We start from the raw sequence: 55,198 nt of genomic DNA, 5'->3' as shown, positions 1-55,198 counted from the left end.
AGCTGAACGGGCTAGAGCATTTTCCGATCAGATGGAATCATCTGATCGAAGAGGAGTTGCTCCAGCTTATTGATCTAGAGCACTCATCTGTCGTTCGGATGTTTCCATCCGAACGGAAAGGGCTCTAGTCGGGCGGAACGCTTTGCCCACCTCAAGTAGCCACGCCCTTCATCCAGATATGCTCGACGTCGGTATGACGTCTCCTAGCCAAATGTCGTGTGCGGGCAGACACCGCGCAGACTGGGTCGGCTCATCTCGAATTTGGTACCACTCCTGCGGTGGGGCTTGCTCTGGACCTCAGCAACCAGAAGGTAAGCGAACATGGATGTATACGAGGCGGTTACGAGCCGGCGGGCGGTACGCGGATTCACCGACCGAGATATATCGAAGGAAATGCTGGAGCGCGTGCTGTCCGCTGCGGCCTGGTCGCCGTCCGGATCGAACCTCCAGCCATGGAACACCTATGTGGTGACAGGCGCGCCGCTGGCCGAGCTCAAGAAACGCGCGGGCGAGCGTGTGGCGGCACGCACCCCGTGGGACGAGCGGGAGTACGAAATGTACCCACCCGAACTGGAGTCCCCCTACCGCGATCGCCGCTCCGCCTTCGGCCATGAACGCTATAGCGCACTCGGCATTACGAGCGACGACTGGGAGGCACGCCAGAGGGCCGCCTCCGCGAACTGGGATTGCTTCGGCGCGCCTGCCGCCCTGTTCTGCTACATCGACCGCGACCTCGGTGCGCCCCAATGGGCCGACGTCGGCATGTATCTGCAGACCGTCATGCTGCTGCTGCGCAGTGAAGGATTGCACAGCTGCCCGCAGATGGCGTGGTCTGTGTATCGCAAGACCGTCGCCGAGGTCCTGTCGCCGCCCGAAGGGCTCATCCTCTTCTGTGGGATGTCGATCGGATACGAGGATGTCACAGAGCCTTACAAACGCACCGGCCGGGCGCCGCTCAACGAGACCGTCACCTTCGTCGAGGGTTGATCCCAGATCTGCGCCCTGCCGCCTGAGCGGCTATTTGGCGAGCGCGGCGGCGCGGTCGAAGGCGCTCGGGAAACCCTTCAGCGAGATGCTGAACGGCGCTTCCTTGCCGCCGTCGGCCGTCGCCTTGATGCGCAGCGCGGTGCCCTTGCGCAGCAGCGCCAGCCCCCTGGCATCGAAGGTGATCGGCACGATGCAGCCCGCCGGCAGGCAGGTGCGGAAGCGCTGCACCGGCGTCGCGGTGCCGTCATCGACCTGGAGCGTGACGCCGGCATCGAGCGCGAGGCCGAAGGGCAGCACCAGCGTGCCCTGCGCCCCCGTCGCCGAAGGCTGCAACTCCAGCGCCAGCACCCGCTGGCGGGTGCGGCTGTCGGCCTGCTCCTGGGCAAGGGCACAGAGCTTAACGCTCTTTCCGGCCTGGGCGTCGATCCGGCAGGTGACGATCCAGTCGCCATGGTTTTCGCGGAGCGAACTGGCCCCGCCGGGCAGGCTCGGGGCCTCCTGGGCGGTGGCGGTGGCGGCAAAGGCACCGGAGACGACGACGCCGATCAGCGCGGCGTACAGCCACGCAAGGGACCTGTTGGACATTCTTCCGCTCAAAACCTGACTGTGACGCTGCCGTGAACGCTCTGGTCGATCATGCCGTCACCGAATTGTCCACCGTATGACACTCCGGGCGCCGTCACTTCGGTCACGTCCATATCGATCCCGGCTTCCACAACAAGAACGCTCCGCACGAGCGACATGCCCCCAATGACGAACGGCTCGGCCCTGAACCGTGATCCCGATGATCGCCGGCTGAGCGCCAGGCCGGATATGGACCGGCGAACTCGGGCTTGTTTGACCGGTGCGCCATTCCGGAACAGCCAGACCTTATCTTTCGGCGGATCGGAGGCGCGCCTTGTCGAGGCTATGAGCCGTAGCGAATAAACTTTCGCGCGTCACCGCAACGCTCGGCCGCGACACTGAGCAAGCGCCCCCACCCCGGCGGGGACTGCAGAAGTACCTTCGTGGTTGAGTCGCTAACCTTGATCAATTGCACCATATACCGATTGGGAGGACCCTCCGCCGCAGTGACCTCATAGAGGCTACCAGCCACAATAACCTTGACCTGATGTTTTACATCGTTGGATCTGTTGATCTTGTTGATCATCGCTGCATCCATACCACTTACGATGCAGCTGGCGGCTTCGTCGATCGGCGCGTCGATCAGCCAGATATCTTGCGGCGGCTTGCCTTCCGGCGTGTACATGCATCCGCCGCTCGCGAGCAAAAGCCCGAGCAGAACCGCCGTTTTTAAAACCATCCGAACACCAACCTCAAACAAAGCCTGATGGCCCGAACCGACGCAGGACGCTCTGCGTGACATACGGCTGCCATCGACGTTCCGCAACGGACGGTAGAAAACTGTAGCTTCGCGGCGAATCCGTTGAAACGGCGCTCCAAATTCGTTGAGATGTTTGATGTGCCGTGTCTAAGCCACGCTGGCGTGCACCGCGACGAGCTGGTGGAAGCAGGCGTCCAGCGTGGGTACGTCGAACGCGCCGGCCTCCAGCCCGATGGTGAAGACCAGGCTGCCGTCGGTGGCGAGGCCGGCATGCAGGAAGCGGTTGGTGGTGGGATCGCGCCGCGCCGCCGCCAGCGCCTTCAGTTCCGCCGTGCGGTCGGGCCGCGCCGGTTTACGGGCGAGGCTGATCAGCGCGCGGCCGTCGGAACCCGGCGTCAGTGTCAGCACGCCGGATTGCCGGAAGGCGAAGCTGTAGCTGCCGTCGCGCGCCGGTTTTGAGGGCAGGCCGAGACTGGCGGCGAAGGCATCGACCACCATTTGCGCGCCGGCGGCGAATTCGGCCATCAGTTGCCTCCCGTATCGCGCTTCGGCGTGCCGCCATTCTGCTGCTTGTCGAAGGCTGCCTCCTCGTCGCCGACGAGACGGTCGAGCAGCGAGCGCAAGGTCGCGTTCTGCTGGAGGCGGGCCTGCATCGAGGGCATGACGTCGTCCGGTATCTCGCCGTGCAGGCCGTGCAGGCCGGTGGCGAAGGCGAGCTGACTGGCGGGTTCGGCTGTCTGCAGCTTGCCGAGCAGCGCCCGCGCATCGGCGAGGCCGACCGCCGACTGCGCGGCGAAGTTCAACAGCCGGCTCGCGGTCTCGCGCACATCGATCTGTCCGCGCTCGTCCTTCGGCAGCAGGCGCTCGGTGGTGCGCACCAGCTGCGTGGTGCCGTCCATCACGCTCTGCAGCTTCTTCAGCTTGGACAATTCGGTGAGCAGACCGTGCAGGAAGCCGGGATCGGTGGACGAAGTGGTGCCGGCAAGATCGCGCCCGGCCGCCTCCATGAAGGTCGCCACCGTCTCGGTGAAGCTCTTCATCATGTCGAACTTGCCGAGCGCGTCGAACAACTGGCCCATATTCATGGTCTCGCGCAGCATGGCGCGATAGGTGTCGCGCACCGTGGCCGGATCGGTCTCCAGCGTCGCTGCGGCCTTCGCCGCGACCTCGGCGGCGGCGAAGCCGGCGCGTACGTCACGGGCGATGTCGGTCTTCTCGAATTCGCCGCGCGCCTCGTCGAGCAGCAGCTGGAATTCGCTCGGGGCGCCCGCCGCCGCGAAATAATCTCGCGCCAGGTCGAGCGCGGCATACTGATGGGTGACGTCGCCGTCGAAATCGCGCAGCGCGGCGAGGATGTCTTCCTTGGTCGGCCCGCCGCCGCCGGAGCCCGCTTTCTCCATCAATTGCTGGAAGCTCTCGAGCTGATCGACCAGCGCCTTGAGCTGCACCTCCCGCGGCATATCGGGAAGCTTGTCGTAATAATCGGCGATGCGGGCCAATGCCTCGAGATTGGCGCCGGAGCCCTGGCGCACCTCGTGCTGCGCCAGCGTACGCTTGTCGGCGCGGTGCGCCACCGACATGCCGAGCTCCTCGGCGGCGTCGGCCAGCTTCGAGCTCTCCGAGGAAGCGACCACTTCCTCGCCGCGATAGGCACCGCGCGCTTCCTGCATCACCTCCGCGCCAACCGGGGAGATGACGTTGAAAGCGGCGATGTTCTGCCGCACGACCTCGGTCGGCACCGCCATTTTGGGCTCCGTACAGCTCTGTTCGTCGAACCAACGATTGCCGTTAGGTAAGATGTCTCAACACGCAGAAAGCCGGCCGCTCCGGTGACGGACCAGCTTTCCGGTATTTTCCGGGCACGGCAATGAGGCGCAGTGCGCCCCGGCCGATCAGGCGACGTTGCGTGCGATGGTCTTCAGCGTATCCGACACGCTCTTCAGCATGTTGGTGCGCAGATTGCTGATCGCCGACCAGCTGTTCATCGCCATCTGCATCGAGAACATCTTCTCGGTGTCGGAGAGGTTGGCGTTCTGCTCGATGGCGCGGATGTCGTCCTCGATCTGGCCCATCTGCTCCTGGAGATACTTCTGGCGCCAGATCAGGTCGAAGCCGTCCTTGTTGGTGTAGTTGCCGGTCCAGTCGGTCGGCGGGGATTCCGGGACGGTCGGCGCGTAGATCGAGGAAGTACCGGGCATGTCACTCTCCTTGGGTCGTGCCGGAAACGGGGAAGGCGCTCGCGACGGCCCGTGCCGCCGCAATCGCACGCACGGCGGCTTCATTGCGCCTGAAGGCGTCGGGCGGCAGGCCGGACTTCTCCAGCGCCGCCAGCTGCTCCTTCAAGGCATCGAGCCGGCCGAGAATGCCGGCCTTGAGCTCGGCACCAGATGCGCCGCGCAGGCCCTCTTCCAGATCGGTCATGCCGAAATCTAGCGCAGGCGCGGGGGCGCCCGCTGTGCCAAACGTCACCGTAATCCCTCCTCGATGGCGAGCGCCTCGAGCTGCGGCCGGTTGACGATGAGGATGCAGCGATCCTGGATCACCAGCCAGCCGGCGCGCTCCCAGGTCTTGATGGCGCGATTGACGTTGCCGCGGGCGCCGCGCGCCATCAGGCCGAGGTCGGTCTGGGTGACGAAGGCGCCGATATAGGGCACCTCGCGGCCGCGATGGGTGGTGCGGGTGCCAAGCCCGTCGGCGAGCCGGAGCAGGGTCTGGGAGAGCCGCGCCTGCAAGGTCTTGAGGCCGAGGCTGCGGGTCAGGCCAACATAGGCGCGATAGCGCCGCGCCACCACGCGGCCGAGCGCCGCCTCCAGCTCCGGGTAGCGCTGGCCGAGCGCGCGGAAGGTGCGCGCCGGGATGCTGGCGATGGTGACGTTGCCAATCGCCGTCGCCATGTCGCAATGCGTGCCGGCCTCGAACACCCCGACCTCGCCGAAGCTCTCGCCGGGCGGCAGGATGCCGAACAGGATCGGCGAGCCGTCCTCCAGCAGATAGGACAGGCGCACATGGCCGGAGCGGACGAAATAGAGATAGTCGGCGTCGTCGTCCTGCAGATAGATGAACTCGTTGGGCCCGCAGGTGCGCCGGCTCAGCGCCTGCGCCAGCGACAGCCGCGCCGCGGCGCTGATGCCGGCGAATTCGCGCGAATCGAGGAACGCCGAGGGCTCCCCGCGCGCCGCGCCGGGCAGACCGGCCGGCGGCTCGAGCAAGCCGGCGCCGGCAAGCGTCGAAGGCAGCGTGGCGTTCGGCGTCAAGAGCTCATCCCTGTTGCACGCGAATCGCGACGCGCCCGCGGACGCATCCGGTCACGGAGCGCGAAGAACGACGGATTGCGGGACAAGGAGATGCCGCGCTTTCGCGCATAGAACCGGCCGCCCCCGCAAGCCTTCTTCTTTCCCGGTCCGCAAAAACCTGTCAGCGGCATGCAACTCTGTCAATATAGATGCAAGTGAAAGGCCAAACACGCGACGATATTGCTAGTATCGTAGAATGATTTCTAACTTTGGATAAAAGAAGCGAAAACGATACATTGACGGGATGAGCGATATCTAGCCCGGTCACAACGGAATGTGCTTAATAGCACCCGACGGAACCGCTGCGGCGCACCGCGGCCATAGGGAAGGCCGGCCGCTGCCAAAGGCAACGCCGCGGGCGGGCGGGTTCCGGGGAGGCGGGGATTGAGCGACACGGCGGCTTCGACGAACACCGTCCTCAAGATTCTGAACGGCGTGCAGGCCGGTGTCGAGGTATCGCTGGTTCCCGGCGAATACAGCCTCGGCTCCGGCGCCGACGATATCCAGCTCATCGATGTCGCGCTGAAAGCCGGCCATGCGCGCCTGCGCGTCGGCCCGGGCAAGATCGAGATCCATGGCGCCGCCGGCACGCTGCGCAGCTCGGCCGGGCTGGTGCTGCCGGAGGCCGGCGACTGGCAGGAGGTGCAGCCGCTCGACGTGCTGGTCGCCGGCACCACGCGCTTCGCGCTCGGCCCGCCCGGCGCCAACTGGGCCTCGATCACCGAGGATGACGCCAATGGCCGCCCGCCACCGCCGCCCCGCCGGCCATCGGCGCCGCTGATCCCCGAACGGGTCCGCCCCTATGCCGCGCCGATCGCCGCGGCCGCGTTGCTCGGCCTCGTCGGCGTGCTCTATTTCCTGTTCGGCCCGGCGATAGCGCCGAAGAGCACCCCGGTCGACGGCCGCACCGAGATGGAGATCGCCCAGAGCGCGCTCGCCCCGCTCGGCTTCGCCCGCAATCTTCAGCTCCGCCGCGAGGTCGACGGCACCATCTATCTCACCGGCTATGTCGAGAGCCCGGTCGAGCGCCGCGCCGTGACCGGCGCGATCGAGGCCACCGGCGTCCCGGTGCGCATGCGCATCTGGGTGCTGGCGGCGATGCGCGAGGAGATCGCGCGGCTGATCGAATCGCAGAAGGTGACCATCAACTTCGCGCTCGCGCCCGACGGCACCGTCACACTCGACGGCACCTTGCTCGACAGCACCCGGGCGAGCACGGTCGAGGCGCTGGTGCGCGACAATGTGCTCGGCGTTGCCAAGGTGGTGTCGAACATCCGCACCGCCGATACGCTGCTCGCCGATGCCAGGCGGCTCGGCCAGCAATCGCAGATCGACCCGTTCGTCATGCTGCGCCTCGACGGCAACCTGATCGAGGCCAACGGCACCATCCCGGTCTACAAGATCGATCCCTGGGTCGGCTTCCTCCAGGCCTATGCGACGCGGCTCGCCAAGGAAATCCCGCTGCGCTCCTTCGTCCAGCTCCAGGGCGTCGCGCAGGCCTCGGGCGAGACGCCGGCGCCGAACGGCCCGGCCATCGTCATCGGCGAGAACGCGACCGACGGCCGCCCGCTCAATGTGGAGACCCTGCGCCAGGGCACGTTCAAGCTGAGCGATGTCTTCGTGAACCAGCCGCAGGAAGGCGCGACCTCGCCCGGCGCCGCCGCGGCAGCCGCGGCGACCGGTCCCACCGGCCGACCGATAGGGGGACGGCCGGGCGGCCCGGCGCCGGCTACCGGGAACGCTGCTCCCGGGGGGCCGCGCGTCGACCTGTCGAGCCTGCTGGCGACACCAGCCGCCGCGGCGACGGCTCCCGGCAGCCCACCCGCCGGCGCGGCACCCCCGGGCGCGCCGGCCAGCGCCGCCGGGGTCGCCACTACGCCGCCGGCGGCGGGCGGCCCGCGCGTGGTCGGCCAGGGCGTGACCGCGCCAGTCAATGTGCCCGTGGTCTCGACCGATCTCGCCGGTGGCAAGATCGACGATCTGGCGCGCAGCCTGCTGCTGCGCTGGGCCGGCAAGAAGCTCACCCGGGACGGCGACGAGCGCCAGCTCGACGCCTCGCTCAACGCGCTGGAGCAGGGCCACATCGCGGCCGCCGCCGGCGTGTCGGAGGGCGAGAAGGCCACGCTGCGAGCGCGCTACAGTCCGCTGTTCGCACCGAGGGGCGCCGGCGTTACCGATCCGGCGGAGTGCTGGCCGGGCGCGCGGGTGAAGGCCTCCAACGTCACCGCCGCCATCTTCTGGCTCGACCTCCTGAGCGTCTCCGACAGCGTGTCGCTGGTCTCGTTCGATGCCGAATTGCAGCCGCTGCTGCTGCAGGCGGCGCTCGATCCCAAGCGGGTCGCCGCCTGCGCTTCGAGGAACCCGACCAGCGCGCAGGTCGGCCGGCAATCGGTCTATCTCAATGAGGTCAGGCACAATCCGGACTTCGTGCATTACATCGTGCGTGACCTGAAGCCCTACGCGCTCGACATTGTCGGCGCCGACGCCACCAATGAGCGCTTCGTGCAGACCCGCACCGGCGCGCGCATGTATGAGGGCGCGGCGCCCGACACCGAGAGCCGGCTAGCCGCCGTCGGCGAGCTCGGCGCCATCGTGCAGTCGCGCGACGGCTGGTCGGCGGTGATCTTCGGCCCGACCATCGGCTGGCTGGCGCAGTAGGTCTGCGAGTTGGCCGCCGAACACTTCGGTACGGAAGCTGGAACCACGTCATCCTGAGGTGCCCGGCGTCAGCCGGGCCTCGAAGGATGCTGAAACAGGAGGCCGCCATCGGGGACGGCCATCCTTCGAGGCTCGCTGCGCTCGCACCTCAGGATGACGTGGTCCCTCCCGAAGCGCGACGAGCCTCACGCCCACCACGCCTCCCCTCAATCCCCCCGCGCCACCCGATGATCCCCGGCATCCATGTCGATCACGCCATGGTCCAGCCGTCCACCATAGAGCAGCGCCTGGTTCTTGGTCACCCAGGCCAGCACCTCGGCCACCGCGTCGAAGAACTCGTCCGGCACCGGCGCATTGATCTCGGCATCGGCGAATAGCGCACGCGCCAGCAGCACGTTGCGGAAGATCGGCACGCCCGCCTCCTCGGCCGCCTCGCGCAGCCGGTAGGCCTGCAGATTGCGGCCCTTGGCGGTGACGATGGGCAGCGGGCGCTCCTCGGGCTTGTAGCTCAGCACCACGGCGAAATGGGTCGGGTTCACCACCAGCGCGCTGCCCGAGCGCGCCGCCTGCGGGCCGTCGCCCATGGCGAGTTCCTGGGCGAGCTGGCGGCGATGGCCCTTGATGTGCGGATCGCCTTCGCTCTCCTTGTATTCGCGGTGCACCTCGTCCTTCGTCATCATCAGGCTCTTGGTGAAGCTGTAGCGCTGATAGGCGAAGTCGGCCGCCGCCACGATGAGGAAGGCGAGCAGCGAATAGAGCAGCACGTCGGTGATGGCGATGCCGGTGATCCGGGTGAGGCAGGGCATGCCGCAGGCCACCGAGGTCAGGAAGCCGCCGAGCGCGCCGCGTATCACATAATAGAGCAGCACCGAGAGGAAGATGATCTTCAACACCGACTTCAAGAGTTCAATGAGGCTCTTCATCGAGAACAGCCGCTTGAAGCCGGCGCCGGGGCTGATCTTCTCCAGCTTCGGCATGATGCTCTCGAAGGAGAACACGCTGCCGAACTGGAAATAGTTCGCCGCGATGCCAGCGATGACGGTGATGCCGATCACCGGCAGCAGCACCAGCGCCACGTCCTTGGCGGTGATGAAGATGCCGGCGGCCGCGCTGGTGCGGAAGTCGCCCATCACCGAGAGCTGCGCCGCCTGGCCGAACAGCACGACCATCTTGTCGACCAGCAGGTTGAAGGACGCCCAGAGATAGGCGATCACCGCGAACAGCGAGATCGTCGTGACCACCTCCTGGCTGCGCGCCACCTGCCCTTTCTGACGGGCGTCGCGCACCTTCTTCGGGGTGGGTTGTTCGGTCTTCTCGCCGGAGGACTGGCCGCTCATCAGGGATTGCCCTGGATGATGCCGTTCGGCAGCAGCAGCGGTCCGCCGGGATCGACCACGGAGCGCAGCCGACCGATGACATCGGTGACGAACAGCATCTGGTCGGCCGCGTGCGGCAGCAACACCGAGAAATAGAAGATCAGCATGAAGATGGCGAGGCCGCTCTTGATCGGCATGGCCAGAATGAAGACCTGCACCTGCGGCGCGAAGCGGCTGACGATGGCGAGGGCGAATTCGGCGAGGAACATCACCGCGACGATCGGCCCGGCCAGCACCAGGACGAGGCGCATCGCCTGGTCGGTGAAGCCGAGCACCAGTTCCGGGAAGTTCGGCGCGATGGCGGGCATGACGACGGTCGCCGGCCAGATCGCATAGGACTGATAGAGCAGCCCGAGCACCGGCAATATGACGCCGGCGGCGTAGACATAGGCGAAGAAGGCCTGCGAGAACAGGATGCCGAGCGGCGAGGTCTCCTGCCCCTGCATCGGGTCGATCGAGGCGGCGATGGCGGCGCCGCGCTGGTTGTCGATCAGCGCGCCGGCCGATTGCACCGCCCAGAAGATCCAGCCGACCAGATAGCCCAGCACGAAGCCGATCACGCCCTCCTTCACCACCAGCAGGGCGATCGAGGCGACCGAGCGGTCGAAGGCTTCGGCGTGCACCATGTTGATCGGCACCGCGGCGATGGCGAGCGAGAGGATCGCCACCGTCCGGGTCAGCCGCGGCACCGCCGAGGAGTTCAGCAGCTGTGCCGTCTCCAGGAACGCATAGATCCGCGGAATGGTGAGGAACAGCGCGATGAACTCCCGGTCGAACGTCCGGAAGAAGAACAGGATGGTCTCGCGCAGCTCGTTCATCCCGGCCCCGCGCGCGTCAGGTCATGCTCGGGAAATCGTCGAACAGGCGCAGCGTGTAGTTCATCATCTCGCTGCCGAGCAGGCTGGACATGGCGGCGATGGTCGCGGCCACCGCGATCAGCTTGATGGCGAAGGAGACGGTCTGTTCCTGCACCTGGGTCAGCGCCTGCAACAGGCTGATGCCGATGCCGACCACCGAAGCGACCAGGATCGGCGGCAGCGAGAGCAGCATCACCAGCATCATGGATTCGGTGATGGCGTGCAGTGCGGTCTCGGGGGTCATGGCGCGTCCTCACATATAGGTCTTGACCAGCCCGAGGATCAGCCGCGACCAGCCGTCGATCATGACGAACAGGAACAGCTTGAAGGGCAGCGATATTGTTAGCGGGCTAACCATCATCATGCCCATGGCGAGCAGGATGTTGGAGACAATGAGGTCGATGGCGATGAATGGGAGATAGAGCAGGAAGCCGATCTCGAATGCCTCGCGCAGCTGCGTCACCGTGAAGGCCGGCAGCACCACGGCGATGCTCTCATGGTCGAGCTTGTCGGCCATCTCCTTCGGCCACAGCGTCTTCGCCGCCTCGATGAAGAACAGCTTCTCGCGTTCGCCGGCATGCCGGTTGAGGAAGCCGGCGAGCGGCCCGCGGCCGGCCTCATAGGCCTGGCGCATGCCGTCGGCGGTGGTGAAGGTGTATTGGCCGGTGGAGAGGATGTCATAGGTCTGCACCGCCACCGGCGCCATGATGTAGCCGGAGAGGATGATGGCGAGCGCGTTCAGCGCCATGTTCGGCGGGATCTGCTGCACGCCGAGCGCATTGCGCACCAGCAGGAACACCACCGAGAGCTTGGTGTAGGCGGTGGCGACCACGGCGAGGAAAGGCATCAGGGCCGCGATCGCCAGCACCAGGATCAGGTTTAACGGATCGACCATCGGCGGCTCCGGCTGGCCTCTCGTCTCAGGCGCCGAGCGCGAGGCGCGAAATGCGCACCGCCGGCCGCTCGTCGATGGTGACGAGATCGCCGCTGCCCACCACCTGGCCATTGATGCGGATCGTCACCTCCAGCCCGCGGGTCGGCGCCGGCGGGGCCAGCGGCACCACCGCGCCGGGTTGCCAGCTCTCGATCTCGCCGATCGGCACGGTGACGCTGCCGAGATCGAAATCGACATCGATGAGGAGCGGCGGGCGGCTGTCGTCGGTGCTCATGGCCGATCCTTGAAGTCGGGTGCGGTTCTGCCGGGCGGGCTCACGGGCGCGGCACTGCCAGCCGCCCTCGGTACGGGCGAAGCGGTAGAGCGCAGCGCCAGTGCGCAGCGTTGCGGTGTCCGCGGGAGCCGGCGGGAAGACCGCCAGCGCCCCGGGAACGAGGGAAGCAAGTTCGGCCCGGCTCAGCGTCAGCGCACCAAGGGTGAAATGCCCGGTCTCTGTCAGACGCCTGGCGAGGCCGCTCCATGCGGTCCGGGCCTGCGGCTCCAGCGCCAACAGGGCGGCGAGCAGCGCGTCGCGGGCGCAGCCGACCCGCAGCTCCACCGGCTCCTGCGCAATGCCGGCGACGCTCACCGCGAACCATGCGAGCCCGGCCGGCTCGGTGCGCCCGGCAAGCTCGCCGGCGGAGCCGAAGCCGAGCACCTGCACCTCGCCGATCAGGCCGGGCGGCAGTACATTGCGCACCGCCGCCACCATGCCCTCGACCAGTGCGACATGCAGCGCCGGCGGCAGGTCAGGGACCGCGCTCGCGGTCAGCTCGGCTCCGAACAGCGCGCGGAACGGGAAGCTGTCGACCACGACCACCAGATGCGGCGCCCGCTCCGGCAGCAGCGAGATCGCCCAGCTCTGCGGCGCCGGCGGCTCTGTCGGCACGAACATCGCCGCCGTGCCGCGCGCGGCGAGCGGCAACGGCGCGCCGGAATGGCTGAGCATGGCATTCCACAGCGCCTCGCGGCCGGGCGTGGTCCAGAGCTGCGGCGGTACGAACGGTTCGACCCTCACGCGGCATCCCCCGAAGGTTCACGCGGCGCTGCCGGGGCGTCGAGCACCCGTACGTCGAACACCCGGACTTGGCGGCGGGCGAAGCGCGCTTGCAGCCGCTCCGCCAGCATCTGCGCCGCGCGCACCAGTTCCTCGGAAGCCGGACCGGTCGAGCGCGTGAGCGTGACGTCGATGCCGTCGGCCGTCATCTCCACGGTGAGGGCGGAAAGCCCCGGCACCATGTCGCCGAGATCGAGCCGCAGCGCGATCGGCTGGCCGGGCGCCAGCGCCGTCTCGGCGCGCACCGCCTGCTCGACGCGCACGGCCAGCGCCTCGACCCGGGCCGCGGCCTCGCTGGGAGCCGGCGCCGGCGCGGCCGGCTGCGGCATCAGCGCGAAGCCACTTGGCCGTTCGACCTGCGCCAGCAGGCGCAGCTGACCGGGATCGACACCCGTCGCCTCGTCGTCGGTGTCGCGGTCCCGCGCGCCGGCCCGGCCGCGCTCGGCCTCCTGCCCGCTCTCGCTGAGCGCGCGGCGCAGGCTTTCCTCGAAGGCGCCCTGGCTGTGCGGCGGCGTGCCATGCCGCGAGGCACCGTCGCGCAGCGCACCGTGATGGTCCTGGCCGAGCTGATGGCCGATGCCGGAGCCGAGGCCGTCCTCGTGCTGCCGGCGCTCGCGCGCCGGCAGGCGGCCGGGATCGAAGGAGGGGGCACCGTTCTGCAGCGCGCCCGCGCTCGCCTGTCCGGGATTGTGCGGTCCGATGCGCGTCATGCCGGCACCTTCTTGCCGCGGGAGAACAGGTCCTCGATCTCGACCTCTTCCTTGGCATCGACGATCGCCAACGCCTCGCGCACCAGCTCGTCGGTGATGATGTTGTATTTGTCGCGCGCCTTGAGCGCGAGGTTGTGCGCGCGGATCGCGGCCTGGAGCTCTTCCTCCAGCCGGCTCAGCACATGGGCCGCGCGCTCCACCTCGTCCTTCAGGCGGGCGTGGGCCTTCTCCAGCTCGACCACCTTGGCGCGGGCCTCGTCGAAGGCGTCGGGCTCGACCACCTTGCCGAGCAGCTCGGCATAGATGGCGTCCTCGCGGGCCGGCAGGCTCGCTGCGCTCTCCGCCACCACCTCGCGGGCGCGGACAAGGCGCTGCTGCGCCTCTGCCACCTGGCCACGCTTGGCCTGGAGCGCACGGAACGCCTGCTCCTCGCGCAGCTGCTTGATGCGGAGCAGCACCTTGATCTGGCCGATCATCGCGTGTGGCCTCTCATCGCATCAGGCCCTGCAACTTGCCGAGCATGGCGTCGAAGCTGTCGAACTCATCGGTGCGCTGGCGCAGGAACTGGTTGATGGCGCTCATCTTGGCTATGGCGATGTCGGCCTCGGCGTCCGAGCCCTTCTTGTATTCGCCGACCTTGATCAGCAGTTCGACGTCCGCATAAGTGGCGAGCCACGACACCACCTTGCGCGCCATGTCGCGATGCTCCCGCGTCGTCACCGCATCCATCACGCGGCTCTTCGAGGCGAGCACGTCGATAGCCGGGTAATGGTTCGCCGAGGCCAGCTTGCGCGAGAGGATGATATGGCCGTCGAGGATCGAGCGGGTCTCGTCCGCCACCGGCTCGTTCATGTCGTCGCCCTCGACCAGCACGGTGTAGAGCGCGGTGATGGAGCCCTTGTCGTTCATGCCGACGCGCTCCATCAGCTTCGGCAGGTTGGCGAACACCGAAGGCGGGAAGCCGCGCCGGGTTGGCGGCTCGCCGGCGGCAAGGCCGATCTCGCGTTGCGCGCGGGCGAAGCGGGTGACCGAATCCATCAGGAACAGCACGCGCTGTCCCTGGTCGCGGAAATATTCCGCCACCGCGGTGGCGACGAAGGCAGCCTTGGCGCGCTCCATCGAGGAGCGGTCGGAGGTGGCGACCACGATCACCGATTTCGCCAGCCCCTCCGGGCCGAGATCGTGCTCGAGGAATTCGCGCACCTCGCGGCCGCGCTCGCCGATCAGCGCCAGCACGGTGACATCGACCTCGGCGCCATTGACCAGCATGGAAAGCAGCGTCGACTTGCCGCCACCGGCCGCGGCGAACACGCCCATGCGCTGGCCCTCGCCGCAGGTCAAAAGGCCATCGAGCACGCGCAGGCCCAGCGGCAAAGGTGTGTCGATGACGCGCCGCTTCATCGGATCCGGCGGCGCGCGATAGACCGGGTAATAGGTCTCGGGAACGAAGATCTCGGTCTTGGCGTCGATGAAATTGCCGAGCCCGTCGAGCACCCGGCCCTTCAGGCCCGGCCCGACGCCGACTGACTGCACCCGTCCGGTGCGGCGCACCTCCGTGCGCGGCGAGATGCCCTGGGTCTCGCCGATGGGCGCCAGCAACGCCTCGTCGGCGAGGAAACCGACGCATTCGGCGAAGATGCGGGCGCCGGAGGAACGGGTATGGAGTTCGACGATCTCGCCGACCTGCACGTCCGCAACGGCGGCATGGATGATGGTGCCGACCACCTTCTTCACCCGCCCGGTGGCGCCGAACGGGCGGAAGCCCTCCGCGGCGCCGGTCAAGGCCGTGGCCGCGATGCCGAGGCGCTGGCCGATACGCCGCCGACGCTCCGCCTCGATGGCGGCCGGGGTCTCGGGGCCGGCGAAATCCGGCTCGGAAAGCGGCTTCATGGCGTTGCCGCCTCGGGCAGCGGCGCGCTTTCCTCTTCGCCGGCGACCACCCGACGCAGGATCGCCTCCAGCTCGGCGATATTGCTGCCGAGATCGCCATCGACCCGGCCGATCCCGGTCTCGATGATGACGCGCGGCGCTTCCAGCCCGGCATCCTCGACCACGTCGATCAGCTCCACTTCCGGGAACTGCGCGGTGATCGCGCCGATCGCCTCGCTGAAATGGCCATACTGGCTGAGCGCGACGCGCAGCTCGGCGCGCTTCTCGCGGCGCATCTGCTTCAGCGCGCTGCGCACTGTCGCTTCCGCCTTGGCACGGTCGTCGAAGCCGTCGACCAGCTTGCGCACGCAGGCCAGCACCAGCCGGGAAAGCTCGCCCTCGACCCGGTGCAATTCGGCATCGAGTGTCGCGCTCTCGCGCAGCAGCCGTTCGAAGGCTTCCAGCCGCGCTTTCGCGAGGCCGTCGCGATAGCCGCGCTCGCGCTCCTCCTGATAGGCCTGCTCGGCATCCTTGACGATGCCGGCGGCCTTGGCCTCGGCGGCCTCGATCAAGGCGGTGGCGCCTTCCACGGCGCGCACCGTCTCCGGCGCGACGATGTGCGCACCGGCCGGCAGGTCGAAGCCGAATTCGCTCAGCCGATAGTGGCCGACCATGCCGGCATCCTCCGCTGCAGCAGCTTGACGATGTGCGTGCACTGCATCTCGCTCGGCACCGCTGCCGGAGCGGCGTATTCTTCGACCCAGCGCAGCGGCAGCAGGCTGGCGAAGGCCGGCTCGACACTGGCGGCGAAGCGGGTCAGCACCGCGACGCCATAGGCCGCGAGGCGTGCAGAGGCCTCGGCAGGCGCGAGCGCACCGAGCAGCGGTTCGGCAGTCGCGGCGGGGCTGTCGAGACCGGCGAGGCAGGCGTGCAGCATCGGCGCCTCGCGGGTCGCGATCTCGAAACCCTCATCGCCCAGCGCGGCGCGCATATGGTCGCGCTCGGCGCGCAGCGTGGTGCGGATCACCCTGCCATGCACGACGGCGCTCGCGAGCACTGTGCCGGCGGCGCGTACCGCGGGAGCCGGCTCCATCAGCACCAGCGCCGCCAGCCGATGGGCCGGGCTATCGGCAAGGCGCGCCAGCGTCTCACCGCCCAGAACCACCTTCGGCAGGCCGAGCGCATTGCCGGCGGCGCGACCGAGCGGCCGGGCTAAGGCAGGATGCGCGGCGGCCTTGCGCAACTCGCCGGGCGTGAGCGGCGCCAGCGCCGCGGCCGCGGCGGGAAACGCCTCGAACGGCGACGCCAGCATGGCGGCGAGCCGCACCGCGAGCCCGGTTGCTCGCGCATCGGGCGGCGCTGCCGGGTGTGCGGCGGCCGCCATCAGGACGGCTCCATCACCGCGGACCCGCCGGGGCCGGCATCGCCACGCTTGCGCGGACGCGAGCGCACCATGCCGATGAGGCCGGCAATGCTGCCGATGAGCAGCAACGCGAACACGCCGGCGCCGACATAGGCGAACTGCATGAAGCGCTCCTGGTCGCTCTGCAGGATCGAGACGCCCGGCAGCACCTCGACGGTCGACACCGCGGCCGCCGCGGCCAGCGGTGTGCGGATCGGCTCGGCCTCGACCAGCACCACCGTGACCGCGGCATAGTCGAGCCCTTCGATCGAGGAACTGACCAGGCGGCGGATCTGCGGTACCAGGAAGTCGAGATCGACGCCCGGCTGGTGCTTGATGAAGATGGCGGCGGAGGACGGCTTGATGGTCTGGCCGAGCTTCGGCGCCTCCGGCAGCACGATATGCACGCGCGCGGTGACCACGCCGTCGATCTGGCTGAGCGTGCGCGCGACTTCCTCGCCGAGCGCATAGATGTAGCGCACCCGCTCCTCGAAGGGCGAGGACATGATCCCGCTCTTCTCGAACACCTTGCCGATCGAATCGCGCGTGCTCTTGGGAAAGCCGCGCTCATTGAGCAGCGAGATGGCGCGCAGCATGTCGCCATCCTGCACCTGCACCGTGAAGCCTTCGCCTACTGGCGCCTTGGAGGCGGAGATGCCGTTGGCCAGCAGGATGGCCATCATCTGGTTGGCGTCGACCTCGGTGAGATTGGTGTAGAGGTCGGCCTTGCAAGCGCCGAGCGCCAGCGCCATGGCGAGAAAAGCGGCTTTCACCGCAGGGCGGCGCCATTTGGCCGCCTCGCGTGGGCGCATCGGATGGCTCGTCATGGCGGACCGCTACTGGCCCTTCATCAGGCTGTCGAAGGTCTGCGTCGACTTGCCGGTGAGCTTCGAGGTCATGTCGACCAGCATGGTGAAGTTCACCACCTCGACCTGCATGGCGAACAGCGTCTTGGTGTCGATGCCGTTCGACGCCAGCGCCTCGTTCACCTTGGAGATGCGGGAGTTGAACTCGCCGCGCAAATGCTGGAGGCCATTGAGGATCATGTCGCCATTGGCCGGCTTGGCGCTGGTGGCGCCGTCGAGTTCGAGTGCCCGGCGCGCCCGCACCGCGTCGGTGCCCTCGTTCGCCTGCACCGGCTTCGCCGACGTCGGGGCCTGCGCCGGATCCGCCGCGCTCGCCGGAGCGACCGCTTGCACCGGCTGCATGGCTGCCGCCTGGCCGGACTGGCGTGCCATGGCCGCATCGAAGGCGGCAACCCGCTGCACCGAATGGGCGCCGTCGAGCGCGCTGTCGAGACTGACGCCGCGCGTTACCGCCGATGGGCCAAGATAAGCCGAAGGCACCGAGGCCATGTGATCTCTCCCCCAACGAGGCAAACCCCGCCGTGCGAGCATCCTATGCCGGCCGCTCCGCTTGTGTGCCGTACGGCACAACGGTCAGCCGAGCGCCTCCCGGGCCAACACCGCAAACGGGGTGTCGGGGGCGGTGGCGATGACATCGGCGAGGATGTCGCGGGCCTCGGCCTGCGCGCCCTGGCGCGACAGTGCGATGCCGAGGAAGGTGAGCGCGGCGTCGCTCGGCGGCAGCGCCCTGAGGCCGGCGACCGCCTGATCGAGCTCGCCGCGGAACATGTGCACCAGAGCAAGCCCGAGTGGACCGGCCTCCTGCCGCGGACGCAGCGCCCGCACCCCTTCAAAGATGGCGGTGGCGTGCGTGTCGAGCCCGCGCGACAGGGCGATAAAGCCAATGTCGGTCAGCAGCCGCACATCTTCGGTCTCGAAAGCCTCGGAGATCATCGCTATCCGCTCACGGGTAAGGGTGCATCAGGCGAGATGCATGAGGAGGAGGGCGCGCTGCGCCGAGCGCAGATCCTCGCGGAATTCCGGACGGGTGCGCGCCACACGGGCGGCGAGCGCGAAATAATGCTGTGCGGTGCGGCGATCGCCGCGCTTCAATTCGCAATGGGCGGCGATGCAGCAGGCGCGCGGGTGCCGCGGATCGCGCTTCAGGCATTCCTGGGCGAGCGCCAGCGCCACTTCGGGCCGGCCGAGCCGCAATGCACAGACCGCTAGCCCGAGCAGGCCGTCGAACTCGCCGCCGGGAAGCCCGGCAATGGCGCAGAGCAGCACCACGACCTCACGGAACCGGCCGCCTTCGACCATCTCGCCCGCCAGCTCATAGGCGATCGGCGCGAGGGCATGCCTTTCAGCCAGGGCGCTGTTGCCGACTTCGACAGGTCTTTCCGCCTCGCCCGCCATGCGCTCGGCGAGTTCGAACGAAATCTCCGCAAGCAGCTGTTCGCCGCGGACCGGGATCAGCTCCAGCGCAGCGCGCGCACCGATATCGCCAGCGCCCACACGCCGGGTGAAGTCGGCCAGGGCTTGCCCGAGCTGTCGCTCGATGTCCGCCGGCGAGGACCCCGCGAGCATCGCTCCCGGAACGCCGCCGCTGGTCGGCCGGCCGAGCGAAAGCGTTAAGACAGGCTCCATGATCCCGATGCCTCCGGCGCACCGCCGCCGGTGCCCCCCTTCGCGGCGGATCATGCCACCGGTTCGAATCGTCAAAGTCACGAACGGCACAGCCAGCCGGCGCACTCACCGGACGGCACTGTGACATTTGACACAGGCGCGCGGGCCGCCGGCTGGCTAAGTGGGCGGCGGATGGTGCGGGGCGCATTCGGAACGCGGCGAGAGGTCTGGCATGCGGCCGGCGGAACAGGAAGCAGTGCCGACGGCGCGCAAAGCCGCCATTGCCGCGGTGCTGCTCGAGATCCGCGCCATGCTGGAGGCGCTCGGCGCCGCCGAACTGATACGCGAGGACGCTCGCGCCGCCGAGCTGTTCGCCGATCTTGCCCGCGCGGAGGATATGGAAGCGTTCAGCACCGCTCTCGACCGGCTCGGCGATCGGGTGGACGAACTGATCATTGCGCGCACCGGTGCTGCACCGGCCGCCCGCGCCACGCTGCACCGGATCGCGCCGCGGCATGCGGCGGAGACCGCACTCGACGATAGCTCGGCCGCCGCGCCGGCCCGCACCTTTCTCAGGCTCTGACGAGCCGAACGGAGATAGCAGCCATGGCCCTCGACCCGATCCCGAGTGGACCGATTCCCTATCATTACCTGCCGGGCAGCGATGTCGGCACCGAATCGCCTGAGATCGCCGAGGGCGCGGACGCGCGGTTCCCGGTGTTTGATGGGTCGAGCGCGGCCAAGTCGCTGCCGACCGCAAGCCGCCCGGACGATTTCGACAAGCCGCCGAACCAGGTCAAGATCGATGATTTCCTGAGCTGGCATTCGAGCTACCAGCTCGAATACATCAAGAAGTTCGGCGCCCCTTCGGCCAATGCCGGCAAGGAGATCGGCATACCCCCCGACACCGCCACCATCATGCTGTCGACCGACGGCTTGAAGACCTATGTCGTGCAGAAGCTGGACAAGGCGACCATCTCCAAGATGTCGCTGGCCGATCAGCAGCGTCTGGCGACATTTTCGACGTTCTATTCCAAGAACGCCACCACCGGCGTCGAGACCGGCCAGGCGATCAATCTCGGCCTGACCACCGACAAGACGGTGGTGCAGGCCGCCCTCACCGCACAGAAGACCGCGATCACCAACAACACCAATGTCCCCGCGACGGACAAGCAGGTGTTCCTCGACCAGATCGCGAATATCCAGAAGCAGCTCGACGCAATGGCGATCTTCTCGCCGATCGACGTCGGCAATCTGGTGAACGACCTCAAGGAGCGCTTCACCCGCGTCGATGCGTTCGCCGGCTCGTGGGCGGAAACGACCAAGTCGTTCACCAAGGACGACAAGACCGTCACCTACACCGACGGCGTGGTGAGCCTCGATGGCGGCCAGGCCATCCGCAACGGCTATACGCTGTTCATGACCCAGGAAAAGCAGATACTGGCGCTGCAGAACAAGCGGCTGGAGATCGCGGGGCTGAAGGATCCGACCGGTGATCCGCTGCCGAGCAGCATCGACGTGCCGACGCTCGTCTATATGCTGCAGCTCAACTACAATCTGAATGACGAAGCCAAGATGGCGATCCAGACGGAAGAGATCAACCAGACCAACGCCCTGCTCAAGACCTATGCCGAAATGCAGAGCGCGGTCAACGAGACCGTGAAAGCCTTCAATCCGACCAAGCAGGAAGAAGCGCGCTCGGTCTACAATTACAATGACGGCAAGGACAAGGACGACGACGACGCCACGCGCGCGACCACCGCGCTCTCGCAGCACAAGATCCTGTCGATGTTCGAGGATGCGCTGGGCAGCGTCCAGCATCCGATCGAAAAGCTGAAGGGCATCACCCGCGCCAAGCAGGACATGTTCGAGAACAACACCAACTACATCAACAAATGGACCAAATCGACCTGGGATACGTTCGGCTCGCAGCTTTCCGACCGTGTCACGCTGATCAACCAGGAAAGCCAGATCAAGATGAACAACGTCAATTCGCTGGACAAGCAGAAGAACCGGCATTTCGACCTCGCCAATAATGCGCTGTCGAAGATGTCGGAAATCCTGCAGAACATCGCCCGGTCCAGCTGACGACAGCGGCAGGCCAGCGGAGCCGAACAGCGATGCGCATCCGGAACCTCGATATCGGGCTGGAATCGATCACCCGCTGGGACGTCGCGGACGAGGTGCACCTGCCGCGCGACGGCACCAGCGCGCCGGCCTTCATGCCGCAATACCGGCCGCTCGAGGAGATCCTGCAGCGGCCCTCGCTCGACGAGCGACTGCCGGAGTTCCTGCGCCCGGCGACGGTCGACCCCGACCTTCTGGATCCCACCGCGCTCGCGGACGCCCGTGTCGGCGCCCGCAGTGCGTTTGTCGAGCGATCGCTCAGCGCGAGCGGCCGCAGCCGGGACATACTCGAACAGGCCGCCACGCTGCTGGGTGCCGATATCGGCCTCGACGACGAAATCCGCTCGGCACTCGCCGCGCTGCTGCGCGCATGAGCCGCCTTCCGGTTCCCGCTTTGCCGGCAAAGAGCGTGCTGGGGCGGCGCGAGCGCGACTTCCTGCTGCTCAATATCTATGTGCTCGCCCGGCACGGCTATGTCGACCGCGCCGCGGTGCTTGCCGAGGCACTGCACCTCGTTGGCGACGGCACGCCCGACGTGCTGCTGGCGCGTGCCGTGCTGCGCTTCTCGGTGCGTGAATGGGCGGCGGCGCTTGCCTGCATCGAGGAGCTCGACCGTGTCGATCCGGCGGAGCGCTTCGGCAGCTACCGGCTGAATGAGCGCCAGCGCATGCGCCGCTATCTCAAGATGCGCTGCCTGCACGAGCTCAAGGAGACCGGCCGGGCCCGCGACGCCATGGAGGTCTATCTGCGCCACGGTGCCGAGAAGGCCGGCGCCGACGAGTGAGCGATGCGCGGGGAGCCGCGCGTCGGCATCCCGCAAAGATCGCGCCGCATGTCATCTTCGACACAAGAAGTGCTTCCCCGGCCCGGTAGTCTTTTCTGGTCGATGACGGGGGAAGGAAAGTCCATGTCGATCCTTGACGGAATGATATCGAGCGAAGCCGAATTGCAGGCCTCGTTCACCATGGCCGGTGCCGCCATGCAGGATTTCCTCGCCAAGGCCGACCTCAACGACAAGCAGCGCCAGGTGCTCGCCTTGATGCAGGAGGGCCTGTCGCTCGCCGACATCTTCGACATCACCAAGGACCACCGTGACGCCATACTGGCGCAGGGTATCCGTACTTTGCAGCTCGGCGAGCCCGCCAAGGCCCGCGAGTTGCTCACCGGGCTCTACCAGATCGAGCCGCTCGACGAGCGGGTGATCTATGCGTTGGCCGCGACCTACCAGGTGGAGAGCGATTTCTCCCGGGCCGGCAAGCTCTATGTGCAGTTCATTGCGCTCGATGCCACCAATCCGGAAGGCTTCCTGCGGCTCGGCGAGTGCTTCCTCGCCGCGCAGGAAGACGACGAGGCGGTCGAGTGCTTCGAGACCGCGATCGAGCTCGTGCAGAAGAACTCCGGCGACCCCGAGCACGCCCAGCACGCCGCGAAGATGCTGGACATCATCAAGGCGCGCCGCGGCGCCTGAGCGCCCGCCCAGCGCTTCTCCCGTTGCAACGCCGATTTCAGCTTTCAGGAGGCCGGACTCATGGCGATCACCCTCAGCACCGCGACCACCACGCAGATCACCGATCCCAACGCCCTCAACAACACCGCCAACGATCCGAACCAGGTCGGCAAGGGTAACAACGGCGCCGGCGGCCAGGTGCCGGATCCCGGCCTGTTCCAGGTCGCGGCCTATGGCGCGCTGATGAAGAGCATGATGAGCCTCATGCCGAAGATCTCGAACGATGATTCCTCGGTGAAGCTGGTCGAGGCGACCACGCTGATGAAGCAGATCGTCGAGAGCTCGGAAAAGGACAAGATCTCGATCGACCAGGAGAAGAAGCGCACCGCCATCGGCGAGAAGACCTCGAAGCTCGAAGAGGCCTCCAAGAAGATCGAGGAGTCCCGCCGCATGCGCGAGAGCGGCAGCATCTGGGACAAGATCAAGCTCGCCTTCCAGGCGCTGGCGGCGCTGCTGATGATCGTCATCGGCGCCGTCCTCTCGGTCATTCCCGGCTTCCAGGCGGTCGGCGGGCTGATGATCGCCGCCGGCGTGCTCAGCGTCATCATGATGGTGGACGCCGCGGTCAAGATGTCCACCGGCCTCGGCATCGCCGGCAATTTCGCCAAGCTGGCGCAGCCCGACAATCCGGAGGCCTGGGCGAAGGCCGATATGGGGTTCGGCATAAGCCTGGCGATTGTCGGCCTCGCGGCGGCGGTCGCGACCTTCTTCGTGCCGGGCGGACAGGCGTCCGCGATCGCGACGATGGCGCAGGCGGTGTCCACCATCGCCAACGGCGTCATCACCGGCGCCACCGCGGTCGGCGATATCGCCAGCGGGGCCATCCGCTACGAGGCGACGAAGAAGGAGTCCGAAGCCAAGGAATTGCAGGCCGAGGGCAAGCAGTTCGAGGCGCTGCTCTCGCAGCTCGACGACTTCATCGACCAGGCGCTGCAACGGCTGATGGCCGCGACCGACCGCTTCAATGCCATGCTTGATGCGCTGACCGACGCCATCCAGGACACCGGCAACAGTGTCTCGCGCGCCCGCTTCTCGGCCTGAGACAGCAGGAGACAGATCAGATGCCCATCGACTCAGCCACTCTCCAGACCCTGCTGCCGCCGTCCTTCTACCAGAACGGCCAGCTCACGGTTTCCGACACCGAGGCGCAGACCGTGGCGGCGGGCATCCAGGCCCGCATCGCCGATATGCCCCCGGCGCAGAAGGAAGCGTTCCTGGCGCTGATGCAGCTCAGCACCAAGCTGGCCCCGATCAATGGTGACCCGCCGGCCGATATCGAGACCACGCTCGACGGCCTGGAGTCGCTCGCCGGCAAGGTCGCCCAGTTGCTCCAGTCGAGCAGCAGCATCGAATTCCTCACCCGCGCCATGATCGAGCAGGCCGGCGAGCAGCGTAAGGAAGCGCTGGAAGGCCGCCTCAATGCCCGCGAGACCGCACGTGGCGAGTTGATGGCGCAGGCCGGCCAGATGAAGGAAGCCGCCGAGAAGATGATGGCCGGCGCCATCACCGCATTGGTGCTCACCGTCGTCATGTCGGCGGTCTCGCTCGTCGCCGCCGGCATGTCGTCGTTCCAGGCCTCCAAGAATCTGGCGGCCATGAAGAACGACGCCAACAACATGACCAAGATCGACGGCATCAAGCAGGACGCGCTCGGCAAGCTCGACAAGAACGATGCGCACTACGACAAGGATCTGGACAGCCTCAACAAGGAGTTCGACCTCCAGGGTCTGAACAGCTCCTTCACCACCTCGCAGTCCAACATGAACCTGTTCCAGTCGAAGCTGCAGCAGGCGACCAATATCGGCACCATCGGCCAGACCGTGAACCAGCTCGGCCAGGGCGCTGCCAACGCCGCATCCTCCATCACCCAGGCGCAGTCCAAGGAACTGGACGCCCTCGGCTCGATCTCGGCGGCGAACGCGCAGTATGAGGAAGGCCAGGCCGACATGAAGAAGGAAATGCAGCAGGCGCTCGACGACATGGTCAAGCAGATCATCAACTTCCTGAAGGAGCTTCAGGAAGCCAAGGCCAACCACATGCAGGCACTGACCAAGGTCTGACGAGGACGACATGGCCAATCGCCGCTTCGAAACGACCGTGACCGCGCTGTGGGCGCGGCTCGGCATGCCCGCGCCGTCCTTCGGCACGGAGGACGCGGTGACGCTGACGGTCGACGGCACCGCAATCGCGCTCGCCGAGAGCCGGGACGGCGAGGGCATTCTCGTCTCCGCTTCGCCCGGCCGGCTCGCCGCCGATCCGTTCCGGCAGGGCGAGCAGGTCTCGCGCCTGTTGCGCGCCAATCTCGGTTTCCTGGTCGGCAACCGCGCCGGAGTCTGCCTCATCGGCGACGAGCCGGAAGCTGTCGTACGGGTGGAGGCGGACTGGCGCTATGAAGGCGGCACGGCGGAAAGTCTGTCGAGGCGGGTCGAGGACGTGCTGCAGCTTGTCGAGTTTCATCAGCCGGAGCTCGCGGTGCGGCCCACGACCCGCCCGGCACCGGCGCCCGCCGGCGCCGCCGACGATGTGCGTGGCGAATTCATTATCCGGCTCTAGAGCCCTTGCCGTTCGGATGAAAGCCGAACGGCGGGAAAGTGCTCTGGGCCCGGTTCAGCCGTCTTGAAAGGGAAGTTCGATGAACGTGTCTGTCGAGGACAGCAACACCCGCGAGGCGATGGTGCAATCGCTCGTCGGCGGCGCGCTCCGCAAGGAACTGGGCATTGAAAGTGCCGATCTGCAGATCGGCCTCGACGTTGCGCGGCGCCACTTGCAGCGCGGCGCCGCGGCCGAAGCGATGCGCGTCTATGTAGCGCTGGTGCTGTGTGACCCGATGGTCGTCGACTTCCAGGTCGGCCTCGCCAATTGCGCGCTCCAGCTCGAAGAAAATCCGCTTGCCTTGCAGGCGGCGTCGGCGGTGATCGCGCTGGCGCCGCGGGATTCGCGCGGCTATCTGCTCTCCGGCCGCGCCTGTCTTGCGCTTGGTCATCACGCCGAGGCCGAGGAGGATCTGCGCGATGCCGTGACCTTCGGCCAGGCCGAGCGCAACGCCGTCGTCGTCAACGACGCCAGGCAATTGCTGCAGACCCTCGCGGCCATCAATGCCTGACGCCCCCGCTATGGCCGACGGCCACCTCTCCGAAAGTCATCTGGCTCGAACGCTCGGCCTCGATGCCGGCGAGACCGCGGTGCTGGGCAAGCTGTTCGGCGCGGCGACCGCGGCGCTCGGCATCGAGGGCGGGCCGATCTTCGAGCGCCTGTCGAAGGGCGAGACGCTCGGCGGCGCGCTCGCCTTGCCGGCCGGCACCGACGAGGTGCTCTATGCGCGGGCGCATCGCTGGTTCGCCGCCGGCCGGCCGGAGCGCGCCGAACCGCTGTTCCAGGCGCTCTGCCTGCTCGACGGCACCAGCGCCGATTACTGGATCGGCTATGGCGTGTGCCTCAAGCTTCGCGGCGCCTTCACCGAGGCCGCCATGGCCTTCGAGATCGCCGGGCGGCTGCGGCCAGACTGGGCGATGCCGGACTTTCACACCCTGGAGATCGCGTTGCGGACCGGGGACTTCACTGCTGCTGCCGAGCACTTGAAGAATTTCGATGCCCATGCCGGCGCCGGCGATATTCCCGACGCGGTGCGCGCCGAAGTGAGCCGCTGGCGCGTCGCACTGGAGATGCGCGCGCGGCGCGCGGGCTCGTCGGCATGAGTCTCGACCGCCTGATCGGCATGGTGGCCGGCGGGGAACGGCTCGCCGCGGCGCTCGACATCATCCGCAATGTCGGCGGCGAGACGCGACCGGCGGGAATCGACCGCGGCCTACCGCAGGCACCGGGCACGGTGAAGCCATCGGCCGACGTTGTTCCAGGCGGGCCGGCGGTTCCCGAGGACGCCTCCCGACAGGCGGCCGACACCGACCTTTATACGCGGGCTGCGCTCCCAGCCTCGCGCAGCCTGCTCGGCCTGCGCCCGCCTTTGCTCGAGGGCTTGCGCACCTCGATGCCGGGCCAGGGACAGCGGCCGGCTTCGACGACTTCCGGCGGAGCCGGCGCTTCGACCGGCACGATGACGGCCGCAAATCCGGCGATTGCCGGCGAATCCTCGTCCCCGGCTTCGCAGCCGTCGCACGCCATCGGCGCCTTCGATCCGGTCCAGGCTGCGATAGAGGCGAGTGCGGCGGATGTCCCCATGTCCTCGCCGGCCACGGTACCATCAGCTGCCGATGATGGTTCGCTCCTTGGCGATCTGGTCGCGCGCATGGCGGAGGCGCATGAGGAGGGGGCGTCCGCCGGGGCGGACGCATTCCCGGGCTTTGCCGGCTCCGGCGTCATCGGTGAGGCGGGCGTCGCCGCGCATATCGGTGATGCCGTCGACGCCCGCCAGGTCGCCAGCCAGGCGGATGGAACAGCAGCCGAGGTGGCCGCGCGGACCGCCGACGCGCCGGACCGGGCGTCGGCACGATCGGCGAGCGCCGTCACGCCCGCCAGCGCTGCTACGGCAGCTTCTGCCGATGCGGCTTCCCTTGCCTCGGCCCGCACGCACGGCACAGTGTCCGCAATGGGTGATGTGCCGCGCCTGGATGCGGCGTTGCGGGATCCGCTTGCCTTCGCCGCCATGCCCGGCGGCAGCGCGCTGCCGGAGCGCGCCGGCATCATCGCCTCGTTCGTACTGAATGCGGCGATGATCCCCGGCTGGCCGCCGCCGCGCCCGATCGAATCGGCGCGTCCGGATGCGGCGATCGCCGTGCATCAGCTCCAGATGGGTGTCGACGAGAAGGAAACCGCGGACTATCTCGCCCGCCTTGGCGTGCCCGCTTCGCTGCTGGCCCGTCTCGCCGCCTGGCTGGAGGCCTTCAAGCGCCGCGCCCGCATCCTGTTCGGCCTGATGATCCTGCTCGGCTCGACGCTCGCGGTGCTGCGCGGCCTCAAAGAGGAAGACGAGGCGGACGAGGACGAATTGGCGGCCCCGGACGGACGCACCCGCTTGTTCCTGCGCTGAGCGCGCATGAAAGTGCCGTTCGACACAAAGCCGGTGCGCCGGGCGGGCCAGAATGACAGCTGATTTCCCGCTCCGTCGAGGGCTGCGCCATGTCGACCGTCACGCTGCCGAACAACCTGCCGGTGCCGAGCACGGACACCACGGCGCTGCCTCCCGTCTCGACGCCGGCGGCCGGTTCGGCGAGCGAGACGACGTCCAGCACTTCGCCCAACACCTCGCTGCTGCCGGCGACGCTCAAGCTCGATCTCGGCTTCCAGAAGCTTTCGCTGGCGACGCTTGGCATCCGCACGCCGAACAGCCCTGAGGACACCGCCGCCATCCTCGCCGAGGTGGCGCAGCTGCTCGACCAGACCCTCGACCAGGCGCGCGACAAGCGCAACGAGATGCTGGCGAATGCGCTGCGCACGCTGCTCGGCGATGCCGGCGGCCTGTCCGAAGGCATTGCGCAGCATCGCGAGGCATATAACCAGCTCGCGGAGCAGAAGGCGGCCAAGACCACCGAACGCGACGCCCTGGCGAGCGAGCGAAGCGGCAAGTTATCGGAGCGCGCGGGGCTCGCGGGACAGGCCCAGGGCCTCACCGGTGAAATCACCGCACTGAATGTCCAGATCGCCGTACTGACCGCCGCGGGAAAGGATGCCTCGGCGCTGATCGCGCAACGCGACCAGAAGATCGGCCAGCTCAACACCATCAACGGCCGGATCCAGACGCTGGACCGCGAGATCCGGACGCTCGACACGCAGATCAGCCAGCTCGACGGCGAGATCGCGACGCTCAATACCAAGATGGACACCGAGAAGACCGCCTATGAGGGCCTCGAGGCGCTGCGAGCGGTCGCGCTCAACGTGCTCGCGCAATATGCCCTGACCATCCAGGGCCGCGGCGACCTTGGCCAGCTCGAGGACTTCAACTGGGACGAGGACATAGACCGGGTCTTCGAGAACCTCGCCGAGCAGCTCAAGCAGTTCAGCGCCTTCCTTGGGTCAAGCACCGGGGAAGCCACGGCGCCGCAGGCAACGCCGCTGGTGCAGCCGGAAGAGGAGGAGGCGCCGGCCTCACTCGCCGGCAAGACCGCGGCGGACCAGGCGATCGACCGCAAGCTGGCCGCTGCCGCGCTGGCCCTCGCCACCGCGGTCGCCGAGGTGGTGGCCGTGCTCAGCGCACTGGATTCGATCCCCACCGACACCAATGGCGGGGCCGATGACGGGATCCGCCTGCGCATCGCCGTCTAGGTGAAGCGGCGGAACAAGGACCGGGGACGAGGTGATGGCGGTATGACGGGTTTTCTGCAGACGCTTTCCAAGCGCAATGATCTGCTGCTCGCCTTCCTGCTGATCTGCATCGTCTTCATGATGATCCTGCCATTGCCGACGGCATTGGTGGACGTCCTGATCGCCATCAATCTGTCGCTGGCCGCCATCCTTTTGATGGCCGCGGTCTATCTGAAGGACGTGGTCCAGCTCTCGGCCTTCCCCTCGATCCTGCTGCTGACGACGCTGTTCCGCCTCGCGCTCGCCATCACCACCACCCGCCTGATCCTGATCCAGGCCGACGCCGGCCACATCGTCGAGACCTTCGGCAAGTTCGTCATCGCCGGCAATCTCGTGGTCGGCCTGGTGGTGTTCCTGATCCTGACCATCGTGAATTTCATGGTCATTACCAAGGGCTCGGAACGCGTCGCCGAAGTGTCGGCGCGCTTCTCGCTGGATTCCATGCCCGGCAAGCAGATGTCGATCGACAGCGACATGCGCGCCGGCATGATCGAGCTCGACGAGGCCAAGCGCCGGCGCAACAAGCTGGAGAAGGAAAGCCAGCTCTACGGCGCCATGGACGGCGCCATGAAGTTCGTGAAGGGCGATGCCGTCGCCGGCCTCATCATCATCGCCATCAATCTGATCGGCGGCATCTCCATCGGCACCTTGCAGCTCGGCATGCCGGTGAGCGAAGCAATCCACCGCTATTCGCTGCTCACCATCGGCGACGGCCTGGTCTCGCAGATTCCGGCGCTGTTTGTCTCCATCACCGCCGGCTTCATCGTCACCCGCGTCTCCTCCGACGACAATGAGGACCTCGGCAGCGATATCGCCAAGCAGCTGGTCAATGAGCCGAAGGCGCTGATGATCACCGCGGCGATCCTCGGCATCTTCGCCATGGTGCCGGGCTTCCCGACCCTCACCTTCCTGGTGCTCGCCGTCGTCTGCGGCGGCGGCGGCTACCTGATCATGCGCAAGCGCAGCAATGTCGTCACCGGCCAGCGCTCGCTCGAAATGCCGGCACTCGCCCCGGCGCTCTCGCCCAAGGGCATGGTGCCCACCTTCCCCGATGACGACGACGAGAAGCTCGGCCCGGTCGAGCCGGTGACCTTCGCCCTCACCGTGCCGCTGATCGTCGACATCGCCGCCAGCGTGCGCAACTCGATCCGCCCGGAGAAGCTCGACCGTGAAGTCGCGCGGGTGCGTCGCGCGCTGTATTTCGACCTCGGCGTGCCGTTTCCCGGCATCAATCTGCGGCTCAACGAGAACCTACGCGAGGGCGAGTACCGCATCCTCGTCAACGAGATCCCGGTCGCCGCCGGCGTCGCGCGGCCGGGCTTCTGCATCGTGCGCGAATCGGAAGCCAATCTGCGCATGTTCGACATCCCGTTCGAGCGCGGCGAGGACTTCCTGCCGCGCACCCCGAGCTACTGGGTAGCGGTGAAGCATTTGCCGCTGATCGAGCGCGCCGGCATCCAGGTCATGACACTCTCCAGCATGCTGACCTACCACCTCGCCCATGTGCTGAAGTCGCATGCCTCCGAGTTCGTCGGCGTCCAGGAAACCATGTTCCTGATGAACCAGATGCAGAAGAATTTCGGCGAGCTGGTGCGCGAGGTGACCCGCTTGTTGCCCATCGTCACCATCACCGACGTGCTGCAGCGCCTCGTCGCCGAGGAGGTCTCGATCCGCGACATGCGCACCATCCTCGAGGCGCTGGTGACCTGGGGCCAGCGCGAGAAAGACCCGATCATGCTGGTGGAGCATGTACGCGGCGCGCTCAGCCGCTACATCACCCATAAATTCTCCGGCGGGCAGAACGTGATTCCTGCCTACCTCGTCTCGAAGGAGATCGAGGACGTGGTGCGCGGCGCGGTGCGCCAGACCTCGGGCGCCTCCTATCTCGCACTCTCGCCGGATGTGCACCGCGAGCTGATCAATGCCATCCGCGCCGCCGCCGGCAATTCGACGCAGCAGGTGCTGACCCCGGTGATCCTGGCGCCGATGGATATTCGCCGCTTCATGCGCAAGATCATCGAGCGCGACTTCCCGGAGTTCGCCGTGCTCTCCTACCAGGAGCTCACCGCCAGCGCGAACGTGCAGCCGCTCGATCGCATCAAGATCACGCCGCAGATCAAGGCGGCGTAGGCCGTGGACACGGACGCCGGACCCAGCGGGATGCTCCGGGCCTATGGCGCATGCCTGTTGGCGTCGTTTGCGCTGTTCCTGGCGCTGGAGGCAAGAGACGCAGGCGGTACCCTCTGGATGCTCGCGGCCCTCGGTGTGGCGCTCACCGGGCTCGGCCTCGCCGGTCCCGCCACCACGCTGCACGACGCCGCGCTGCGCCTCGGAGCCGTGCTGCTGGCGGCCATCGCGCTCTATCTGCCGGTAGGCACCCTTCTGGCCCAAGGCGAGCCATTAGCCGGCGCAATAAAGCAAAGCATGGTGTGGCCACAGATCGTGGTCTGCCTGTTCGCGAGCCGGCTGCTCGCCGAGACCAATGAGTGGCGCTTCGCCCGCTTCTGGCGCAATCCCGCAGCAGCCGGCGGCGCGCCCCAGGCGCAATCGCTGCTCGCCGCGCTCGCACTCGGCGGCGCCTTCACCCTTGCCTTCTACGCGGCGCTGCCCTTCGTCACCGCTCATGGCGCGACGCTGGAGATGGTGCGCGCCGCGCTCGAAGGCGAAACCGTGATCCATTACGCCATCGTGCTGCTGTTCTTCACCGCGCTGGCCTTCCTCACCGACGCCGCGCTGTTGCAGGCGCGCGAACGGGCCGTGCTCGCCGCAGTGCGGCTCGGGCTCTCCGGGCAAGGCAAGCCGTCACACCCGGGCCTGACCGCGGTGCTCGAGCGGCTGCGCCCGCGCGCGGCGCACCGGCGCAGCTTCCTCACCATCGAGGCCGCGCTCGACGGTGAGACGGCGCCTGCCGCGCTCGCCGGCTTCCACGATGCCTCGCGCCGCTTCTTCCGCGCGCTGCTGTCCTTCCTGCCGCTGCTCGGCTTCCTCGGCACCGTGGTGGGGCTTGCCACCGCCATCGGCGCGCTGCCGATCGGCACTGGGGTCAATCGCGGCGGCGGGCTGGACGTCGCCGCGAGCCTCGCCGGCCTCGCTCTGAAATTCCAGACCACGCTGCTCGGCCTGGTCGCCGCCATCCTCTCGGCGGCGCTCCTGGCGGCGCTGGAGAAGAACGAGGCCGAACTCGATGCCGAATGCCTGAGGCTAGTCGAGGCAACCCGCGGCAGCGCCGATGCGCACTGAGCTGCGAGAGGGCGGCCTCGCCGGGCTGGCGGATCCGCAGGCGGACCTGTTCTTCACCCTCGTGGCGGTGATGCTGCCGGCCATATTGCTGCTGCTCCCCGCCGCCCGCACGGCACAGCAGCCGGAGCGGCAGATGGCGGCAGTTGCGGACGTAGTACTGACAGCCGGCGCAACGGTGCGCGGCGAAAGCGCGGCTGTCTTCCTCGCACAACAGGACGGCGTCGCCTTCGGTCCCGCTGGGCGCGACCGCGTCGGGCTCGACGCCATGCTCGACGATGCCAATCTGAGGGCGGCGCTGGAATCCATCCGTGCGGCCGGCACGCCACTATTGCTGCTGATCGCGCCGGACGGGCAGGAGACCGCTTTCCTGTTCGAAGGTCTGGCCGCCGCGCACGGTCCACGCTCCATTGCCCAAGTGCGTCTGGATCGTGGCTGCGCCGGCGTGCACGGGCCGCTCGCCGAGCTCTGTCCCTAGAGCCCTTATCGTTCGGATGGGAGCATCCGAACGATAAGAAAGTGCTCTCGATTCAATAGACTGGAGCAATTCCTCTTCGATCAGATGATTCCATCTGATCGGGAAATGCTCTAGAGCGGCGTCAGGCTGTCGAGCGCGTAGCCGACGCTGTTGAGTTCGGCCGGGCCGGCCTCGATGGTGCCGGATGATTCGCCCGGCGGTGCCAGGAAGCGCACGATCTGGCCGGCCACCTCGCCGGCACGCTCGCCGCCAATATAGCCGAGCGCCTCGAGTTCGCGCGCCAGCGTCGCATCGTCATGGGTGGCATAGCCGATGCGGGCCAGAAGCCCGTCCCAGTCGAGTGCATGGCTGCGAACGAACAGGATGCGCGAGGCGACCGAGCGCGCATCGGGATCATGAAGCACGGTTCCGCACAGCAGGCCGCCGATGAGATTGGCGGGAAAGGTGGGGAATTGCAGCGCCAGCAGATAGACCCGCCCGGTCGGCATGCATTCCATAGCCGACTGCACAGTCCGATTGTCGGTCACCATGCTGCCGGCATAGTGGACAGCATGGCCCACCACCCGCTCGATATAGTCGATCCACAGCTCGTCATCGCGGCGATAGCCTATGCGGGCGGCGCCGATCAGGAGCCGGCCCGCCTGTGCCCGCGACCAGGCCGGCGAGACGCCGAGGAAATTGCCCGCCATCAGTGCGTTGCGCCGGCGCGCTTCGCCGCGCCACAGGTCGCCACGCGCCGGTTCGACCCGCGGCAATTCTCCGCCCCCGGCGTCGGCGCGGCGCGCCTCGTCCAATGTGCCGGCATCCTCCCTCCAGCCGCCGTCCGGCACCTCTTCGAGGGACGGGGCAGGCTCGCCGCGCAACTCGCTGATGGCGGCCTCGGGTATGTCGAAGTGCTGGCGCAAGGCGCGGGTGAATTCCTCGAACGAACAGGCGGCGATGAAGGGCGCGGCGAGCTTGCCGCCGAGGATCTGAGACCAGTCCTCATAGACGCTCGACATGCGCGGCATGGCCTTGCCGCTCAGCCATTTATAGGCGTTCTGCGAGGTGAAGGCGGTGGCGCGGTTGACCGCCGCGAATCGCGAGACCAGCTCCTTGTTGGTGGAGCAGCCGAGCGCGATCCGCGTGAGATGCAGTTTCCCCGCGAGGCTGCGCACCGGCGGCCGGTGCGCAGGATAATTTGTGCCCAAGCGTCCGCGCATGACGGCGGCGCGCCGCTGGCCATCTACAAGCCGATCCATCGTCCCGCCCCCGCAGGTGGCTGGTGCCCAGCCGTGCCTCTCGGCGCACTTCCCCCGAAGTGACCGCCGGGGACTTCCCATCATACCGGCTAACCATCCGCAATCTAGAAGATAATCATGTATAATAATTTCCAATTTTTTCTAGATTAGTCAAAAATAATAATTGCGACCGTATTTCAAGTCACTATGGCTGATTTCCAATCGAGATCGAAGGCTAAACGTTGTAACGACGCCACACGTCGCACAAACCGTTGCTGATGCTCCCGCTTTCGTCTTCCGTTAATCACGTCGCCGCTCCAGTGTTCCGCAAAAGAACGGCGGGGCCGAAGCGATGCGGGCGAGGAAACGCTCCGTCGCGCGGATGACGGTAGACCAGGGGCGATTCGGCACGACCGATGGGTTCAGTAAGTACGTCGTCAAACGGGCATGCCAATGCGGAAGGCAGCGCCCGGCGCCTCGCCGCGTGCGTGCGCGCAGCGTTGCTCGGTGCCTTCGCAGCATTCGCGCTCGGCGGATGTGGCGCGCTTACCAATGCGTGCAACGATCGCGGCGTCCCGACGCAATGGACGGAGTGCGGTAACTGGAAGGCGGACGACGAGCCGCGTTTGTGGACCGGCGAGGCCGAGCGCAAGGGTCCGGTGATCAATACCACCCGCGTCAATGCCGAGAGCGCGCCGCTGGCCGAGATCACCGGCTATGTCGGCACGCTGCGCATCGAGATTAAGCCCGATGCTGCGCAGACCGCCAACGACGTCGCCGAGATCGCCGCTGCCGGCAATCCGAACTTCGATGCCGAAGGCGTGGTCTCGATCAATTTCGACAACGCCACCATACCCGACGTGCTGAAACAGATGCTGGGCGGCGTGCTGGGCGTCACCTATGTCGCGCCGGACCCGATGCCGGGCACCATCACCTTCCACACCGAGAAGCCGATCCCGCGCGCCCAGGTGCTCGCGGTGCTGCGCGACCTGCTCGGCCGCAACGGGCTGGTGGTCCGTTATTTCAGCGGCGTCTACCAGGTCGGCAGCGCGGATGCGATGGCGGCCATCGAGACCAATTCCCGGAGCGGGCGCGCCGGCGAGGTGGTGACCCGCGTCGTCAAGCTGCCGCGCGGCGGCGCCAACACCATGGCGACCCTGCTCACCCAGATCTCGCCGCCCGGCGTCACCATCCTGCCGACCGCGGCCCAGGACGCCATCGTCATCCGCGCACCGGCGTCCGACGCCGCGCAGGTCCAGGACCTGATGAACACGCTCACCTCGCGCGGCATCACCGAGGACCGCGTCGCCATCGTCCCGCTGCGCCAGAGCGAGCCGATGCAGATCGCGACGCAGGTGATGGCGGTCTATTCGGCGCAGATGCCGGCCGGAGCTGTCACCGTCATTCCGCTGATGACGCAACGCGCGCTGCTCGTCAGCACCCGGGATCCCGGCTTGCTGAACGGGCTGCGCAAGCTGGTCGCCGAGATGGATTATTCGGTGGCGGACACCCCCTCGCTGCGCATCATCGCCTTGCAGCACCTGAAGGCCGAGGAGATCGCGGTTCAGCTCAGCAACATCTTCGGCGCCGTCTCGGTGTCGCAGACCGTGGTGAAGCAGACCGACCGCGGACTGGTGATCCGTGACCGCCAGACCGCGCAAGGCGGCAGCGACGGCAGCCCGCCGCCGCCCTTGAACAATGGCTTCGGCAATTTCAACAATAATAACCGCCCGCTCGCCCCCGACATCGACGAGGACGGCGGAGGGCTGAACGTGCCGGGCATGATGCTGCCACAGGGTGGCTTCAATGGTGGCGGCTTCGGCGGCGGTGGTGTTGGCGGCGGCCCGGTCGTGGCGGGCGGCGGCGGCGGTGGTGGGGCAGGCGGGAGCGATGGCGACACCACGCGCATCGTCGCCGATCCGCGCAGCAACTCGCTGATGGTCTATTCCACCTACACCTTGTTCAAGCGCATCCAGGACGTGGTGCGCACGCTCGACGTCCCGCAGGCCCAGGTGGTGATCGAGGCCACCGTGGTCGAGGTGCTGCTCAATGACGAGCTGCAGCGCGGCGTGCAATGGTATCTGGAGGGCGCCGGCTTCGTCGCCCGTTCCTCGGTCGACCCCGAGCCCGGCGATCCCGGCCGCTCAGGCGCCACCGTGGTCATTGGCGGCAGTATCGGCGACGTCAATGTCGACGTCGTGCTGACGGCGCTGCAGGAAGTCACCAAGGTCAAGGTCATCTCCTCGCCCTATCTCACCGTGGTCGACGGCAAGTCGGCCCGCCTGGTCGTCGGCGACCAGATCCCCTACAAGACCAGCGAGCAGACCTCGAGCACCACCGGCGGCACCACCATCACGGAGAGCGTCGAGATCAAGGATACCGGCATCATCCTGGAGGTGACGCCGAAGATCAACGCCAACAACTCCGTGGACCTGAAGGTCAAGCAATCCGTCACCACGCCCTCGCAATCGGTGAAGGAAGGCAACCAGCAGCCGATCATCGCCACCCGCGACATCCAGTCCGACATATTGGTGCAGTCGGGGCGCACCGTGCTGCTCGGCGGCATGATCCAGGATCGGCTCGACACCAGCGAGCAGGGCGTGCCGGGCATACGCAGCTGGCCGCTGATCGGCGACCTGTTCAAATCGCAGCTCAACAAGATGCAACGCGTCGAATTGCTGGTGATGATCACGCCGCGCGTGGTGCGCCACAGCACGCAGATCGAGGAGATCACCCGCCAGCTGCGCATCGACACCCAGACCGGCTATGGCCGCCAGCCGGCGATCCCGAAGGCGGTGGTGGTGCAACCGGCGTTCCCGCCGCCCGTCTACCCGGCGCCAGTCGCCGCGCCGCCGCCGGTCTATTATCCCCCGGCGACACCGCCGAAGGTGACGAAGCCCTGAGGGGAGTGGTGGCGCATTGCTTGAGCATCCTTCGAGGCCCGGCCTTGCCGGGCACCTCAGGATAAGGTCGTACTAAGATGGAACCTCATCGTGAGGTGCTCGCGCAGCGAGCCTCGAAGGATGTTGAAGCAGGACAACCCGTCGTCACACCGGCCCGGACTGCCCGGTGCCCTTGTAGACGCTGCTGTCGCCGATATCGTTGACGGGATCATACGCCGAGGACTGCTGAGTCTTCTCCAGTGTGGTGATGCCCTGCTGGTTGAGATAGTCGGCGAACGCCTTGGCATCCTTTTCGCCGTTATTCTGCGATTGCTTGACGTCGGTCCGCTCGGTCTGCTCGCGGGAATTCAGCGGCAGCGGATCCTGCTGGCCGGTCACCGTCTGGTGCTGCGGCAGCGGGGTCGAACTGGTCTTCTGGATGGTGTCGGCCATGGCGTCCTCGGGACTAAAGAGAGGGAACGGATAACGGGATCATCAGGCGCCGCCGCTCGCGCGCCTCGATGGCGAGGACCACCGCCAGCCCGAACAGCGGGACGACGACGGCCATAAAGCCGCCGAGCCAGGCGGCGAGCCGCTCGGCGAGACCGGAGCGGCCGGCGATAGAGGCAGTCGCGCCGCCGCCCGCTCCACTCTGACTGCGGACCTCCGCCCCGATGCCACCAGCGAGAAGCTGCGCCAGGCCGGCACGGAACGATTCCGGCTCCAGTCCGCGCGCGGCGAGCGTGCGGAAGGCCGATGACCAGCCGGCGCCGTCAGGGCTCCGCAATGCCGCCGGTATCGACAATTCGGTGATGACGAGCCGACGCTCGCGCAATGCCGCGATCACGGTGCCGTACCAGCGCGGATCGAACACATAGAGCCGCACCGGACGGCGCGGGTCGACGCCGCGCACCGCGGCAGCCAGCGCGCCGGGCACCGTGTCCGGCCGGATATTCATGTCGCCGGACCCGGCACTGATAATGATGCCGTCGGCGAACAGGTCGATCGCCTCAGTGTCCGGCATGCCTCGGGCGCGCAGATGTTCCACCATGGCGCCGGCGCCGAGCGGCGCGCGCTCGACGACGTCGAATGCGGTTTCCGCTTCGATCGGCGCCGCGGGGAGGGCAGGGCCTTCCTCGGGCGGTTCCGCACCGATGGCCAACAGCGCGAGCAGCAGGAGCAGGCACACGGCGAACAAATTGGCGGAGACATCCGCGAGGATGGTGAGCTCCGGCTTCCATTCCGGCGTCGGTGCTGTCCAGGTCCGTGTCGCCGCCCGCATCGCCGTCCGCCTCCTGCGAACCGTGCAATATTAGCGCGGGCAGTCCGGCAATCCGGTCACGTACGGCACAGCCGGCGAGGTTCAGGCCGCCATCACCCCGGCGGCGAAGTGCGGCACCGCGGGCGCCGGCATCGGCCGGCCGAGCAGATAGCCTTGCGCGAAATCGCAGCCTTCCTCGCGCAGGAAGGCGAGCTGCGCCGGCCGCTCGACACCTTCCGCCACCGTCTTCATGCCGAGCCGATGGGCGAGGCCGATCAGGCCGGCGACGAGGGCGGCGTCCTCCGGATCATCCTCGACCCGCGCGATAAAGCTCGGATCGATCTTGATGCGGTCGGCATTGAGTCGCCGCAGCTGGGTGAGCGAGGCGAAGCCGGTGCCGAAATCGTCGAGCGCGATCTTGACGCCGAGCCCGGCGAGCCGGCGGATCTCGCCCGGCAGCTGGTCGTCCGGGTCGGAGAAATCGATCCCGCGTCCAAGCTCGACGGTGATGCGGCGCGGATCGAGCCCGACGGCACCGAGCCGCACTGCCAGGCTCGTCGCAAAGCCGCCGTCGCGCAGCTCCTGATAGGAGACATTGAGCGCCACTTCGCGCAGCGGCGCGCCAAGGCGGTCGAAACTGCACATGTCATCGCACACCCGCGACACGATGCGCTGGCCGATGGCGACCGCGAGGCGCGGCTGCGTAAAGGCGCCGGCGAAAGCTGCCGGCTCGACGAGGCCGAATTCGGCATGCTGCCAGCGCGCCAGCGCCTCGAAGCCGGCAATGTCGCCGGAGGCGAGATCCAGCATCGGCTGGTAGAAGGGCAGGATGCGGTTTTCGGCGAGCGCGGCCTCCACCTCAAGAGCGAGAGCGTCCGCTTCGGTAGGCAGACCGTCGCGCACCTCACCTTCGCGCACGGCGCGAGCCGGCGAAGCGGTAACCGCCTCGGCCACCATCCGGTATTGAGCGAGCGCCGTCATTGCCTGTCCCCACTTCAGCCCGCGGCGCCGGCGGTTTGTCCCGCCTGGTCTGCGCACGGTCGTGTATGGCCCCACCGCCAATGCTCATCCTCGCGGAGCGGGATTGAAACAACGCTAGCGCGACCAGCGGGATTCGATGCAAAAGCAATGTAAATGCCGTGGGATCGGGGTCGGATCGCCAAGCTCGACGGACAATGCTCTCCCGATAGTTGTCATCCCGGACGGCCGAAGGCCGATCCGGGATCGTAAGAAGGTGTTGTGCATCGTCGTCTTACGATCCCGGCTCTACGCCCTGCGGGCTCCGGCCGGGATGACGTGTGAGGAAGCCGCTAGCTGCTTAGGCGGCGAAGCGTCCGGCGAGGCTGCCGGCGACCCAGTGATCGATGAAGGCATCGAGCCAGCGCCGGACGCGGGCGTCATATTGCAGCCGGTCGAAGAAGTGTGCGCTGCGCGGCCGCGCATTCGGCAGATTGAGTCGCTCGCCGCCCTTCACGGTCCAGCGGCACATCATCTGGTGCGTGACTTCCGGATGGAATTGGATGCCATAGGCGCATGGCCCGTAGCGGAATGCCTGGTTGGGAAAGGTGCGCCCCTGCGCCAGCAATTCGGCACCATGGGCCAGCGCGAAACCTTCGCGGTGCCAGTGATAGACATGGTCCGGCCAGACCTCGGCACCATCCGCACTGGCGCCGAACAGGCCGGTGCCAGCCTCGGTGGCCCGGATCGGGTAATAGCCGATCTCGACCAGACCTTCGGGATGCGGCGCCACGGGGGCGCCGAGGTGGCGCGCCAGCATCTGCGCGCCGAGGCAGATGCCGAGATACGGTTTGCCCTCCCTGAGCGGCACGCCGATCCAGTCGATCTCCGCCCGTACATAGTCGTGGCAGTCATTGGCGCTCTGCGGCCCGCCGAAGATGACGGCGCCGACATGCTCGTCCAGCGTTTCCGGCAGCGGCTCGCCGAGGCAGGGGCGGCGTATGTCGAGGCGGAAGCCGAGAGCGGTAAGGCGATGCCCGACCCGGCCGGGCGAGGAATGCTCCTGGTGGAGCACGATCAGGACCGAAGGCGCCATGTCTGCCGAACGTCGTCCGTAACCGGGCGCCGGCCGATTCCGCGCCGCAACATGGTTAAACTACATGGATTCGCCGTGGCTTCAAGCACACGAAAGCATCATGGCGCTAAGACCATCGCAGGTATGCGGCCGCGACGGCTCAGGCGCCGTCGTCCTCATCCTCGAAGGCGTCGCGTACGCTCTTGCGGATCTGCACGCGGTCGCGGGAGGAGACGTTGAGCAGCTCGGCGGCGCGCCAGACGAGGTTATCCTCGAACTCGGTCAGCCCGCCATCGGCATAGGCGACCTCGAACATCATCTCCACCACACGCTTGCGCCCTTCCTCGTCCAGTGCGCGGTTGAGCACGCTGGTGAAGGCGTAGAGATCCACTGCCTCGGCGTCGCGGGCGATGGCGGCGTCGAGCAGCGCGTTGGCGTCATGCACGCCGAGATCGAAGCGATGCTCCAGCACGCGCAGCACCTTGTCCCGCTCGGCGTCGCCGAACTCGCCATCGATGGTGACGACATGGACCAGCAGGGCGGCGGCGGCGAGACGATAATCATTCTCGGCGAATGCAGCATCCCGATGCCCGCCGGCGATCTCGGCGATGAAATCGGTCAGGGTGCGCAGCATGCCGGCCTGGCTCCTCGGCGGAGGCGTTGGGCGACGACGAGAGCATGTCCCGCAAAAGTTGCACGACTTTTGCGATCAGAACATGCTCCAGCATCATCAATCTGGAGAAAAACACCCGGCCGCGGGCGGTCACCTCGCGCACGAGTATTCGCCGTCAGGTAGCCGAAAGGCGGCGCCGGCGCAATGATCCGCATCGATTCCCGGCCGCGCCACGCAGTCGCTACCGTGGCCCGGCGAAAAGACCGTGCGAAAAAAGAACCCGGCGGGTCCGAGGCGCCCGCCGGGGGAGAGGTCGATGCGGGATCGTCGATCCCGTTTCAGGCAGCAGTGGCCCTCATTCCAGGTAATTGGCATTGCGCGCCACATGCTCGGCGAGACCGAGCGCGTGATTGCGCACCAGCAGTTCGGCGCGCTCGGTGTCGCGTGCCTCCAGCGCCTGGATGATGGCGAGATGGTCCTCGATCGAGCGCTCGACCCGGTCGTTCTCGCCGATCGTCTTGCGGCGGATCATGCGCATATGGGTGAACAGGTTCTCGGCGAGGTTCACGAGGATGCCGTTGCCGCCCATGGCGATGATCGCCTGGTGGAACTCGATATTGATCTCGGAGTATTCGTCGAGCTTGGCGTGCAGCCGGCCATCCTCGAAGGTGGTGAACATCTCGCGCAGCCGGCCGATCTCGGCGTCGGACGATTGCTGGGTGATGAGCCGCGCGGCCAGGCTTTCCAGCGCCGCCCAGACCTGGATCATCTCGATCACTTCGCGCTTGGTCTTGCGCACCACATAGATGCCGCGGCGCGGCACCGAATGGACGAAGCCCTCGCGCTCGAGCTGGGCCATCGCCTCGCGTACCGGCGTGCGGCTGACGCCGAGACTCTGCGCGAGCTGGCGCTCGTCGAGCCGCACCTCGTGCGGCTGGTCGTAGATATTGAGCGAGACGATGACTTCCTTAAGCGCGCTGTAGGCGCGGTTCTTGAAGGTCGAGGTATCCTCGAGCGGTGCTACCGAGAGCTTGGAAGCTCCGGTACTGACACGGCGGAAAGGGGTTTCAAAGCTCATCATCCGGCCCTCATCCGCGCGCGGCGAGACCAGACGGATACGTCGGTCGCAGTGTTGATCATTGGCGTTGCCTCCCGAACCCGGACATTACTTTCGACGGAGCCGCGCCGGCCGGCCGCTTTTGTTGTTGTGCGGCTCAATCCCGGTGCTGGTTCCCGCGTGAGCGAGTGCCCGAGCTCCTCTCTCCGTTGGGAGGGGGATCGGGTGAGGGGCTGGCGCTCCTCACCGGGCCGCGGTGGACCTCGTGGTGCGAAGGTCCTTTTCGATCCGGAGGTCCGCCGCCATGAGGCGGCGGACCTCCGATGTCATCTCAGCTGTCGCGGCCCTCACGCGGGCTGGGCGACGCCGCGAAACTTGCTGAAGGCGCTCTGCAGCATCGGCCAGAACAGGGAGATCAGACCCAGGGCCATGATGGTGGAGACCAGCGGGTTCGACCAGAAGATGCTGATCGAGCCCTGGGACGCCAGCAGCGATTGACGGAAGGCTTCCTCGGCGCTGTCGCCGAGCACGATGGCCAGCACCAGCGGCGCCAGCGGATAGTTGGTCTTCTTCATGGCATACCCGACCACGCCGAACACCAGCATCATGATCACGTCGAAGACGTTGTTGTTCACCGTGTAGGCGCCGATCGCGCAGATCACCAGGATCACCGGGGCGATGATCGAGAAGGGGATGCGCAGGATGGCGGCGAACATCGGCACGGTGGTGAGCACCACGATAAGGCCGACGACGTTGCCGAGATACATGGAGGCGATCAGGCCCCACACGAACTCCTTCTGCTCGACGAAGAGCATCGGACCCGGCTGCAGGCCCCAGATCAGCAGGCCGCCGAGCAGCACCGCGGCGGTGGGCGAACCCGGGACGCCGAGGGCGAGCATGGGCAGCAGCGCCGAGGTGCCGGCGGCATGCGCGGCGGTCTCGGGGGCAACCACGCCCTCGATCTCGCCATTGCCGAAGTTCTTGCCGTTCTTCGACACGCGCTTGGCGATGCCATAGGCCATGAAGGAGGCCGGCGTCGCGCCGGCGGGCGTGATGCCCATCCAGCAGCCGATGATGCAGGAGCGGATCGACGTCGCCCAGTACTTCGGCAGCGTCGCCCAGGTGCGCAGCACCACCTTGGCGTCGATCTTCGCCGCCTTGCCGCGGAATTCGAGCCCTTCTTCCATGGTCAGCAGGATTTCGCCGATGCCGAACAGGCCGATGACCGCGATGAGGAAGTCGAAGCCGTTCAGCAATTCCTCGGAGCCGAAGGTGAGGCGGAGCTGGCCGGTCACCATGTCGAGGCCGACGGCGGCGAGCGCGAAGCCGATCATCATCGACACCACGGTCTTGGCCGGCGGTTCCTTGCTCATGCCGATGAAGGAGCAGAAGGCGAGGAAATACACCGCGAACTTCTCGGCCGGGCCGAACTGCAGCGCGAACGCGGCAACCAGCGGAGCGACCAGCGTGATCATGACGATGGCGACGAAGGCGCCGACGAAGGAGGAGGTGAAGGCCGCCGTAAGCGCCTCGCCTGCCTGGCCGTTGCGCGCCATCGGGTGGCCGTCGAACGTCGTGGCCACCGACCAGGGCTCACCAGGGATGTTGAAGAGCACCGACGTGATGGCACCGCCGAACAGCGCGCCCCAATAGATGCACGACAACAGGATGATCGCCGAGGTCGGCGACATCGAGAAGGTCAGCGGCAGCAGGATGGCGACGCCATTGGCGCCCCCCAGGCCCGGCAGCACGCCGATGATGACGCCGAGCAGGATGCCCACCACCATCAGCAGGATGTTGAACGGATCGCCGGCTATGTAGAAGCCGTGCCAAAGATTGACGAAATTGTCGAGCATGAGCGCTTCCCCTTGGGTGCGGCGGCAAGGCCCGCACCCGCATGCTGGATTATGTTGGCGTCACAGCCCGAGCAGGGCTTCGACCGGACCCTTCGGAAGCGGGATGAGGAACCACTTCTCGAAGACGAAATAGAAGGCGGCGGGTACGCCGAAGGCGATGGCGGCAGTGAGGGGCCAGCTATACTTGCCGAGCCACTTCATGAAGACCGCGATCAACAGGAACGACGGGATGTAGATGCCGAGCGGCTCGACCAGGAAGCAGTAGATCGTGGTCGGGACGAGCACCTTCAGCACCTGGCGGAGCTGGCTATACTCCGAGGCGATGGCGTCGGGATTCTCGCGCAGCCCGCTGACCAGGTTGATCACGCTGCCGCCGACGATGAAGAGACCGACATAGAAGGGGAAGAAGCCGGCCTCCGGGCCGTCAGAGCCCCAGCCGATGCCGACCTTGAGACTTCCATAGATGACGATAAGGCCGAACAGCAGGGTCAGCAGGGCGACCCCGATCTCGGCGGAACGCTGCTTGACCCCTGCCTGCGCACCGTGGGGAGCTTCTTGCATCACGATCTCTCCGAAAAATTGGCGCAAGGGTCCGGCCGCCGGGGAGAACCCCGCGGGAGGCACGCTCGCGCAAGCTCATATCTGCTCGGTCCCGGCGCTCTTTACTGTTGGCGCCGCTGCGGGCTGGACCTGGAGCCCGGAACCCGCGCCGGGCAGAGCCGGCGCGGGTCGCTTGGTCTTGAGTGTGCGGGCCGTCAGGCGCGCGTCAGTTCCCGGCGGCGATGAAGCCGGCTTCCTGCATCAGGCCCTTGTGGGTCTTCTCGGCGGCTTCCACCCAGGTGGTGAATTCCGGACCGGACATGAAAGTCTGGTTGAAGGCGCCGTCCTTCATGAGCTGGGCCCATTCCGGGGTGGCGCGGACCTTCTTGAACAGCTCGACGAAGTAAGCGACCTGGTCGGCGCTGACGCCCGGGGGCATGAAGATGCCGCGCAGCATCAGGTATTCGACGTCGACGCCGGCCGACTTGCAGGTCGGAACCGAGGACCATGACAAGTCGCCGAGGATCTTGTCGGTGTAGGGCAGGGTCTTGTTGTCGAACACGCAGAGCGGACGGACCTTGTCGCCGCGCCACTGGGAGACCGCCTCGATCGGGTTGTTCACCGAGGAGTCGATGTGACCGCCGACCAGCTGCACCGCGACCTCGCCACCGCCCTTATAGGGGATGTAGGTCATCTTCTTGCCGATCGCCTTCTCGAGCGCGACCGTGATGATCTGGTCTTCCTGCTTGGAGCCGGTGCCGCCCATCTTGAACTGCCCGTCCGGCGCGGCCTTGATGGCGGCGACGTATTCCTGGGCGGTCTTGTAGGGCTTCTCGGCGTTCACCCACAGGATGAACTCGTCCAGCGCCAGCATCGCGACCGGGGTCAGATCCTTCCAGTTGAAGGGAATGCCGGTGGCGAGCGGGGTGGTGAACAGGTTCGAGAGGGTGATGACGATCTTGTGCGGGTTGCCCTTCGAATTCTTGACGTCGAGGAAGCCTTCACCGCCGGCGCCGCCCGACTTGTTGATGACGACGAGCTGGGTCGGCATCAGGGAATGTTTGGCGATGATGCCCTGGAGCGTGCGGGCCATCTGGTCGGCGCCGCCGCCGGTACCGGCGGGCACGATGAACTCGACCGGCTTGGTCGGTTCCCAGGCAGCCGCGGGCGCAAGCGTCATGGCCGAAAGGCCGAGCGCAGCCACCGCGCCGAGGCCAAAGGCGTGCAGATGTTTCATTTAGCGTTTCCTTCCCAAAGGGGTTTTTTCCACCAGCTTTCGTAAGAGCCGGCATGTTTATGTTTGGTCCGCCGGGCAGCCGCAAAAATAGCTACGGGAGGCGTTCAAATGACCGAGGGCGGCGTGGTCGGCTGCATCGGTTATTATGTGGAATAAGTTGTACCAAGTTTCCGTTGCTGCCAAGCCTTAATTCTAAAGTGGAATTGTGCGTCGCAAGGTAACTTAATATAGGAAAATACTGTATTTGGTATTTGGCATGCCAAGTCTGGTATACGTTATAATAAATCCGGTAATGCCGCATGCCTTATTAACTAAACCATTGGCATTCATCAGTTTTTGAGAATCGCTCCGGCATTCCCGGTCAGGTGCGGCGGATAGCCCCGACGTAACCGGTTCCGGCTGGGCGGCATCATACGCCGGAAGGCCCGGCCGCCGCCGGTGGCGCGATCCGGTCGGGTGAGGGGGGTAATGTCGGCCGAAGTGCCCGCCTGGGCGGCTTTCCGAGCAATTCTTCCGCGGTGCAGCACGAAATATTTTTCTCTAGGGCAGGTGCCAAGCTCCTCTGAGGCTTCTTTCCGTCACCCCGCGCCGGGCGCATGGCCGCCTTGCCCGGCGGCCCCATGCCCGCTGTCGCAGTGCGGAATCCTTTTTGCTACTACTCTGACAGCCAGCCCGAGACGGCACCGCGAAGGCCCGGCAGCTCTTGCCCGTCGCGGCGCCATTGAAGAGAGGTTTCGCATGACCAGCCGCGTGATCCCCGTGGCCCCCTTCATCCTCACCGTGTTCGGCGCAACCGGGGACCTGTCCCGACGCAAGCTGATCCCGGCCTTGTTCCACCGCGACCTCGCCGGGCAGATCCCGGATGATGCCGCCATTGTCGGCTGCTCGCGCCGGCCGCTGAGCGACGAGGAGTTCCGCGCCTTCGCCCGCCAGGCGCTGGTCGACCACGTCCCGGCCGCCGAGCTGACCGGGCCGGAGCTCGACCGCTTCCTCGGCCGGCTTTCCTATGTGCCGGTCGATGTCGAAGGCGAGAATGGCTGGCTGGAGCTGGCCGACCGCGTCAGCAAGCAGATCGAAGGGCGCATCTCCGTCTATTATCTCGCCACCGCTCCGCATCTTTTCGGGCCGATCTGCGAGAAGCTGGGCAAATACGGTCTCTCCGAGAACGGCGCGCGCGTCGTCATCGAGAAGCCGATCGGCAAGGACCTTGCCTCCGCTTTGGCGCTCAACCAGCAGGTCGGACGCATCTTCCCGGAAGAGCGCGTCTACCGCATCGACCACTATCTCGGTAAGGAGACGGTGCAGAACCTGATGGCGCTGCGCTTCGCCAATGCGCTGTTCGAGCCGCTCTGGAACAACGCCCATATCGACCATGTGCAGATCACCGTCGCCGAGGCGCTCGGCGTCGAGGAACGCGCCGGCTATTACGACACCGCCGGCGCCATGCGCGACATGGTGCAGAACCATATCCTCCAGCTGCTCTGCCTCGTTGCTATGGAGCCGCCCTCCTCGCTCGATGCCGATGCGGTGCGCGACGAGAAGCTTAAAGTTCTGCGCGCGCTCAAGCCCATCAACGAGCACAACGTCGCCAAAGTCACCGTGCGCGGCCAGTACCGCGCCGGCGCGTCGGCCGGAGGCGCGGTGCCGGGTTATCTCGACGAGCTCGGCTCCTCGCGCAGCGAGACCGAGACCTTCGTGGCGGTGAAGGCGAAGGTGGAGAATTGGCGCTGGGCGGGCGTGCCGTTCTATCTGCGCACCGGCAAGCGCCTCGCCTCCCGCGTCTCGGAGATCGTGGTCAATTTCCGCCCGGTGCCCCACTCGGTGTTCGACGAGAGTGTCGGCGCGATCGATCCCAACCGCCTCGTCATCCGCCTGCAACCGGACGAGGGCGTGAAGCTGTGGCTGATGATCAAGGATCCCGGCCCGGGCGGCATCCGCCTCACCCATGTGCCGCTCGACATGAGCTTCGCCAAGGCATTCAAGGTGCGCAACCCGGATGCCTATGAGCGCCTGATCCTCGACGTGGTGCGCGGCAACCAGACGCTGTTCATGCGTCGCGACGAGGTCGAGGCGGCATGGCGCTGGGTCGACCCGATCCTGGAAGCGTGGCGCAATGTGAAGGAGCCGCCGCGCCCCTACACCGCCGGCACCTGGGGCCCGTCCGCCTCAATCGCCCTGATCGAGCGCGACGGGCGGACCTGGCTTGAGGATGGCGCCTGATCGCCTGCGTGCTTCGAGGCCGGCCCACGGGCCGGCACCTCAGCATGAGGTGGGCTATTTGGTCATGGAGAACGACGTCATCCTGAGGTGCGAGCGAAGCGAGCCTCGAAGGATGCTGAAGCAGAGCAAGCTACTCGGAGAATTCCGTACGTGAGCCTACCCGCATTCCATGAATACCCCGACGGCGACGCGCTCGCCGCCGCACTGGCGGACTTCGTCGCCGCCGCGCTGACTGCCCGCATCGAAAAGGATGGCGCCGCATCGCTTGCCGTCTCCGGCGGGCGCACGCCGGTGCGCCTGTTCGAGACGCTGTCGCAGCGCCCGCTGCCCTGGTCGAAGATCGGCATCACGCTGGTGGACGAGCGCTGGGTGCGCGAGACCTCGGACCGCTCCAACGCACGCCTGGTCCGCCAGCATCTGCTGCGGGGCCTTGCCGCCGGTGCCCGCTTCGTGCCGCTCGCCAATGACGCGCCGACACCCGAGGAAGGCCTCTATGCCGTCGACGAGGCGCTGGAGGCGCTGAACTGGCCGCTCGCCTGCGCCATTCTCGGCATGGGCGATGACGGTCACACCGCCTCGCTGTTCCCGGGCGGCGACCGGCTCGGCGAGGCGCTCGATCCAAAGGGCGCGCTCGGCCTGATCCCGATGCGTGCACCCGACGCCGGCGAGCCGCGCCTCACGTTTTCGTTCCCGGTGTTGTCTTCGGCGGACGCACTTGCGCTGCATATAGAGGGTACCGACAAGCGCGCCGTGCTGGACAAGGCGCTGGGCGAAGGCCCGGCGATCGATATGCCGGTCCGCGCTTTCCTGCGCGCCGCGCGCCCGCCGGCCATCTTCTGGTGTCCGTGACCGGCTCGGATACGGATCGCTGCCCGTAAATTGCATGTCGCTATCAACTACCGCTTCACGAAGGAGGCTCCCATGGCCGATTCCACCATTCCGTCCAGCGTGAATGCCCGCCTCGGCGAGGTAACGGAACGGATCGTGAAGCGCTCGCACGATGCCCGCTCGCGCTATCTCGACCGCATCGCCGCCGCTGCCGAGAAAGGGCCGAGCCGGCAGAAGCTCGGCTGCGCCAACCAGGCGCACGGCTTCGCCGCCTGCGGGCCGGGCGACAAGACGATGCTGCGCGAAGGCGCCGGCGCCAACCTCGCCATCGTCACCGCCTATAACGACATGCTCTCTGCCCATCAGCCCTACGAGCACTATCCGGACCTGATCCGTGCGGCCGCGCGCGCCGCGGGCGGCGTTGCGCAAGTCGCCGGCGGCGTGCCCGCCATGTGCGATGGCGTCACCCAGGGCGAAGCCGGCATGGAGCTGTCGCTGTTCTCCCGCGACGTCATCGCGCTCGCCACCACGGTCGCGCTCTCGCACCAGACCTTCGATGCCGCGGTGTTCCTCGGCATCTGCGACAAGATCGTGCCGGGCCTCGTCATCGGCGCGCTGTCCTTTGGCCATCTGCCGGCGGTGTTCATCCCGGCCGGACCGATGACCTCGGGCCTGTCGAACGACGACAAGGCCAAGATCCGCCAGCTCTTCGCCGAGGGGAAGGTCGGGCGCGACGCGCTGCTCGAGGCGGAATCGCAGGCCTATCACGGGCCGGGCACCTGCACCTTCTACGGCACCGCCAACACCAACCAGATGATGATGGAGATCATGGGCCTGCATCTGCCCGGCGCCTCCTTCGTCAATCCCAACACGCCGCTACGCGACGCGCTGACTACCGCCGCCGCCGAGCGGGCGATGTCGATGACCGCGCTCGGCAATGACTATGTGCCGGTCGGCCGCATGCTGGACGAGAAGGCGTTCGTGAACGGCGTCGTCGGCCTGCACGCCACTGGCGGCTCGACCAATCACACACTGCACATCGTCGCCATGGCGGCCGCCGCCGGCATCAAGCTGACCTGGGACGATTTCTCCGACCTTGCCGACGTTACCCCGCTGCTTTGCCGCGTCTATCCGAACGGCAAGGCCGATGTGAACCATTTCCACGCCGCCGGCGGCATGGGCTACGTCATTCGCGAGCTGATCGCCGACGGCAAGCTGCATCGCGATGTCGAGACGGTGTGGGGCGGCGGTCTCGACGCCTATACCCAGGAGCCCGTCCTGAAGGCCGATGGCGGGCTCGGCTGGCGCGACGGCGCGCCGTCGAGCGGCGACGAGACGGTGCTGCGCGGCGCCAAGGCGCCGTTCCAGGCGACCGGCGGCCTGAAGCTGCTGTCCGGCGATCTCGGCCGCGCCGTGATCAAGACCTCCGCCATCGCCAGCGAGCGCCACATCATCGAGGCGCCGGCCCGCGTCTTCCATTCGCAGGAAGCGCTGCAGGCCGCCTTCAAGGCCGGCAATCTGACCGGCGATTTCGTCGCCGTGGTGCGCTACCAGGGCCCGAAGGCCAATGGCATGCCGGAGCTGCACAAGCTGATGCCGCCGCTCGGCGTGCTGCAGGACCGCGGCCACAAGGTGGCGCTGGTGACCGATGGCCGCCTCTCCGGCGCCTCCGGCAAGGTGCCCGCTGCGATCCATGTGACGCCGGAAGCCGCCGACGGCGGCGCCATCGCGCTGATCCGCGACGGCGATCTGGTTCGGGTCGACGCCGTGGCCGGCACGCTCACCGTGCTGGTCGACCCGACGACCTGGGCCGAGCGGGCGCCGGCCCCGGCGGACCTCTCCGCCTCGCATGTCGGCGTCGGGCGCGAATTGTTCGCCAGCTTCCGCGCCGCGGTGGGGACGGCGGACACCGGGGCGACCATCTTCGCGATGGCGTGATTTTCCCCAATGTCGTCATCCCGGACGGCCGACAGGCCGATCCGGGATCGCGCGCCGGAAAGGCGCACTCTCGTCACGCGATCCCGGCTCTACGCTTCGCTACGGCCGGGATGACGCCCATTGAACACTAATCGTCCCCACCGCCGCCCGGCTTGTCCTGGCGCATCGCCTTGACGCCGGAGCGACGCGCCTTGGATTCGAGGCGCCGCACCTTGGAGCCGAGTGTCGGGCGAGTCGGGCGGCGCGTCACCGGCACCACGGTCGCCGCCTTGATCAGCTCCACCAGCCGTTCCAGCGCATCCTCCCGATTGCGCTCCTGGGTGCGGAAGCGCTGGGCGATGATGATGATCACGCCGTCGCGGGTCATCCGCTTGCCGGCGAGCACCTTGAGCCGGGTCTTTACCCCCTCGGGCAGGTTCGGCGATCCCATGGCGTCGAAGCGCAGCTGCACCGCCGTCGACAGCTTGTTGACGTTCTGCCCGCCCGGACCCGACGAGCGCACGAAGTTCTCCTCGATCTCCGCTTCGTCAAGCGCGATGGAGGAGGTGATCCGGATGGGCTCGGGCATGGGTTGGGCGGCTGTTCAGTCGCGCGGCGCGCGCGGCGATCGCTCGATGCGCTCGATGCGCCGGCGCACGCCCTCGATGCCGTTCACCGTTTCCGCCACCCGCTCCTGCATCACCTGCGCGAGGCGCAGGGCGGCCTCGGGGTAGCTCTCCAGCGTACGGCGGAAGATGCTGCGGGGGATGCGCAGCACATTTGAAAGCTCGGTCGCGGTCGCCGTCGCCGGCCGCTTGGTCTCGGTCAGCAGCGCCATCTCGCCGAGCAGCGTGCCCGGCCCGACGGTGACGCTGGCGCTGCGCCGGCCGGCGCGCAGCGTGCGGTCGTGGGTCAGCGAGAAGGCACCGCTCACGATCAGATAGGCGGAATCCGCCGCCTGCCCTTCACGAAACAATATATCGCCGCCACGCACGATGCGGCTCTCGGCGCTGATCGCAATGATGCGCAACGCTTCCGCGCCGAGCAGCGTCAGCGTCGGAATGCCGTTCAGCAGGGCAATATCGTTCTCGATCGACATCAGGCGGACGCACTTCGCACCAGCGTAAGAGGCCGGCGAATCACTCCGCCAGCCAGATTAGGGTAGCAGCTTGTAGCCGCCGGCCTCGGTCGCGAGCAGATTGGGATGGGAGGGATCCTTCTCGATCTTCTGGCGCAGCCGATAGATATGGGTCTCCAGCGTATGCGTGGTGACGCCGGAATTATAGCCCCAGACCTCCTGCAGCAGGATCTCGCGCGCTACCGGTTTCTTGCCGGCACGATAGAGGTAGCGCAGGATCGCCGTCTCCTTCTCGGTGAGGCGGATCTTCGAGTTGCGCTCGGTCACCAGCATCTTGGCGCCGGGCCGGAAGGTGTATGGCCCGATGGTGAAGACCGCGTCCTCGCTCGCCTCGTGCGAGCGCATCTGGGCGCGGATGCGGGCGAGCAGCACGGCGAAGCGGAACGGCTTCACCACATAGTCGTTCGCGCCGGCCTCCAGCCCCATGATGGTGTCGCTGTCGGTGTCGTGGCCGGTGAGCATGATGACGGGGGCCTTGAAGCCTTTGCCGCGCATCACACGCACCGCTTCGCGGCCGTCCATGTCCGGCAGGCCGACATCCATCAGCACCAGATCGACACGGGCGGCATCGACTTCATCGAGCGCGGCACGAGCCGAATCGACAGCGACCGTCTCGAACTCATCTTGCAGCGTGAGTTGCTCGACGAGCGCCTCGCGCAGTTCGTTGTCGTCGTCCACCACCAGGATTCGTTGGGCGTTCGCCATCTGACTTTCCCGAAACGTGACTTAAACCGCCCCTTAGACAATATAGGATGCGTGCGCGGCTTTCCGCAGTAGGACAGGCGCGCCCCTTCGGGCAAGCGCCGAGGTTCGCTTGCGCCTGCGACCTCGGGCTCGTGACGTGATCGTGAACGCAAAACGCGCGAAGAAGAAGGCCCTTATACGACAATCCACGCCGTTGCGCGTGGTTCGGCGGCCCGGAGAGACCCATCGCGGCCTCGCGTTCTGGCGGGGGCGAGCGATGCCGGTGGCGCTCGGCCCTACCGGGATACGGCGCGCCAAGCGCGAGGGCGACGGTGCCACGCCGGCCGGCCTCTGGCACCTCGAGCGCCTGCTGTGGCGGACCGATCATGGCCGCCGCCCGGTGACCGGACTGCCGGCGCAGCGCATCCGGCCTGACGATGGCTGGTGCGACGATCCGGCGGACCGCTGCTACAACCGCCCGGTGCGCCTGCCTTATGCCGCCTCGCACGAGGAGATGTGGCGCGGCGACGGCCTCTACGACCTCGTCGTGGTGCTCGACCACAATAGCCGCCCGCGCAAGGCCAAGGGCGGCTCGGCGGTGTTCCTGCACCTGGCGCGGCCCGGCTTCAAGCCGACCGCCGGCTGCATCGCCTTCCGGCCCAGGGACCTGCGCCGCCTGTTGAAGGACATGAAGGCGGGAACACCGCTAAAGGTCGACTGATTCCTCTCCGTCATCCCGAGCGGCCGCGGGCCGATCCGGGATCGTGTGCGGAATCCGCGCGCACTCTCGTCGCGCGATCCCGGCTCTAAGGCCGGGATGACGCCTGCGGCAAGGATTAGCGCGCCCCGAAAATGGCGCTGCCGACGCGGACATAGGTGGCGCCGAGCGCGATTGCCTTCTCGTAGTCGCCGCTCATGCCCATGGAGAGCGCCTTCAGCCCGTTGCGCCGGGCGATGCCGGCGAGCAGGCCGAAATGCGGGGCCACCGGTTCATCCACCGGCGGGATACACATCAGCCCCTCGATGGCGAGCTTATGCTCGTCGCGGCAGCGCGCGATGAAGGCATCCGCCTCCTCGGGGATGACCCCGGCCTTCTGCGGCTCCTCGCCGGTGTTCACCTGGATCAGCAGGCGCGGCGGCCGGTCTTCCAGCCGGGCGATCTCCTTGGCCAGCGTCGCGGCGAGTGATTCGCGGTCCACCGTGTGGATCACGTCGAACAGCGCCAGCGCCTCGCGTGCCTTGTTGGTCTGCAGGGGACCGATCAGGTGCAGCTCGGTGTCGGGAAAGCGCGCCTTGAGCGCGGGCCACTTGCCCTTCGCCTCCTGCACGCGATTCTCGCCGAACAGGCGCTGCCCGGCCTCGATCACCGGCATGATGTGTTCCGCCTCGAACGTCTTCGACACCGCGACCAGCTGCACGCCTGCGGCATCGCGCCCCGCATCGCGGCACGCCCGGTGAATGGCGGTGCGCACCTCGGCGAGACGTTCCGCAACGTTCATGGCAGTCTCCTCGAAAACCGAAGCCGGGAGGGAAGGCCAATGCAGCTTCTTGTCAATATCGACGTGCCGGATTTCGAGGCGGCCCGGACCTTCTATCTCAACGCCTTTCCGCTCACCGAGGGCCGGCGTTTCGGCGAGGGCATGGTCGAGCTCGTCGGCACCTCCTGCGCGATCTATCTCCTGGTGAAGCCCGCCGGCTCGAAGGCGGTGCCGGGCGGCGGCGTCACCCGCTCCTATGAGCGACACTGGACACCGGTGCATCTCGACATCGTGGTGGAGGATATCGAGCCGGCGCTGGCGCGGGCGCTCGAGGCCGGCGCGATATTGGAGGCACCGCTGCGCGATGAGAACTGGGGCCGCATCGCCGGTCTCGCCGACCCGTTCGGCAATGGATTCTGTCTGATTGAATTCTCCGCTTTAGGTTATAATGCGATTGCCTTGGTCGGCGGCGAATGATGCGTCTTGTTTACCTTGGGACTGGAAATCCGCGCGAAATGCCGAACAAAGTCCACAAAGACACCGCCGCTAGCACTGGTTTAAGCGTTTCTCTGGCACATTTGCCGTAGCGGCTGAAATCCGTCCGTGGCGCGAGGAGCGGTGCGGCGACAGACATGACCATGGCGATTCCAAGGAGCGGCAAAGCCGCCAACGACCGAACCGATGCGGGCGGTGCCGAGACCAGCCGCCACGAAGTGACCCGTGTCGGCCGGACCAGCCTGCGTTACCGCCTTATCGCCCTTGTCGCGCTCGGTCTTGCCTTGCTCATTGCCGAACGCGTGACCAGCATCAGCGCCGACCGCGACGACAAGCTCCGGGCGGTGCGCCAGCACGTGCTCGACCTTACCGACCGCGGCATGGGTCAGTACCTGGAGACGCTGTCCTCGGTACGGAGCACGCTGCAGGTCGCCACGCTGGATGCCGCCGCGATGCTGGCCAATCCGCAGGCCTGCGGCCGGCTGGAGCGGATCGTCGAGATGGAGCCGGCCATCGCCTCGCTCTCGATCATCGGGCCCGATGGCATCGTCGCCTGCTCCAGCAACCCGGTGGCACGCTGGCTCGACCTGTCGGACCGCGAATATGTGCAGATCGCGCTGCGCGGCGTGTTCAATATCAGCAGCGTCGTGCGCAACATGCTGAGCGGCAATCCGAGCATCATGGCCGCGCAGCCGGCGGTCGACGATGACGGCAATGTCACCGCGGTGGTGCTGGCCCGCGTCGAGCTTGACCTGCTGTTCCCGCTATCCATCATCTCCGAGCTCGATCTCAGTGCCGTCGTGCTGATGATCGATCCGCGCGGCACGGTCATCACCGCCTATCCCGACACCAAGCAGCTCGCCGGCACGGATATCAGTGCGATCCCCCTGGTCGCCACCATGCTCGGCCGCTCGGAAGGCACCACCATCACCACCGGCCCGGACCGCGTGAGGCGCATCTATGGCTTTCGCCGCCTGCCCGGGAGCAACATACGCCTCGCTGTCGGCCTCGACGCCGCCCGTGTGATGGAGCCGGTGAACACCGCCACCTGGCGCGCGGCCACCACCTTCCTCGCCGCCTGCGCGCTGATCTTCATCGGCCTCTGGTTCGCCGGCGAGCGCCTGGTGGTGCGGCCGGTGCAGATGCTTGCCGCACGGTTTGCCCGCTTCGGGCGCGGCGAGACCGAGGCCTCTGCGGA

60 protein-coding genes (2 of these 60 cut by a window edge) are annotated in these 55,198 nt (G+C 67.1%); 25 read left to right on the top strand and 35 right to left on the bottom strand.

From position 1 onward, the window contains the following. Positions 1–6: the final stretch of a 2-oxo-4-hydroxy-4-carboxy-5-ureidoimidazoline decarboxylase gene (uraD, locus tag G3545_RS19115; protein ID WP_170014850.1), read on the top strand. It extends 879 nt beyond the left edge of the window; the window shows 6 of its 885 coding nt (coding positions 880–885); its start codon lies beyond the left edge, outside the window; it ends in the stop codon at positions 4–6. A gap of 315 nt (positions 7–321) precedes the next feature. Then, entirely contained in the window at positions 322–987 is a 666-nt protein-coding gene (locus tag G3545_RS19110) for a nitroreductase (protein ID WP_170014849.1), read from the top strand. Between the two features lie 30 nt (positions 988–1,017). On the opposite strand, the gene G3545_RS19105 is transcribed toward G3545_RS19110, so the two are convergent. The 7 genes from G3545_RS19105 to G3545_RS19075 all read right to left on the bottom strand — a co-directional run bounded on the left by G3545_RS19105 (position 1,018) and on the right by G3545_RS19075 (position 5,565). Further along, positions 1,018–1,572: an invasion associated locus B family protein gene (locus tag G3545_RS19105; protein ID WP_170014848.1), complete on the bottom strand. Its 555-nt coding sequence runs from the start codon at positions 1,570–1,572 to the stop codon at positions 1,018–1,020. Positions 1,573–1,894: 322 nt separating this feature from the next. Beyond that, positions 1,895–2,236 carry a hypothetical protein gene (locus G3545_RS19100; RefSeq protein ID WP_170014847.1) on the bottom strand — a complete coding sequence of 114 codons (342 nt, stop codon included), beginning with the start codon at positions 2,234–2,236 and terminating at the stop codon, positions 1,895–1,897. A 222-nt stretch (positions 2,237–2,458) separates the two neighbouring features. Continuing rightward, positions 2,459–2,836 (bottom strand): CesT family type III secretion system chaperone, encoded by a 378-nt coding sequence (locus G3545_RS19095; RefSeq protein ID WP_170014846.1) that lies wholly within the window; start codon positions 2,834–2,836, stop codon positions 2,459–2,461. Beyond that, on the bottom strand, positions 2,836–4,056 hold the full coding sequence (locus tag G3545_RS19090; protein WP_170014845.1) for an HrpJ domain-containing protein: 1,221 nt from the start codon (positions 4,054–4,056) through the stop codon (positions 2,836–2,838). The genes G3545_RS19095 and G3545_RS19090 overlap by 1 nt, the downstream gene beginning before the upstream one ends. Before the next feature lie 147 nt (positions 4,057–4,203). After that, positions 4,204–4,509: an EscF/YscF/HrpA family type III secretion system needle major subunit gene (locus G3545_RS19085; protein WP_170014844.1), complete on the bottom strand. Its 306-nt coding sequence runs from the start codon at positions 4,507–4,509 to the stop codon at positions 4,204–4,206. A 1-nt stretch (position 4,510) separates the two neighbouring features. Next, the gene (locus tag G3545_RS19080) at positions 4,511–4,732 is read right to left on the bottom strand and encodes a hypothetical protein (RefSeq protein WP_170014843.1); all 222 of its coding nucleotides are present in this window, start codon (positions 4,730–4,732) and stop codon (positions 4,511–4,513) included. 44 nt (positions 4,733–4,776) lie between these two features. Beyond that, the gene (locus G3545_RS19075; protein WP_170014842.1) at positions 4,777–5,565 is read right to left on the bottom strand and encodes a Crp/Fnr family transcriptional regulator; all 789 of its coding nucleotides are present in this window, start codon (positions 5,563–5,565) and stop codon (positions 4,777–4,779) included. Between the two features lie 423 nt (positions 5,566–5,988). Here G3545_RS19075 and G3545_RS19070 point away from each other — a divergent pair, with 423 nt between their 5' ends. Beyond that, complete coding sequence (locus G3545_RS19070; protein WP_170014841.1) at positions 5,989–8,262, top strand: hypothetical protein; 2,274 nt, start codon at positions 5,989–5,991, stop codon at positions 8,260–8,262. 206 nt (positions 8,263–8,468) lie between these two features. On the opposite strand, the gene sctU is transcribed toward G3545_RS19070, so the two are convergent. The 14 genes from sctU to G3545_RS19000 all read right to left on the bottom strand — a co-directional run bounded on the left by sctU (position 8,469) and on the right by G3545_RS19000 (position 18,959). Beyond that, positions 8,469–9,599: a type III secretion system export apparatus subunit SctU gene (gene sctU / locus G3545_RS19065; protein ID WP_170014840.1), complete on the bottom strand. Its 1,131-nt coding sequence runs from the start codon at positions 9,597–9,599 to the stop codon at positions 8,469–8,471. Continuing rightward, positions 9,599–10,456, bottom strand: a complete 858-nt coding sequence (sctT, locus tag G3545_RS19060; protein ID WP_170014839.1) for a type III secretion system export apparatus subunit SctT — start codon at positions 10,454–10,456, stop codon at positions 9,599–9,601. Before sctT ends, sctU begins: the two co-directional genes overlap by 1 nt. 16 nt (positions 10,457–10,472) lie before the next feature. After that, on the bottom strand, positions 10,473–10,739 hold the full coding sequence (sctS, locus tag G3545_RS19055; RefSeq protein WP_170014838.1) for a type III secretion system export apparatus subunit SctS: 267 nt from the start codon (positions 10,737–10,739) through the stop codon (positions 10,473–10,475). A 9-nt stretch (positions 10,740–10,748) separates the two neighbouring features. Next, complete coding sequence (gene sctR / locus G3545_RS19050; protein WP_170014837.1) at positions 10,749–11,390, bottom strand: type III secretion system export apparatus subunit SctR; 642 nt, start codon at positions 11,388–11,390, stop codon at positions 10,749–10,751. A gap of 25 nt (positions 11,391–11,415) precedes the next feature. Next, positions 11,416–12,447 (bottom strand): FliM/FliN family flagellar motor switch protein, encoded by a 1,032-nt coding sequence (locus tag G3545_RS19045; protein WP_170014836.1) that lies wholly within the window; start codon positions 12,445–12,447, stop codon positions 11,416–11,418. After that, the gene (locus tag G3545_RS19040) at positions 12,444–13,196 is read right to left on the bottom strand and encodes a hypothetical protein (protein ID WP_170014835.1); all 753 of its coding nucleotides are present in this window, start codon (positions 13,194–13,196) and stop codon (positions 12,444–12,446) included. The genes G3545_RS19045 and G3545_RS19040 overlap by 4 nt, the downstream gene beginning before the upstream one ends. Beyond that, the gene (locus G3545_RS19035) at positions 13,193–13,672 is read right to left on the bottom strand and encodes a YscO family type III secretion system apparatus protein (RefSeq protein WP_170014834.1); all 480 of its coding nucleotides are present in this window, start codon (positions 13,670–13,672) and stop codon (positions 13,193–13,195) included. The genes G3545_RS19040 and G3545_RS19035 overlap by 4 nt, the downstream gene beginning before the upstream one ends. 13 nt (positions 13,673–13,685) lie before the next feature. After that, positions 13,686–15,086 carry a type III secretion system ATPase SctN gene (gene sctN, locus G3545_RS19030; protein WP_170014833.1) on the bottom strand — a complete coding sequence of 467 codons (1,401 nt, stop codon included), beginning with the start codon at positions 15,084–15,086 and terminating at the stop codon, positions 13,686–13,688. Next, the gene (locus tag G3545_RS19025) at positions 15,083–15,739 is read right to left on the bottom strand and encodes a FliH/SctL family protein (protein WP_170014832.1); all 657 of its coding nucleotides are present in this window, start codon (positions 15,737–15,739) and stop codon (positions 15,083–15,085) included. The genes sctN and G3545_RS19025 overlap by 4 nt, the downstream gene beginning before the upstream one ends. Beyond that, positions 15,718–16,449, bottom strand: coding sequence for a hypothetical protein (locus G3545_RS19020; protein ID WP_170014831.1), 732 nt, complete (start codon positions 16,447–16,449; stop codon positions 15,718–15,720). The genes G3545_RS19025 and G3545_RS19020 overlap by 22 nt, the downstream gene beginning before the upstream one ends. Next, positions 16,449–17,279: a type III secretion inner membrane ring lipoprotein SctJ gene (gene sctJ / locus G3545_RS19015; protein ID WP_170014830.1), complete on the bottom strand. Its 831-nt coding sequence runs from the start codon at positions 17,277–17,279 to the stop codon at positions 16,449–16,451. The genes G3545_RS19020 and sctJ overlap by 1 nt, the downstream gene beginning before the upstream one ends. 24 nt (positions 17,280–17,303) lie before the next feature. Then, the gene (locus G3545_RS19010) at positions 17,304–17,822 is read right to left on the bottom strand and encodes an EscI/YscI/HrpB family type III secretion system inner rod protein (RefSeq protein WP_170014829.1); all 519 of its coding nucleotides are present in this window, start codon (positions 17,820–17,822) and stop codon (positions 17,304–17,306) included. An 84-nt stretch (positions 17,823–17,906) separates the two neighbouring features. Then, positions 17,907–18,266 carry a hypothetical protein gene (locus G3545_RS19005; RefSeq protein WP_170014828.1) on the bottom strand — a complete coding sequence of 120 codons (360 nt, stop codon included), beginning with the start codon at positions 18,264–18,266 and terminating at the stop codon, positions 17,907–17,909. Between the two features lie 27 nt (positions 18,267–18,293). Next, positions 18,294–18,959: a hypothetical protein gene (locus tag G3545_RS19000; RefSeq protein ID WP_170014827.1), complete on the bottom strand. Its 666-nt coding sequence runs from the start codon at positions 18,957–18,959 to the stop codon at positions 18,294–18,296. A 211-nt stretch (positions 18,960–19,170) separates the two neighbouring features. Here G3545_RS19000 and G3545_RS18995 point away from each other — a divergent pair, with 211 nt between their 5' ends. From G3545_RS18995 to G3545_RS18925, 15 genes are all read left to right on the top strand, one after another. Continuing rightward, positions 19,171–19,521 (top strand): hypothetical protein, encoded by a 351-nt coding sequence (locus G3545_RS18995; RefSeq protein ID WP_170014826.1) that lies wholly within the window; start codon positions 19,171–19,173, stop codon positions 19,519–19,521. Positions 19,522–19,544: 23 nt separating this feature from the next. Next, entirely contained in the window at positions 19,545–21,026 is a 1,482-nt protein-coding gene (locus G3545_RS18990; protein ID WP_170014825.1) for a hypothetical protein, read from the top strand. 32 nt (positions 21,027–21,058) lie between these two features. Further along, entirely contained in the window at positions 21,059–21,439 is a 381-nt protein-coding gene (locus G3545_RS18985) for a hypothetical protein (RefSeq protein ID WP_170014824.1), read from the top strand. Then, positions 21,436–21,849, top strand: coding sequence for a hypothetical protein (locus G3545_RS18980; protein WP_170014823.1), 414 nt, complete (start codon positions 21,436–21,438; stop codon positions 21,847–21,849). The genes G3545_RS18985 and G3545_RS18980 overlap by 4 nt, the downstream gene beginning before the upstream one ends. A 123-nt stretch (positions 21,850–21,972) precedes the next feature. Next, on the top strand, positions 21,973–22,533 hold the full coding sequence (locus G3545_RS18975) for a hypothetical protein (RefSeq protein WP_170014822.1): 561 nt from the start codon (positions 21,973–21,975) through the stop codon (positions 22,531–22,533). 60 nt (positions 22,534–22,593) lie between these two features. Beyond that, a complete protein-coding gene (locus G3545_RS18970) occupies positions 22,594–23,613 on the top strand; it encodes a hypothetical protein (RefSeq protein WP_170014821.1) in 1,020 nt (339 codons plus the stop codon). A 20-nt stretch (positions 23,614–23,633) separates the two neighbouring features. Next, on the top strand, positions 23,634–24,632 hold the full coding sequence (sctB, locus tag G3545_RS18965) for a type III secretion system translocon subunit SctB (protein ID WP_170014820.1): 999 nt from the start codon (positions 23,634–23,636) through the stop codon (positions 24,630–24,632). 10 nt (positions 24,633–24,642) lie between these two features. After that, entirely contained in the window at positions 24,643–25,125 is a 483-nt protein-coding gene (locus tag G3545_RS18960) for a CesT family type III secretion system chaperone (protein ID WP_170014819.1), read from the top strand. A gap of 79 nt (positions 25,126–25,204) precedes the next feature. Further along, positions 25,205–25,675, top strand: a complete 471-nt coding sequence (locus G3545_RS18955) for a tetratricopeptide repeat protein (RefSeq protein WP_170014818.1) — start codon at positions 25,205–25,207, stop codon at positions 25,673–25,675. After that, positions 25,668–26,267, top strand: a complete 600-nt coding sequence (locus tag G3545_RS18950; protein WP_170014817.1) for a hypothetical protein — start codon at positions 25,668–25,670, stop codon at positions 26,265–26,267. Before G3545_RS18955 ends, G3545_RS18950 begins: the two co-directional genes overlap by 8 nt. Further along, positions 26,264–27,556: a hypothetical protein gene (locus tag G3545_RS18945; protein ID WP_170014816.1), complete on the top strand. Its 1,293-nt coding sequence runs from the start codon at positions 26,264–26,266 to the stop codon at positions 27,554–27,556. Before G3545_RS18950 ends, G3545_RS18945 begins: the two co-directional genes overlap by 4 nt. An 89-nt stretch (positions 27,557–27,645) precedes the next feature. Further along, positions 27,646–28,788: a hypothetical protein gene (locus tag G3545_RS18940; protein ID WP_170014815.1), complete on the top strand. Its 1,143-nt coding sequence runs from the start codon at positions 27,646–27,648 to the stop codon at positions 28,786–28,788. A 42-nt stretch (positions 28,789–28,830) separates the two neighbouring features. Further along, positions 28,831–30,957 carry a type III secretion system export apparatus subunit SctV gene (gene sctV, locus G3545_RS18935; RefSeq protein WP_170014814.1) on the top strand — a complete coding sequence of 709 codons (2,127 nt, stop codon included), beginning with the start codon at positions 28,831–28,833 and terminating at the stop codon, positions 30,955–30,957. Positions 30,958–31,014: 57 nt separating this feature from the next. Beyond that, positions 31,015–32,067 carry a MotA/TolQ/ExbB proton channel family protein gene (locus tag G3545_RS18930; RefSeq protein WP_170014813.1) on the top strand — a complete coding sequence of 351 codons (1,053 nt, stop codon included), beginning with the start codon at positions 31,015–31,017 and terminating at the stop codon, positions 32,065–32,067. Then, positions 32,057–32,542, top strand: coding sequence for a hypothetical protein (locus tag G3545_RS18925; RefSeq protein WP_170014812.1), 486 nt, complete (start codon positions 32,057–32,059; stop codon positions 32,540–32,542). The genes G3545_RS18930 and G3545_RS18925 overlap by 11 nt, the downstream gene beginning before the upstream one ends. A gap of 110 nt (positions 32,543–32,652) precedes the next feature. Here the strand turns inward: G3545_RS18925 and G3545_RS18920 are convergent, their stop codons facing one another. Next, positions 32,653–33,783 carry a hypothetical protein gene (locus G3545_RS18920; RefSeq protein WP_170014811.1) on the bottom strand — a complete coding sequence of 377 codons (1,131 nt, stop codon included), beginning with the start codon at positions 33,781–33,783 and terminating at the stop codon, positions 32,653–32,655. A 395-nt stretch (positions 33,784–34,178) separates the two neighbouring features. Here G3545_RS18920 and gspD point away from each other — a divergent pair, with 395 nt between their 5' ends. Next, on the top strand, positions 34,179–36,665 hold the full coding sequence (gspD, locus tag G3545_RS18915) for a type II secretion system secretin GspD (RefSeq protein WP_170014810.1): 2,487 nt from the start codon (positions 34,179–34,181) through the stop codon (positions 36,663–36,665). Between the two features lie 144 nt (positions 36,666–36,809). Here gspD and G3545_RS18910 read toward each other — a convergent pair whose 3' ends face one another. From G3545_RS18910 to G3545_RS18870, 9 genes are all read right to left on the bottom strand, one after another. Next, positions 36,810–37,097 carry a hypothetical protein gene (locus G3545_RS18910; RefSeq protein ID WP_170014809.1) on the bottom strand — a complete coding sequence of 96 codons (288 nt, stop codon included), beginning with the start codon at positions 37,095–37,097 and terminating at the stop codon, positions 36,810–36,812. 13 nt (positions 37,098–37,110) lie between these two features. Continuing rightward, positions 37,111–37,926, bottom strand: coding sequence for a hypothetical protein (locus G3545_RS18905; RefSeq protein WP_170014808.1), 816 nt, complete (start codon positions 37,924–37,926; stop codon positions 37,111–37,113). Between the two features lie 81 nt (positions 37,927–38,007). Then, positions 38,008–38,886: an EAL domain-containing protein gene (locus G3545_RS18900; RefSeq protein ID WP_170014807.1), complete on the bottom strand. Its 879-nt coding sequence runs from the start codon at positions 38,884–38,886 to the stop codon at positions 38,008–38,010. A gap of 337 nt (positions 38,887–39,223) precedes the next feature. Continuing rightward, entirely contained in the window at positions 39,224–39,958 is a 735-nt protein-coding gene (locus G3545_RS18895; protein ID WP_170014806.1) for a glutamine amidotransferase, read from the bottom strand. 139 nt (positions 39,959–40,097) lie between these two features. Beyond that, a complete protein-coding gene (locus G3545_RS18890) occupies positions 40,098–40,571 on the bottom strand; it encodes a TerB family tellurite resistance protein (RefSeq protein ID WP_170014805.1) in 474 nt (157 codons plus the stop codon). A 334-nt stretch (positions 40,572–40,905) separates the two neighbouring features. After that, positions 40,906–41,631, bottom strand: coding sequence for a GntR family transcriptional regulator (locus G3545_RS18885; protein WP_206151278.1), 726 nt, complete (start codon positions 41,629–41,631; stop codon positions 40,906–40,908). A 323-nt stretch (positions 41,632–41,954) separates the two neighbouring features. Next, positions 41,955–43,463 (bottom strand): tripartite tricarboxylate transporter permease, encoded by a 1,509-nt coding sequence (locus G3545_RS18880; RefSeq protein ID WP_170014803.1) that lies wholly within the window; start codon positions 43,461–43,463, stop codon positions 41,955–41,957. Between the two features lie 60 nt (positions 43,464–43,523). After that, on the bottom strand, positions 43,524–44,024 hold the full coding sequence (locus G3545_RS18875; protein ID WP_170014802.1) for a tripartite tricarboxylate transporter TctB family protein: 501 nt from the start codon (positions 44,022–44,024) through the stop codon (positions 43,524–43,526). A gap of 205 nt (positions 44,025–44,229) precedes the next feature. Then, complete coding sequence (locus G3545_RS18870; RefSeq protein ID WP_170014801.1) at positions 44,230–45,240, bottom strand: tripartite tricarboxylate transporter substrate-binding protein; 1,011 nt, start codon at positions 45,238–45,240, stop codon at positions 44,230–44,232. A 738-nt stretch (positions 45,241–45,978) separates the two neighbouring features. On the opposite strand from G3545_RS18870, the gene zwf reads away from it, so the two are divergent. From zwf to edd, 3 genes are all read left to right on the top strand, one after another. Next, positions 45,979–47,460, top strand: coding sequence for a glucose-6-phosphate dehydrogenase (gene zwf / locus G3545_RS18865; protein WP_170014800.1), 1,482 nt, complete (start codon positions 45,979–45,981; stop codon positions 47,458–47,460). A gap of 150 nt (positions 47,461–47,610) precedes the next feature. Further along, entirely contained in the window at positions 47,611–48,309 is a 699-nt protein-coding gene (gene pgl / locus G3545_RS18860; protein WP_170014799.1) for a 6-phosphogluconolactonase, read from the top strand. Between the two features lie 72 nt (positions 48,310–48,381). Beyond that, on the top strand, positions 48,382–50,226 hold the full coding sequence (gene edd, locus G3545_RS18855; RefSeq protein ID WP_170014798.1) for a phosphogluconate dehydratase: 1,845 nt from the start codon (positions 48,382–48,384) through the stop codon (positions 50,224–50,226). Positions 50,227–50,353: 127 nt separating this feature from the next. On the opposite strand, the gene arfB is transcribed toward edd, so the two are convergent. From arfB to G3545_RS18840, 3 genes are read right to left on the bottom strand one after another with little or no spacing between them, the layout of a single operon-like run. Then, positions 50,354–50,794 carry an alternative ribosome rescue aminoacyl-tRNA hydrolase ArfB gene (gene arfB / locus G3545_RS18850; protein WP_170014797.1) on the bottom strand — a complete coding sequence of 147 codons (441 nt, stop codon included), beginning with the start codon at positions 50,792–50,794 and terminating at the stop codon, positions 50,354–50,356. A gap of 15 nt (positions 50,795–50,809) precedes the next feature. Continuing rightward, positions 50,810–51,304, bottom strand: coding sequence for a cyclic nucleotide-binding domain-containing protein (locus G3545_RS18845; protein WP_170014796.1), 495 nt, complete (start codon positions 51,302–51,304; stop codon positions 50,810–50,812). 57 nt (positions 51,305–51,361) lie between these two features. Then, the gene (locus tag G3545_RS18840; RefSeq protein ID WP_170014795.1) at positions 51,362–52,048 is read right to left on the bottom strand and encodes a response regulator transcription factor; all 687 of its coding nucleotides are present in this window, start codon (positions 52,046–52,048) and stop codon (positions 51,362–51,364) included. Positions 52,049–52,304: 256 nt separating this feature from the next. Between G3545_RS18840 and G3545_RS18835 the strand changes: the two genes are divergently transcribed. Continuing rightward, positions 52,305–52,748, top strand: coding sequence for a L,D-transpeptidase family protein (locus G3545_RS18835; protein WP_170014794.1), 444 nt, complete (start codon positions 52,305–52,307; stop codon positions 52,746–52,748). 115 nt (positions 52,749–52,863) lie between these two features. Here G3545_RS18835 and G3545_RS18830 read toward each other — a convergent pair whose 3' ends face one another. Next, a complete protein-coding gene (locus G3545_RS18830; protein ID WP_170014793.1) occupies positions 52,864–53,526 on the bottom strand; it encodes a YggS family pyridoxal phosphate-dependent enzyme in 663 nt (220 codons plus the stop codon). A 39-nt stretch (positions 53,527–53,565) separates the two neighbouring features. Here G3545_RS18830 and G3545_RS18825 point away from each other — a divergent pair, with 39 nt between their 5' ends. Both G3545_RS18825 and G3545_RS18820 read left to right on the top strand, forming a co-directional pair. Then, positions 53,566–53,982 carry a VOC family protein gene (locus G3545_RS18825; protein WP_170014792.1) on the top strand — a complete coding sequence of 139 codons (417 nt, stop codon included), beginning with the start codon at positions 53,566–53,568 and terminating at the stop codon, positions 53,980–53,982. Between the two features lie 155 nt (positions 53,983–54,137). Then, positions 54,138–55,198: the 5' portion of a sensor domain-containing diguanylate cyclase gene (locus tag G3545_RS18820; RefSeq protein ID WP_170014791.1), read on the top strand. The gene runs 652 nt beyond the window's last position; the window shows 1,061 of its 1,713 coding nt (coding positions 1–1,061); the start codon lies at positions 54,138–54,140; the stop codon falls past the right edge of the window.

Origin of the sequence: Starkeya sp. ORNL1 (assembly GCF_012971745.1) — a bacterium.
Classification (GTDB): Bacteria; Pseudomonadota; Alphaproteobacteria; order Rhizobiales; family Xanthobacteraceae; genus Ancylobacter.
This window is presented reverse-complemented; position numbering and strand designations above follow the sequence as displayed.

Coding starts and splice junctions, on each gene's coding strand:
- G3545_RS18890 (WP_170014805.1), bottom strand. CDS start 40,571: ATGCTGCGCACCCTGACCGATTTCATCGCCGAGATCGCCGGCGGGCAT.
- G3545_RS18885 (WP_206151278.1), bottom strand. CDS start 41,631: ATGATGAGCTTTGAAACCCCTTTCCGCCGTGTCAGTACCGGAGCTTCC.
- G3545_RS18980 (WP_170014823.1), top strand. CDS start 21,436: ATGAGCCGCCTTCCGGTTCCCGCTTTGCCGGCAAAGAGCGTGCTGGGG.
- G3545_RS19020 (WP_170014831.1), bottom strand. CDS start 16,449: ATGGCGGCCGCCGCACACCCGGCAGCGCCGCCCGATGCGCGAGCAACC.
- G3545_RS19040 (WP_170014835.1), bottom strand. CDS start 13,196: ATGACGCGCATCGGACCGCACAATCCCGGACAGGCGAGCGCGGGCGCG.
- G3545_RS18835 (WP_170014794.1), top strand. CDS start 52,305: ATGCCGGTGGCGCTCGGCCCTACCGGGATACGGCGCGCCAAGCGCGAG.
- G3545_RS18925 (WP_170014812.1), top strand. CDS start 32,057: ATGCGCACTGAGCTGCGAGAGGGCGGCCTCGCCGGGCTGGCGGATCCG.
- G3545_RS18895 (WP_170014806.1), bottom strand. CDS start 39,958: ATGGCGCCTTCGGTCCTGATCGTGCTCCACCAGGAGCATTCCTCGCCC.
- zwf (WP_170014800.1), top strand. CDS start 45,979: ATGACCAGCCGCGTGATCCCCGTGGCCCCCTTCATCCTCACCGTGTTC.
- G3545_RS18905 (WP_170014808.1), bottom strand. CDS start 37,926: ATGCGGGCGGCGACACGGACCTGGACAGCACCGACGCCGGAATGGAAG.
- sctJ (WP_170014830.1), bottom strand. CDS start 17,279: ATGCGCCCACGCGAGGCGGCCAAATGGCGCCGCCCTGCGGTGAAAGCC.
- G3545_RS18875 (WP_170014802.1), bottom strand. CDS start 44,024: ATGCAAGAAGCTCCCCACGGTGCGCAGGCAGGGGTCAAGCAGCGTTCC.
- sctB (WP_170014820.1), top strand. CDS start 23,634: ATGCCCATCGACTCAGCCACTCTCCAGACCCTGCTGCCGCCGTCCTTC.
- G3545_RS19090 (WP_170014845.1), bottom strand. CDS start 4,056: ATGGCGGTGCCGACCGAGGTCGTGCGGCAGAACATCGCCGCTTTCAAC.
- G3545_RS19025 (WP_170014832.1), bottom strand. CDS start 15,739: ATGGTCGGCCACTATCGGCTGAGCGAATTCGGCTTCGACCTGCCGGCC.
- sctV (WP_170014814.1), top strand. CDS start 28,831: ATGACGGGTTTTCTGCAGACGCTTTCCAAGCGCAATGATCTGCTGCTC.
- arfB (WP_170014797.1), bottom strand. CDS start 50,794: ATGCCCGAGCCCATCCGGATCACCTCCTCCATCGCGCTTGACGAAGCG.
- G3545_RS18950 (WP_170014817.1), top strand. CDS start 25,668: ATGCCTGACGCCCCCGCTATGGCCGACGGCCACCTCTCCGAAAGTCAT.
- G3545_RS18910 (WP_170014809.1), bottom strand. CDS start 37,097: ATGGCCGACACCATCCAGAAGACCAGTTCGACCCCGCTGCCGCAGCAC.
- sctU (WP_170014840.1), bottom strand. CDS start 9,599: ATGAGCGGCCAGTCCTCCGGCGAGAAGACCGAACAACCCACCCCGAAG.
- G3545_RS18955 (WP_170014818.1), top strand. CDS start 25,205: ATGAACGTGTCTGTCGAGGACAGCAACACCCGCGAGGCGATGGTGCAA.
- G3545_RS18945 (WP_170014816.1), top strand. CDS start 26,264: ATGAGTCTCGACCGCCTGATCGGCATGGTGGCCGGCGGGGAACGGCTC.
- G3545_RS18960 (WP_170014819.1), top strand. CDS start 24,643: ATGGCCAATCGCCGCTTCGAAACGACCGTGACCGCGCTGTGGGCGCGG.
- G3545_RS18940 (WP_170014815.1), top strand. CDS start 27,646: ATGTCGACCGTCACGCTGCCGAACAACCTGCCGGTGCCGAGCACGGAC.
- G3545_RS18900 (WP_170014807.1), bottom strand. CDS start 38,886: ATGACGGCGCTCGCTCAATACCGGATGGTGGCCGAGGCGGTTACCGCT.
- G3545_RS18830 (WP_170014793.1), bottom strand. CDS start 53,526: ATGAACGTTGCGGAACGTCTCGCCGAGGTGCGCACCGCCATTCACCGG.
- sctR (WP_170014837.1), bottom strand. CDS start 11,390: ATGGTCGATCCGTTAAACCTGATCCTGGTGCTGGCGATCGCGGCCCTG.
- G3545_RS18880 (WP_170014803.1), bottom strand. CDS start 43,463: ATGCTCGACAATTTCGTCAATCTTTGGCACGGCTTCTACATAGCCGGC.
- G3545_RS19100 (WP_170014847.1), bottom strand. CDS start 2,236: ATGTACACGCCGGAAGGCAAGCCGCCGCAAGATATCTGGCTGATCGAC.
- G3545_RS18870 (WP_170014801.1), bottom strand. CDS start 45,240: ATGAAACATCTGCACGCCTTTGGCCTCGGCGCGGTGGCTGCGCTCGGC.
- G3545_RS18920 (WP_170014811.1), bottom strand. CDS start 33,783: ATGGATCGGCTTGTAGATGGCCAGCGGCGCGCCGCCGTCATGCGCGGA.
- sctN (WP_170014833.1), bottom strand. CDS start 15,086: ATGAAGCCGCTTTCCGAGCCGGATTTCGCCGGCCCCGAGACCCCGGCC.
- G3545_RS18970 (WP_170014821.1), top strand. CDS start 22,594: ATGGCGATCACCCTCAGCACCGCGACCACCACGCAGATCACCGATCCC.
- G3545_RS18975 (WP_170014822.1), top strand. CDS start 21,973: ATGTCGATCCTTGACGGAATGATATCGAGCGAAGCCGAATTGCAGGCC.
- G3545_RS19110 (WP_170014849.1), top strand. CDS start 322: ATGGATGTATACGAGGCGGTTACGAGCCGGCGGGCGGTACGCGGATTC.
- sctT (WP_170014839.1), bottom strand. CDS start 10,456: ATGAACGAGCTGCGCGAGACCATCCTGTTCTTCTTCCGGACGTTCGAC.
- edd (WP_170014798.1), top strand. CDS start 48,382: ATGGCCGATTCCACCATTCCGTCCAGCGTGAATGCCCGCCTCGGCGAG.
- G3545_RS19105 (WP_170014848.1), bottom strand. CDS start 1,572: ATGTCCAACAGGTCCCTTGCGTGGCTGTACGCCGCGCTGATCGGCGTC.
- G3545_RS18985 (WP_170014824.1), top strand. CDS start 21,059: ATGCGCATCCGGAACCTCGATATCGGGCTGGAATCGATCACCCGCTGG.
- G3545_RS18990 (WP_170014825.1), top strand. CDS start 19,545: ATGGCCCTCGACCCGATCCCGAGTGGACCGATTCCCTATCATTACCTG.
- gspD (WP_170014810.1), top strand. CDS start 34,179: ATGGGTTCAGTAAGTACGTCGTCAAACGGGCATGCCAATGCGGAAGGC.
- G3545_RS19000 (WP_170014827.1), bottom strand. CDS start 18,959: ATGGAGCCTGTCTTAACGCTTTCGCTCGGCCGGCCGACCAGCGGCGGC.
- G3545_RS19035 (WP_170014834.1), bottom strand. CDS start 13,672: ATGATCGGCCAGATCAAGGTGCTGCTCCGCATCAAGCAGCTGCGCGAG.
- G3545_RS18995 (WP_170014826.1), top strand. CDS start 19,171: ATGCGGCCGGCGGAACAGGAAGCAGTGCCGACGGCGCGCAAAGCCGCC.
- G3545_RS19085 (WP_170014844.1), bottom strand. CDS start 4,509: ATGCCCGGTACTTCCTCGATCTACGCGCCGACCGTCCCGGAATCCCCG.
- G3545_RS19005 (WP_170014828.1), bottom strand. CDS start 18,266: ATGATCTCCGAGGCTTTCGAGACCGAAGATGTGCGGCTGCTGACCGAC.
- G3545_RS18840 (WP_170014795.1), bottom strand. CDS start 52,048: ATGGCGAACGCCCAACGAATCCTGGTGGTGGACGACGACAACGAACTG.
- G3545_RS19095 (WP_170014846.1), bottom strand. CDS start 2,836: ATGGCCGAATTCGCCGCCGGCGCGCAAATGGTGGTCGATGCCTTCGCC.
- G3545_RS18825 (WP_170014792.1), top strand. CDS start 53,566: ATGCAGCTTCTTGTCAATATCGACGTGCCGGATTTCGAGGCGGCCCGG.
- sctS (WP_170014838.1), bottom strand. CDS start 10,739: ATGACCCCCGAGACCGCACTGCACGCCATCACCGAATCCATGATGCTG.
- G3545_RS19010 (WP_170014829.1), bottom strand. CDS start 17,822: ATGGCCTCGGTGCCTTCGGCTTATCTTGGCCCATCGGCGGTAACGCGC.
- G3545_RS18845 (WP_170014796.1), bottom strand. CDS start 51,304: ATGTCGATCGAGAACGATATTGCCCTGCTGAACGGCATTCCGACGCTG.
- G3545_RS19080 (WP_170014843.1), bottom strand. CDS start 4,732: ATGACCGATCTGGAAGAGGGCCTGCGCGGCGCATCTGGTGCCGAGCTC.